This is a genomic window from Cupriavidus sp. 01L45, assembly GCF_056399885.1.
This window is the reverse complement of the sequence record NZ_JBFTSG010000033.1, coordinates 55,989-101,746: the sequence shown is the minus strand read 5'-3', so window position 1 is coordinate 101,746 and position 45,758 is coordinate 55,989. Positions and strand designations below refer to the sequence as shown.

Sequence of the window (45,758 nt, the reverse complement as noted above, 5' to 3'; positions counted from 1 at the left end):
CTATTCGCACACCGCCCTCCATTTTGCTTCACTAAGGAAACGGAGGCGACAAGTATCCTGACATGGAGGGCGAGTAAAGAAAAGTGACACCTCCGTGTGCGAAAACGGCCAACCCCGTACAGCCGCGACAGCAGCTAGAAGCAATAAAACCCCGCCCCCAAACGTCAGCAGCAACCAAAAGCCCCCAACACCCCCCCCACCCCCTACCCCCCATCCCCCTGTCACGAAATCTTCAAATAAAACCTTGCCGATTCCCCCGCCCCCAACGGTCTAGATCCCAGGAGCATCGACAGCAAACCGTCGGTGGACACAATCGCAGGACCGGTTCGCCAGGCAATACACGCGAGCGGGACTCGCCGAATTTGCTTGACGGGGATGAAAGCCAGAATGGATAAGCGCGTTCACTACAAGAAGATGCCTTCGCGACAGACGGAGCGATTCAGCAGGACGGTACTCACGATCAGGCCCGTGGCCCACGCCATCGCACTGCTCGTGGCGGCGGGCGGGACAATACACAGCGCGCATGCGCAACAGGCGTTCAGCCGCGCCTGGATGGCGCAGAAGAACATGATGCAGGACACGGCCGCTGCAACCGGCCGCCTGCCCAACGGCCAGCCGGCAGCATCGCTGACCAACCCCCTCGCACAGCAGCAACGCGCCAACGAACAACTGCGGCACTCCATCGATAACCTGAATGCGGCGGCGCGCGGCATCGCCGCCATGCAGGCGACGCAGGCGGCGGCACGCCAGGCTGCGATGAATGACCCATCGGTCCCCGACGGCCTGGCAGAAGGCGGCCTGAAKGTGGACACCAACAGCCTCACCGCGGGCTGGATCAATGCGCGGCCGCTGGACAAGGAAACCGGGCAGAAGGTCGTCGACGGCAGGACGCAGGTTGCCGTCCAGCAGACCGCCGACAAGGCTATCCTGAACTGGGAGACGTTCAACGTCGGCAAGAGCACCACCTTGCGCTTCGAGCAGCAGCCGAGCTGGGCGGTGCTCAACCGCGTCAACGATCCGCACGCGCGTCCCAGCCAGATCCAGGGGCAGATCAAGGCTGACGGCACGGTAATGATCGTCAACCGCAACGGCATCGTGTTCTCGGGCAGCAGCCAGGTCAATACGCGCAACCTGATGGCCGCAGCGGTGGGCATGACCGATTCGCAGTTCCGCAAGGGGCTCTACAGCGACGCATTGGGCGCGTCCTATGTGCCGACGCTCGCCAACGACCTGGTCGTGGGCACTGCGACTTCCTCGCATGGCAATGCCACAGGCGACGTGGTTGTGGAAGCCGGCGCGCGGATCGAAACGCGCAAGCCGCAATCGGTGACGGAAGGCGGCGGCTACGTCCTGCTGGCCGGGCGCGAGGCGCATAACCGCGGCACCATCGTGACGCCCGGCGGCCAGACCACGCTGGCGGCCGGCGACAGCTTTATCATCCGCAAGGGCGTGGGCACGGACGCCAACCAGGATTCGAGCACGCGCGGCAACGAAGTCGATGTGCGGCGCAATGCCGGCAACCTGGCCGGGCTCGTCAGCAACAGCGGCTGGATCCAGGCCGCGACCGGCGACATCACCCTGACCGGCGGCAACGTGGAGCAGAAGGGCGTCGCTCTCGCGAGCACCTCGGTCAACACGCGCGGCACGCTGCACCTGAAGGCCACGGGCGACACCGGGAGCCGCGTGACACTGGCGCCCAACAGCGTCAGCGCCATCCTGCTCGACGACAGCAACGCCACGGCCCTGGATGCGCAGCGCGACGCGCTGGTCAAGGATTCCACCCGGCTTAGCGACGGCGCCTACAACCGGCGCGACCAGTCGCTCGTGAAGATCGATTCCAGCGGCGACGTCGACTTCCAGTCCGATTCCATGACGCTCGCCACCGGCGGCCAGGTGATGGTGGGAGCCGTGCGCCGCACGCGCGTGGCGGACCGCGCCGCGATCGACGTGGCCGGCGCCGTGGGCGTCAGCGTGGCGATGGAATCCAACAACGTCATGGTCAACGTGCAGGGCAACGAGCAGCGGGACTCGCCGCTCAACCGCGACAGCAAGCTGCTTATTAACGCCAATATCTGGATCGACCGCCGCACCCTGGTGCGCGTCGCCGCGGGCACCAACGGCTATGCCACCGAGCGCATGTACACGGGCGGCGGCCTGCTGGAAGTCAGCGGCTATCTGAGCACCGGCGGCCACAGCATCGGCGAATGGGCCGCGCAGGGCGGTACGGTGGGCTTCAGCGGCGGCGAACTGGTCACGCAGGCGGGGTCCGGCATCAACGTCTCCGGGGGTTCGCTGAACGTGCAGAGCGGCACCATCAGGCAGACCTGGCTCAAGGGAGCGGACGGGCGCCTGTACAACCTGGCCACGGCGCCCGCGGACAATCTCTACACCGGGCTGTATCGCGGCTTCGAGGACACGCACGCGCGCTGGGGCAAGAACACCACGGAATACTTCCTCAGCCCGCTGATCGCGCCGGGCGAGCGGCTGGAGAACGGCTACACGGTCGGGCGCGATGCCGGGCGGGTGGTCGTCGGTACGCGGTCGGCCGTGCTGGAGGGCAATATCGACGCCACCGTATTCCAGGGCGACCGCCAGCGCAATGCGCCCGACAGCGGCCTGGACGGCTACAGGCAATCCCAGGCCGCCGCGCCGCGTGCCGGCCAGTTGATCATCGGCCAGGTCATGCCGGTCTACGACAGCAAGGGCGGTACGCTGCGCGACAGTCCGCAAGCCGTGGCGAAGCAGGTGGATATCGGCGCCGTGCAACGCATTGCGTCCGGGCTGGCCCTGACGGACGCGCTGCCGGAAGACCTGCAAGGCACGATCCGGTTGGATGCCGGCTGGCTCAACGGGCTTGGCCTGGGCGCACTGAGAGTCTATGCCATGGATGGCATCGCAGTGAGCGGCGACGTGCAGGTGGCGACGGGCGGCAGCATCGCGCTGCACGCCACGCAGGTTGACGTCAAGGCGGGCCTCACGGCGCGCGGCGGTGGCATCGCGCTGGGCAACATGATCAACCGGTTCACGAGCGACGCCGGCGGCGGCTGGCTGGCTGTCCCGGTAACCGTGCCGACGGAAAAGGGCTATGTGCCGGGTGTCATGGTCGGACCTGGCGTCAAGCTGGACGCGCGCGGCCTGTGGACCAATCTCAAGCAGGATCCCACCGATATCCACGGGCTGCCGTACGTGAACGGCGGCACGGTCACGATCAGCAGTAGCGGCGATGTCGCGCTCGGCGCGGGCAGCCTGGCCGACGTGTCCTCGGGCGCGGCGCTGCTGCCGGGCGGCAAGCTCCAGGGCGGGCGCGGCGGCAGCATCACCTTGATGTCCAACCAGAACGACACCGCTGGCAAGGGCTCCGGCGCCCTGCGGATGGATGGCGAGCTGCGCGGCCACGGCGTCAGGGGCGGCGGCACGCTCACCATCGATACCGGCATCGGCGTTGCCATCGGCGGCGGCTTGCTGGCCGACAGCGGCTTGCTGCCGGCGGGTGAATCGGTGTCGGTCAACCTGACCCTGGCGCAGGCCGTCACCCTGGCTGCCGGGACGGTGCTCGCCAGCGATTTCACGTTCGCGTCCGATATCGTCGCGCCAGGGGAGGCGATGGCCGGCAACCCGGGCTTCAGCACGTCGCGCCCGTACACCCTGAAGGCAGCATGGACCGTGCCGCGCGGAACCAACGGTACTTTCTTCATTCAGGACACCAGGGGCAACTTCTACGCCAACGGCAACGTGATCCCCGCGGGTACGGTACTGAACCGCGTGTCCGGCAACATGGCGCCAGGCTACGTGGTGCCCGCGGACGCGTTTCCGGACGGCATGCCCGTGCCGGAGTTCAACATCACGCTGGCGGCCGGCACGCCGCTGCCAAGGCAAGTGGTGCTGGCCGAAGGCACCAGGCTGCTGGCAGGCACGAAGCTGCCGGATGCCGTGGCGGTCAAACCGTTGCTGGTGCTCGACAGCGGCTTGTTCCAGAGTGGCTTCTCACGCTATGCCGTGGGCAGTCACCAGGGCGTGCAGGTGGCCAGGGGCGCCGCGCTGGATGTACTGATGCCGGTGCTGCGCTTTGATGTTGCCGCGGGCCACGCCCTGGCAACCGGTGCCGATCCCGCGGGGGCTCTGGAACGCTGGCTCCCCCCGCTGTGGCAGGAGGACGCGGCCAAGGCCAGGCTGACGCAACGCGGCGGCGCGGACCTCGCGCTTTCCGCGGGTTCCGTCTTCACGCGGGCGCCGCTTGTCATCGGAGAGGGCGCGACCGTCAGCGTCGATCCGGGCCATGCGCTGACATTGCAGGGCAATGGCCAGATCACGATCGATGGCCGACTCAACGCCTGGGGCGGCAACATCGCCGTGCTGCCCGGCGCGCTGGGCACCGGCAGCGACGCGGGCCGTCCCAACGGCATCGCCGATACGATGTCGATCTGGATCGGCAACGGCGCCGTGCTCGATGCCGCGGGCCGCGCCGTTACCGCCGTCGATGCACGCGGGCGCGTCTACGGCCATGTCGGCCAGGGCGGCAAGATCGAGGTTGGCGCGCGCCATGACCTCGACGCCACCCAGGTGGACGCCGCCGATGCCTTCGTCGTGGTGCGCCCCGGCGCGCGCCTGGATGCCTCCGGCACCTCGGCCGTGCTGGACCTGCCCGGCCTTGGCGCCACCACGGTGGCGAGCGACGGTGGCGTCATTGCGCTGAGTTCCTACCGCGGGCTGTTCCTGGACGGCAGCCTGCGCGCGGCGTCCGGCGGCCACGGCGCTGCCGGCGGCACGCTGGCGCTGAGCCTGGAGACGCCCAATTACGGCCCGGTGGCCAACCTGACCGAGAAGGGCCCCGGGGTCGAAGACGCGGTGCGCCTGCCGCGCGAACTGGTGCTGGCGCAAGCGCAGGGCGGCAGTGCCCTGGCGGACGGCTTGCAAGCCGGAGACCGCGACGCGGCCCTCGCTTACGGTACCGCGCGCATCGGCGTGGACCGCATCGATGCCGGCGGCTTCGGCAATGTGGCGCTGCTGGCCAACGGGCTCATCAGCTTCGACGGCAATGTGAACCTGGCACTGGCGCAGAGCCTGCGCCTGACGGCCAGCGCCATCGGCCTCGCGGAGCATGCTGGCGCCGTCTCCGCGGTCAGCATGGCCGCGCCCTATGTGCGCCTGGCCGGCGTTTCCCGCGGCCAGCTCGACAACAGCATCATGCCGAACCCCGCAAGGCTCGCGGGGAAGGTGGCGCCGGTGGCGCAAGGGTCCGCGCTGCGGGTCGAGGCGGACTTGCTGGACCTGGCCGGCACGCTCAGTGCCGGCGTGCGTGGCACCATCAATCGCAACGCGGACACGCCGCTGGAGGTGGAGCGCAACGGCTTCGACGACATGACGCTGCGCAGCCGCGGCGATATCCGCATGTACCGCGCGGCATCCCTGACCGTGCCGGGCAACCTGACGCTGGCGGCCGCGCAGATCTATCCGGGCATGGGCGACAGCGGCACGGTGGTGGTCGGGCAGCGCAACTATGTGAACGAGTGGGGCACTCTGCTGCGCGAGTTCGACCCCGCGCGCCATCTCGATATCCAGCGCGTGGGCGATACGCTGCCGGAGGCGCCGTACTCCGTCTTCGGCCGGCTCAGCCTGAGCGCGGCCACGGTGAACCAGGGCGGCGTGCTGCGCGCGCCGCTGGGCGAGATCAATGTGGGTTCCACGGGCACGGGTACGGTCACCGGGCTGGTCAACCTGCGGCCGGGCAGCGTCACCTCGGTGAGCGCCAGCGGGCTGGTCATGCCCTATGGCGGTTCGCTCGACGGGCTCAGCTATATCCATGACGGCAAGGACGTGGAGTTCAAGGGCGTGGGCAACACCCCGGCCATCACCCTGGCTGGCCATGCCATCGATGTGCGGCAAGGCGCGGTGCTGGACATGACGGGCGGCGGCACGCTGACCGGCGCGGCCTTCCTGGCCGGGCGCGGCGGCTCCGTCGATGCGCGCATGAATCCGCTGGTGCAGGTGGGCGCGCAGGGCGGCTTCACCTTGCCAGACCTGGCGACCAACCCGGTCTACGCCATCGTGCCCGGCGCGCAGGCGGGCTACGCGCCGGTCGTCGCCGAGAAGGGGGCCAGCAACCCCTCCATCGGCCGGCAGATCACCATCGGCGCCGGCGTTCCCGGCCTGCCCGCCGGCACCTATACGCTGCTGCCTTCCACTTTTGCCTTGCTGCCGGGCGCATTCCGCGTCGAACTGAACGGCATGGCCGCGGGCGCGATGCCGGCGGGCAGCACCATTGCCATGCGCAATGGCTCGTACACCACGGCCGCGCAGATGGGCATTGCCGGCACCGGCATCCGCAATGCCATGCCCACGCAGGTCTTCCTGACGCCGGCCGATGTGCTGCGCGCCTACTCGCAGTACAACGAGACCAGCTACGCTGCATTCGCGCAGGCCGAGGCGGTGCGCAACGGCGTGCCGCGCGCCCTGCTGGAGCGCGATGCCAAGACGCTGCGCTTCGACTTCGCCTTGCCTGTGAGAGAAGGCTCGCTTGGCGATGCGCCTGCCTTGCGTTTCGCGGGCAGCACGCTGTACACGCCGGGCGAAGGCGGCTTCGGCGGCAGCGCGCTGATGCTCGGCAACAACGGCGTCGACTACGAAATCCTGGCCGCCGGCACGGCGCCGACGCCGGGCTTCAGGGGCATCTCGCTGCACGCCGCGGACATCAATGCCATCGGCGCGTCGCGTATCGGCATCGGCGGCCTGCCCTCGGTCCGCTACCTCGATCCCATCACGGGCACGCCGCAGCGCGCCAACATCGCCACGTTCGACACCGGCGCCGGGAACATTGTCCTGCGCACTGGCGCTGTGCTGAAGGCCGCCGAAGTCTTCCTCGTGACCAACACCAAGGCCGGCGGCATCGTGGTGGAGCAGGGGGCCGGCATCAACACGCTGGGGCAGGGCAAGGCCGCCTGGGATTCCACCCACGGCTTCATCTACCAGCCCGATGCGCTGAGCGTGCTGGCGGTGTCCAACGGGTGGCTGGACATGCTGGCGCCGGGCTACAGCACCGATCCCACCCGCGGCGCCGGGTTCATCGACATTGGCGCCTGCGCGCCAGGTGCGGCTTGCAGCGGCGTGACGCAGCTCTACTCCGAAGGCACGATCGCCGCTTCCACGGACCAGAGCTTCAACCTGCGAGACGCGGCCCGCTACGGCACGCGCAATCTGGTGCTGTCGGTCGGGGGCGTCAACGCCGGCAGCGAAGCCTCGCTCGCGGCCGTCGCCGCGCGCAACGCGCTGCCCGCGGGCCTGACGCTGAACCAGGGCATCCTGGACCGCCTGCTGAAGGGCGACACCAGCCAGGGCGCACCGGCGCTGGAAAACCTGGTGTTGAACGTGCGCGATGCAGTGCGCTTCTACGATTCGGTGGAACTGTCCACCATCGACCCGGCCACCGGCAAGTCGTCGCTGGAACGGCTGGTGCTGGGCACGCCGGCGATCTTTGGCTATGGCAATGCCGATGCGCTGGCGCGTATTCATACCGATGTCCTGGTGTGGAACGGCTCGACCAATGCGCCGGGACTTGTGGCGGCCAATGGCGCCGGCACCGGCAGCGGCCGGCTGCAGGCCGATGCCCGGCAGATCGAATTCGGCTACGGACCTGGCAGCCGCCCCGACACCATCCACAGCCTGGACCGGCTGATCCTGGGCTTTGGCAACGTCGACCTGAACGCCAGCGAGCGCATCACCGCCAACCACAGGGGCTCGCTCGCGGTCTACCAGTCGCAAGGCGCATGGGACGACGCGCGCAAGGGCTACGCCTATAGTGGCGGCAATCTCCGTCTCAACACGCCGCTGCTGACCGGCCACGCCGGATCGGTGAACAAGATCACCGCCGGCGGCGATATCCGCGTGGCAGCGCCCGCCGGTGCGGCCCCGGTGGCGCTGACCGGCAAGACCCTTGCCGACGCGCTGGGTGCGGAGATCGCGCTCGATGGCGGCAGCGTGACGCTGGACAGCACGGTCTTGCTGCCCAGCGGCAAGCTCACCGTGTCCGCCGAGCGCGACGTGGTGCTGGGCGATGGCGCAAGGCTCGACCTGGCCGGCCGCAAGATCGACTTCTACGACGTCAGCAAATACAGCTGGGGCGGCGATGTCGTGCTTGAAAGCCGCAACGGCGACGTGCGCCAGTCGGCCGGTTCCCGCATCGACCTCTCCGCCGTGGAGAACCGCGCCGGCAAACTGACCGCGCTTGCGCTGGGCGCGGGTGCGGGCACCGTCGACCTGGGTGGCAGCATCCTGGGTGGCAGCAGTGGCCACTACGATGCCGGCGGCACGCTGGTGCCGTTCGCGGCCGGCGGCGCGGATATCCGCGGCCAGCATATCGCCGGCTTCACCGGACTGAACCAGCGCCTTAACGACGGCAAGCTCTTCGGTAGCCGCAGCTTCCAGCTCAAACAGGGCGACCTGACGGTGGGCAGTGAAATCAAGGCCCGCGAAGTCAGCGTATCGGTGGACGGCGGCAAGCTCACCGTGGCCGGCACCATCGATGCCAGTGGCGAACAGGTCGGCAGCATCCGCCTGGCGGGGCGCCAAGGCGTCACCATTGCAGGCGGCGCGGTGCTCGACGCCCACGGCACGGTGCTGCGCGTGGACAGCTATGGCCAGATCATCGAAGCGCCCAACCGCGCGACCATCGAAATCAATGCCGGCACCGGCCGGCTCACCCTGGAAAGCGGCGCGCGCATGGACCTGCGCGCCGGCGCCAACGCGCAGACGCTCGGCACGGTAGACCTCAATGCCCGGCGCCTGGGTGGCGCGACCGGCAACGATATCGACATCGACGCCAGCGGCGCGGTGCGCGTCGACGGCGCCCGGTCGATCTCCGTCAACGGCTTCTGGACGTACCGGGACGCGGACGCCGGCACCGACCTGGCGGCGGATGGCCGTCCTTACCAGGTGATCGACCAGGCCTACCTGGACCGCAAGCACGACGACAGCCTGAAGTTCATGGGCAAGGCGCTGGCCAACGGCGACCTGATGAACCGCAAGCTCGCCGGCCTGCGTGGCTATGCGGACGCCTTCCACCTGCGTCCCGGCGTGGAGATCGTCAGCGCCACGCCCGATGGCGACCTGCATATCGATGGCGACATCGATCTGTCGCGCTACCGCTACGCCAGCGTCAATCCGCACACGCAGCAGACCGGCGTCTACGGCTCGGGAGAATCCGGCGCGCTGGTGCTGCGCGCGGGCGGCAAGCTCAATATCTACGGCAGCCTGACCGATGGCTTCGATGCCTCGGTCCTGCCAGTCACGCCGGACGACCAGGGCTGGGTGCTGGTGAAGGGGCGCGTGCCCTGGGGCGGCGATGTGGTGGTGCCGCACGGCGATCTGGTGACATTGGCGGAAGACACCTTCTTCCAGTCGGGCCGCACGCTCAACTACGACTTGCCGATGAAGGCCATGAGCCTGCGGGCCGGCACGGTGCTGGCGGCACGCGCCACGCTGGCGGCGGACCTGGTGCTGCCGGCGGGCAGCGTGCTGGGCGGCGCCGTGCGCGACGCGCAGGGCAATGTCATCCATGCCGCCGGCACGGTGCTGGCCAGGGACGTGCCGCTGGCCGGCGGCATGCAGCTCGATGCCGGCAACCGCCTGCCGGTCGCGGCCAGCGTGGCCGCCATGACCTGGCCTGCCGGCGTGCCGCTGCCGTTCCCCAATGGCACCATCAAGGACTCGGCGGATCCTGCCTTCAACGGCGTGGTCCTTGCGAGCGCGCTCATGCTGCGCAAGGGCGCGGTGGTGCCGAGCGAAACCGTGGTGAAGCTGCCCGGCGGCGCCACCATGGTGGCGCTGCGAACCGGCGACGCGAGCGGCAACCAGGGCCGCAACTGGGCGCTGGCGCCGATGCTGGCCGAGGGCTCGCAGTCGTGGTCGATACGGCTGGTGAGCGGCGCGGACACGCAGGCCGCGGACACGCGCGCCTTGCAGACCCGCAGCAAGCACGCGGGCATGCTGCTGGCCGACACGCACTACGGGCTGATGCCGGGCAAAGCGCTGGTGCCTGGAACGGGCCTGCCATCCGAGTGGGTGTGGGGTCCCGACGTCGTGAATTATGGGTGGGGCGTGCCGGGCGAGCCCGTCGAGGGCTTTGGCGTTGGCGACGCGATCGGCGACCTGAACAACATTGGCTTGGGCGAACTGGTCGTCAAGGTCAAGGACGGCACCCCTGCCGTGTACAAGGATGAGATGCTGCCGGCCCGCCAGCAGATGTTCAGCGTGCTGCGCACCGGCACGGGCGACCTGGACCTGATCTCCGGCGGCGATTTCACCATGACCTCGCCCTTCGGTGTTTATACCGCCGGGACCCAGTCCGCAAATGTGGGCGCAGCCTACAACCTGCCGCGCGCCAAGGACGTGCCACTCCCCAGCGCGCAGGACGGTACGTTGCTGGGCGCGGACGGTGCGGCGTTCGTGCCGTTCGTCGATGGCGGCGGCCAGAGCATGTACCGCGCCTGGTACCCGGAGCGCGGTGGCAATGTGCTGGTACGGGCCCAGGGCGACGTCAAGGGTGACCTGATCGGCAGCGGTACCAGCCAGCAACGCGACGATGCGATCGGCACGATCCGCGCCCACTACGACAACAGCGCCGTAGGCAACTGGCTGTGGCGCCAGGGTACGGGCAGTGCCGTGGCGGGCAGCGAAGGCGTGCCTACCGCCTGGTGGGTCAACTTTGGCAGCTATGTCGCCGGCCCGCGCTCGGCTTATGAACTGTTCGGGAGCGCGCCGTTCCTGGTCGGGTTCACCGGCATCGGCACGCTCGGTGGCGGCAACCTGGTGCTGGAGACCGGCGGCGACGCCGGCATGCTGTCGCCGCGCATGGATGCGACCGGCATCTATCTGTCGCGCAGCCAGGGCCTGAACCTGGCCGTTGCCAGCACGGGCCGGGTCTCGGCCGATGGCAGGCAGCTCACGCTGACCGGCGGCGGCGACCTGGACATCCGCATCGGCGGCGGCCTGAATCCCGTGGCGGAAGTGCGCGCCTTCGCGTCCCCTTCCGGCGAAATTACCCCGCTGACCCGCTACCAGGGCGTGCGCAGCGACCTCAACAGCACCTTCGTCAACCTGCGCGGCGCGTTGCGCGTGGAGGCCGGCTCGGTGGGCGGCATCGAGTTGCGCTTCGACCGCGCCGACCCGGAAGAGTCGCGTGCCTACGACGTCTACAAGGCCACGTCGTCCATCGCCGGCGGCGGGCCGGTGCTGGTGCCGGGCGACGCCGGCGTACGTATCGATACGCGAGGCGACCTGGTGCTGGGCGGGGTCGGCGACGCTGGCCGGATGACATTGAATACCAATGGCACGCCATTTACCGCCAACGGCATCCGCTACAACGGCGAGGGCTGGAGCTGGTTCTCGCTGTGGACACCGGCCACCGGCATCGACCTGTTCAGCGCGGGCGGCAATATGACGCCGTCCACCGCCGCGGCGGATGACCGGCGCGACAGCAACCACTCGGCCACCGACGGGCGCTTCGTCATGCCGTCGATGCTGCGCGCGGTGGCGGCCAGCGGCAGTCTCTACTACGGCAACGCAAGCACCGGCGCAATTGACGGCACGAACAAGCCGGTACAGTCCGCCACCGCGGTGATACTCGCGCCGTCGCCGGTGGGTCCGCAGTATGCCCGCACCGGCGCGGGCCAGCTGGAGCTGCTGGCGGCCGATTCCATCTATGCCGCCGGCTATGCGGTCACGCAGTCGGGCGCCGATCCCAGGGCCTTGCCCAATCCGTTCAACCCGGCCTTCGTGGGCAGCACCGAGAAGATCCACTACGGGACGCTGAAGATCAGCAACATCAGCCCGGACGGGTTGCCGTCCAGCGCGTTCCTGGCGAACATGACGGCCGCGGGCAGCGGGCAGATCTACCCGCTGTTCAGCCTCACGTCGCCGACAGCCTCGGGCTATGTGGCCGAAGGCCGCCAGCCGGCCCGCTTCTACGCGGTGGAGGGCGATATCATCGGCCTGCGCACCGGGACGATCGTCTATCGCGGAAACAACCTTGGCGCACCAGGCCCGTACAGCACCTGGTATGAAGGCGGGGGGCCGGTGGCGATCCACGCGGGACGCGATCTCGTCAATGCCGGGACCTCGCTGGGCGAGTACGAACTGGCGCCGGAGGGGGCACGCGGATGGTACATGCCGGCCCGCCGCGGAGACGGCACGTTCGCTGAAAAACCCACTGCGGTCTTAGGCGGCAGCGCGCGCGGCAACCTGATCGTGCATGACAACGCGGACGATGTATCGGTGGTCTCCGCCGGCCGCGACATCCGCTACAGCAGCTTCTACGTGGCCGGGCCCGGCTTGCTGGAAGTCAGCGCCGGGCGCGACCTGTACATGGCGGACCGGGCCGAGCTCAAGAGCATCGGGCCGGTCGCAGGCAACGTGACGCCGGGCGACCGCAGCAGCGGTGCCGGCATCGCGGTGGCCGCGGGCGTGGGGCGCAACGGGCCGGACTTCAACGCCTTCGCCGCGCGCTACCTGGACCCGGCCAACCTGGCCGATCCGGGCCGGGCGTTCGCTGGTCAGCCGGGCAAGGCGGTGACTATCTACAGCGGTGAACTGAAGCTGATTGACTGGCTGCGCGCGCAGTTCGGCTACGCCGGCGACGAGGCAGGCGCGCCAGCCTGGCTGCAAGCCAAGCAGGCGGAACTCGACCGCGCGCGCCAGCAAGCGGCAGCCAGCGGCGAGCCCGCCGCCAGGCGCGACCTGCAGCGCGAGTACGGGCTGGCCGGTCAGCTACACCTGGTTAACTGGCTGCGCGACCGTTTCGGCGGCCACAACGGCCTGGGGCTGCATTTCGACGCGGCGAGCATGGACGCGCGTCAGTTCTTCGCCGCGCTGCCGCCGGAACAGCAGCGCGCCTACCTGCGCAATGTGTACTACGCCGAGCTCAAGGCATCCGGCCGCGAATACAACCAGGCGGGCGGCCCGCGCGAAGGCAGCTACCTGCGCGGCCGCGAAGCCATCGCCACGCTGTTCCCGACGCATGACGCGCAAGGCAACGCGCTCGCCTACCAGGGCGACCTGACCATGTTCAGCAGCGCCAACTACTACGCCGACCCGACCTATGCCCCCGCGACCAAGCGGCCGCTGAAGGGCGTCACCTACCTGCGGCGCGACGAGCACAACGCAGCCGGCAGGCCCGCCACCATCGGCGTGTACGACCTGCTGGACGCCGGCATCCACACCGATTTCGGCGGCGACATCAACATCATGACGCCGGGTGGCCGCACGCTGGTCGGCGTGGATGGCGGTTTCGTCCCCGGCGAAGGCTCGGGCGTGCTGACGCAGGGGGCGGGCGAGATCCAGATCTACGCCAATGGCAGCATCCTGCTGGGGCAGAGCCGCATTTTCACCACCTTCGGCGGCAACATCCTGGCGTGGTCGGCGCAGGGCGATATCAACGCCGGGCGCGGTTCCAAGTCCACCGTGGTCTACACGCCGCAGCGGCGTGTGTACGACGGCATCGGCCTGGTCAGCCTGTCGCCGACCACGCCGAACACCGGCGCGGGCATTGCCACGCTCAATCCCATCCCCGAGGTGCCGCAGGGCGACATCGACCTGATCGCGCCGCTGGGCACCATCGATGCCGGCGAAGCGGGCATCCGCGTGTCCGGCAACGTCAACCTGGCCGCGCTGCGGGTGGTCAATGCGGAGAACATCCAGGTGCAGGGCAAGGCGACCGGCATTCCCGTGCTGGCCGCGGTGAACGTCGGCGCGCTGAGCAACGCCAGCGCGGTAGCATCGCAGGCGGTGAGCGCCGCGCAGGACGCGATGCAGCGCGAGCGCACCGCGGCGCGCCAGGGATTGCCGTCGATCTTCACCGTGCGCGTGCTCGGCTTTGGGACGGATGGGGACGATGCCACGCCCAAGGCCAGGGAAGGGGCCAGGGCAGCGCCGGCCAGCTACGACCCCAACGGGGTGGTGCAGGTGCTGGGCCAGATGGAGCTGAGCGAAGCGCAGCTCAGCCAGCTGACCGCCACGGAGCGCCGCAATCTCCGGCGTTGACGCGGGGCGGGGCCCATCCGGATGCGGTGCGCGGGTGGGCCTCGATATGGGCGGGGATACAGGGATGGAGCGACTCGCGCGTAGCGCTGCCGCCGGCCGCGAGCTATCGCCCGGCCTGCTCTGGCGCAGGCCGTGGTGGGCGTGGCAAGCCTTGTCCTGCTGCATGGCGACCCTGGCCGCGCCGACGTTCCTCACCATCGGCGTCCTGCTGATGCGCGACGCCCGCAGCGATCATCCGGTCTTCTGGCCGTCGCTGATGGTCATCGTGGCGCTCGCCAATGCCGTGGCGATCCTGCGGATCAACCAGCTGCATCGGCGGGCCGCCTTCGCGCGGCGCGGGATGCTGGCCGTGCGGTACTTGTCTTCGGGCATGTCGGCCGGCTGCGCCATGCTCCTGATCCTGGGCTGGAGCACGGGCGCGCTGCCGGAAATGGTGGCGCCGGTGGTGGCCACGGCCGATGCCTCCGCGCCCGGGATCGAGGCCGCGCTGTGGAGCATAGGTATTGCCCTCGCATTCGGCATCGCTTCGTTCGCGCATGCTGGTGTCTTGCATGCCTGGATCGGCTTTCGCCATGCGCCGCGGCACGGTGCCTAGCCAGCGTTCTTCCGCACCACGGGCCGGGTGAAGATCAGCGCCGTCTCCGTGCCTGCGGTGTCAGGGTCGTACAGATCCCAGTCCAGCCCGCACAGCGAGAATCCCAGCGCGCGGTAAAAGCCGATGGCGGGATAGTTCGTATTCTGCGTTTCCGCGCGCAGGCAGCGGGCTGGCGTAGCTTGCAGCAGGCGGTTGATTTCCCCGAGCAGCACGCGGCCGATGCCGGTACCGCGGAATGACGGGGCGACGAAGATCGCGCTCAGCATGGCCGACCGGTTCCATCGCTCGAGCCTGACGGTGGCAAAGCCGCAGATGGCGCCGTTGGCGCTTTCGAAGACGAGCGCGTGATCCGCCCGCGCGCAATCCTGCTCGAAGCCCGACGCGTCATAGTGGTTGAGTACGGGCTGCCCCAGGATTTGTTCCACCAGCCAGATGCCGAGCGGGCCGCTTCTTACCGCGTAGATGCGATCGGTCCGGTAGCTGGTGTCGAGATTCAGGATGCCGGCGCCGTCGCGCGCCCAGTCGATCGATCTGATAGTCATGCGGGTGGTACGGTCAAACACGGTCCGTGCCGGCCCGGCGGGCCGGCGGCAGGCAATGGCTTCGCGGCGGTCAGCCCCGGCGGTGCGTGAGCCGGTGCCACCAGTACTGGAGGGGGTGGGTGTGCGTGGGGTAGACCACCGACTTGCGGAAGAAAACTGCCCTTACGGCAAACACATAGAGCAGCAGGACGGCTAAAGTCAGCACGATCGAGGCAATCATGGCGCGCTCCTGTGGCAATGAACTGGCCCGCTTTCCATTCTAGGCCGTGCGCGCCTGTCTCGCCTCAGGCTCGGGCAAAGCGTGGTCAATGTGGCTTACGCGCCAGTCCGGCGGCCCGCCGGCGCTATTCAGCGCGTGCGCAGCAGTGCTTCGATTTCCTCCGCGGCGCGCCTGAGGGGCGGCAGGTGGTGGCGTAGCAGGTGCGCCGCGTCGCGGCTGCCCAGCACCATGCTGAAGCCCAGCCCGGCCACCACTTTGCCGGAGGCCGCGCGCAGCGGCACCGAGATGCCCGCGTAGCCGTCCACCAGTTCGCTGACCAGCGTGCAGTAGCCATCGCTGCGTACCTGCCTGAGCGTGCGCGCCAGCGCCGTGCGCGAACTGACCGTGAACGGCGTGAGCTTGCGCAATTGCGCCGTCGCGAGATAGACATCGAGCGCCGCGTCGTCCAGCCCCGCCAGCAGCACGCGGCCGAGCGAGTGCGCGTATGCCGGCATGCGGCGGCCAACTCCCATGTCGACGCGCAGCATCTGCTGCGGCTCCTCGCGGGCCACCAGCGTCACCGATTCGCCGTCGAGCACGCCCAGCGAACACGTCTCCCCGGCTTCCACCGCGAGCGCCTTCAGGTAGGGCCCGGCCAGCCGCGGCAGGTCCATCGAGGCAAAGTAGGCAAAGCCCAGGTCCATCACGCGCGGCGTGATGGAAAAGTCGCGGCCGTCCTGCGCCACGTATCCGTTGTGCTGCAGCGTCAGCAACAGGCGCCGCGCGGCTGCCCGGGTGACGTCGAGTTGCTCCGCCACTTCCTGCATGGTGAGGCTGCCCGTGCAGGAGGCGAACAGCCGGAGCAGCGCCAGGCCGTTGGTCAGCGAATCGAGCAGCTCTTCCTTTTTTTGCGGGCTTGCGTGGGGGTTGTCGGGGCTGATCATGGAATGGCGAGAGCGAAATAGCGGGATTTTAGTGCGCTAAGCGCACTTGCGCGAAGCCGGCATGACTCCGTATGATATGCGTTTTGCGAACAAATGTTCGCAAAACGCGGTCCGACTCACAACGAGAGACGACCGGCAAGAAGAACACGATGGAGACAGCCATGAAGGTGATCAGCGCGCAGCAGGCTGCTGCGCTCGTGCAATCCCAGTGGACCGTGGCCAGTGCCGGCTTCGTGGGCGCCGGCCATGCCGAAGCGGTGACGGACGCGCTGGAGCGGCGTTTCCTGGAAGCCGGCTTGCCGCGCGACCTGACGCTGGTGTATTCGGCGGGGCAGGGCGATCGCGGCGCGCGCGGGGTGAACCACTTCGGCAATGCCGGCATGACCGGCCGCATCGTCGGTGGCCACTGGCGCTCCGCCACGCGGCTGGCGGCGCTTGCGATGGCCGAGGAGTGCGAAGGCTACAACCTGCCGCAGGGCGTGCTGACGCACCTGTACCGCGCCATCGCCGGCGGCAAGCCCGGCGTGATGACCAAGATCGGCCTGCACACCTTCGTCGATCCGCGTACGGCGCGGGACAGCCGCTACCATGGCGGCGCCGTCAACCGCAGCGCACAGCAGGCGATTGCCGAAGGACGCGCGAACTGGGTCGAGGCGATCGATTTCCGCGGCGACGAATACCTGTTCTATCCGAGCTTCCCGATCCACTGCGCGCTGATCCGCTGCACCGCCGCCGACACCCGCGGCAACCTGAGCACGCACCGCGAGGCCTTCCACCACGAACTGCTGGCGCTGGCGCAGGCCGCCCACAACTCCGGCGGCATCGTGATCGCGCAGGTGGAATCGCTGGTGGATCACCACGACAACCTGCAGGCCATTCATGTGCCCGGCATCCTGGTCGATTACGTGGTGGTGAGTGAGGAGCCGGCGCATCACCAGATGACGTTCGCGGAGTCGTTCAATCCGGCTTACGTCACACCGTGGCAAGGCGAGGCGGCAAGCGCCGCCAGCGCGCCCGCGCCGGCGGCGCCAACCGTGCTCGACGCCCGCACCATCGTGCAGCGGCGCGCGGTGCTGGAACTGGCGCGCCGGCAGCCGCGCGTGGTCAACCTCGGCGTCGGCATGCCGGCAGCGGTCGGCATGCTGGCGGTGGAGGCCGGCGTCGACGGCTTCACGCTCACGGTGGAAGCCGGCCCGATCGGCGGCACGCCGGCGGACGGCCTCAGTTTCGGCGCCTCTGCCTATCCGGAGGCGGTGGTCGACCAGCCTGCGCAGTTTGATTTCTACGAGGGCGGCGGCATCGACCTGGCCATCCTCGGGCTGGCCGAGCTGGACGGGCATGGCAACGTCAACGTCAGCAAGTTCGGCGAAGGCAGCGAAGCTCTGATCGCCGGGGTCGGCGGCTTTATCAACATCACGCAGAGCGCCAAGGCAGTGGTCTTCGTCGGCACGCTCACCGCCGGCGGCCTGGAAGTCCGCGCCGAAGACGGCGCCTTGCGCATCGTGCGCGAAGGCCGCGTGAAGAAGATCGTGCCGCAGGTCTCGCACCTGAGCTTCAACGGCCCTTATGTGGCCTCGCTCGGCATCCCCGTGCTCTACATCACCGAGCGCGCTGTCTTTGAGATGCGCCCCGACGCCATCGGCGCGGAGCACCTGACCCTGATCGAGATCGCGCCGGGCATCGACCTGCAGCGCGATGTGCTGGACCAGTGCGCCACCGCGGTCGCCGTGGCGCCCGACCTGCGCACCATGGATGCGCGGCTGTTCCGCGCCGGTCCGCTGAGGCTCTGAGGCCGCTGGGTAGCTGCCCGATAACTAACGGCCGGCCATGACCGGTCATGGAGGAGGCCATCGAAGCTTTGTCCTGTCTTTCCCGTTGGTTTTGCCGGATCGCCGACGCGCGCGCAGGCTGTGAAGCCGGCACGCGTCATTGCTGGATTACGTTTCATACACATCATGCAGAAGACAAGCCGTCGTATTTTCTCGCGCCGCCTGGGCGCGGCCATCCTGGGCGTTTCGCTGCCGCTGTGCGCGCCGCAGGCCTTCGCGCAAGCCTATCCGTCCAAACCGATCCGCCTGGTGGTGCCGTTCCCGCCGGGCGGCCCGACCGATACCGCCGCGCGCATCATCGGCCAGAAGATGGGCGAATCGCTCAAGCAGACGGTGCTGGTGGACAACCGCCCGGGCGCTTCCGGCACGATCGGCGCGGAAGCCGTCGCCAAGAGCGCGCCGGATGGCTACACGCTGATGGTGCTGGCCACGCCCACGCTGCTGGCTCCGCACCTGATCAGCCGCAAGGGCTACGACATCTTCAAGGATTTCACGCCGATCGGTTCCGCCTACGACCTGCCCATCGTCATGGTGGTCAACCCGCAGGCCATGCCCGAAGTGACCGACCTGCAGCAATACATCGCCCGCGCCAAGGCCAAGCCCGGCGCGCTCAACTACACCAGCGCCGGCAATGGCAGCTTTGGCCACCTGTCCACCGAACTGCTCAAGAGCACCGGGCATTTCGACGTGCAGCACGTGCCGTACAAAGGCAGCGCGCCGGCGATCTCCGATCTGCTGGCGGGCCAGGTGCCGATGATGTTCTCCGACATGATCGCGGCGCTGCCGCACATCAAGGCCGGCAAGCTGCGGCCCATCGCCGTGGGCTCGGCCAGGCGCGTTAGCTTCACGCCCGATGTGAAGACGGTGGCGGAGCAGGGCTTCCCCGGCTTCGAGGCAACCGCCTGGGGCGGCCTGCTGGCCCCGGCCGGCACGCCCAAGGATGTGATTGCCAGGCTGTCGGCCGAACTGAAGGCCGCGCTGGCTGATCCGGTGGTGCAGGAAAAGCTGCTGGGCGCGGGCACGGTCGCGGCCTACCAGCCGCCCGAGCAACTGGCGGCGCGCATCCGTAACGACTACAAGAAGTGGGGCAAGGTGATCCAGGACAACGGCATCAGGGGTGACTGAGGCGACTGAGGTTAGTCTCCTGCAGCCGCCGGCCGGATCGGGTCGGTAGGGAAGGAAAGGCCGGGCACGCGGGGGTTGTCCGGCCTTTTTCTTTTCACTGCGCCGAAGGCCGGGACGGCACGGGTTTGTCCGCGCGCGGCTCGTCATCCAGGGCCGGATGGCCGGGCAGTATCTGGTGCACGAGCGCAACCAGCGCCTGCGCCGCTGGCGAGAGCGAACGCCCGGCCAGCGAGACCAGGCCATAGGCGGCCTTGAGATCGATGGCGGGCGTCACCTGCAGCGGCACCAGCGTGCCGCTTGCCTCCTCGGCGCTCATCATGGCCCGCGGTACCAGGCCGACCGCATCGGTGTTGAGGATCAGCGTGCGCAGCGTGTGCATGTCGTCGCAGGTCACGGTGAGCAGTTCGCGCGCGTCTTCGCCGGCTTCGGCGTGGATGCGGCCGCGGAAGAACTCCGCCACCCGCGCCGGGATGCGTGGCCCCGCCACGGGAAACGCCAGCAGCTCGGTCAGCGCGATCGCGCCGCACGCTGCCAGCGCATGGTCCCTGCGCACAAAGAAGCTGGTTTCGAGCGCGCGCAGCCGCTCGATGCGCAACTGGGGCTGCTCTTTCAGGCTCTGGCTTTCACCGACGAAGAAGTCCAGTTGCTCGGCTTTGAGCTTCTGCGCCATCGAGGGCGTGTCCGCGATCTCGATATCGATGCGCAGCTTTGGATAGCGTGCCAGCAGCGCCGTCAGCACCGGCTCCATCAGGAAGGCCGCGGCAAACGGCCCGAATCCCACGCTAACTTCACCCATCTCCACATCGCGCAGCAGATCGAGATCCCGCCGCAGTTCCCGGCCCTCGCGCAGCATGCGGCGCGCGCGCTCCAGCACGATGCTGCCGGAAGCCGTGGGCCGCGCCTTGCCGTAGCTGCGGTCCAGCAACTGGCTGCCGAACTCCGCTTCCAGGCCCTGGATGCTGCGCGACAGCGCCGGTTGCGACAGGTGCAGCACGGTGGCGGCACGCGCAAAGCTGCCTTGTTCGATCAGCGTGACGAAATGATGCAGGCGGCGCAGGCCCATGATTTTGCTTTTAATGCATGGAAAACTGAAAAATATTGCATTGGACGTATTTTCTCAAGTCGGTAAGCATGTCCCTCACCATTAAAAGAAGATTTCAGGAGACACAGATGATTCGACGCGCTTTTCTCGCGCTGGCCCTTGGCGGCACGTCCCTCATGACCTCCCATGCGATGGCGGACGCCTATCCGGTCAAGCCGCTGCGCGTGGTGGTGCCGTACGCGGCCGGCGGCGGCAGCGACATCGTGGCGCGTGCGTTAGGCGAAAAACTGAGCAAGAAGCTCGGCCAGCCCATCATTGTGGATAACAAGGCCGGTGCCTCCGGCATCATCGGCACCGATGCGGTGGCCAAGGCGGCGCCGGACGGCTACACGCTCCTGGTCACGATCACGCAATCGGTGCTGACCAACCAGTTCCTCTACAACAGGCTGCCCTACGACCCGCGCAAGGACCTGACCCTGGTCAATGTGATCGCCGATGCGCCGCTGGTGCTGGTCACCACACCGTCGCTGCCGGTCAGGTCGGTCAAGGAACTGGCTGATTACGGCCGCGCCCACAAGGGCAAGGTCAGCTACGCGTCCTGGGGCGTGGGCTCCTATCCGCACCTGGCTGGCGCCTACTTCAGCAAGGTCACGCACGGGGAGATGGTGCACGTGCCGTACAAGGGCGAAGCGCCCATGCTGCAGGACTTGCTGGGTGGCCAGGTGCAGTGGGCCGTGGCCAGCGTGCTGTCGGCCAAGCCTTACATCCAGAGCGGCAAGCTCAAGGCGATCGCGGTGACCGGTACGCAGCGCAGCCAGGTGCTGCCGGACCTGCCGACCTTCGCGGAAGCCGGCATGGACGACAACGCCTTCAAGGTGCTGGGCTGGATCGGCTTGCTGGCGCCGGTCGGCACGCCCGCGCCGGTGGTGGCGCGACTGGATGAAGAGGTGCGGGCGCTGATCCAGACGCCGGACATGCAGGCGCGCTTCTCCGCGCTTGGATTGCGTCCGGTGGGCAGCACGCCTGCCCAGTCGCAGGCCATCTTTGCGCGCGAGTGGCCGGTGTGGAAGACGCTGGTGGCGGAGTCGGGCGCGAAGCTGGACTGAGCAAGAAGGCAAAAAAAAGCGGGCCGCATGCGGTCAATGCATGCGGCCCGTTTTCAGCGGCGTAGCCGGCCAGCCGTCAGTTGCTGGCGGCGTTGCCCGGTTCGATCCTTGGCCCGCCGGCGGCGTGGCTGGCGTGCGTCAGCGGCAATACCTGTGCATCCTCCTGGTGCGCCGCGGCTGCCGCGAGGCCGGGGACCAGTCCCTGCAGCGAGCCGCCGGTCAGGCCCACCTCCTTCAGCAGCGAATCGATCAGCGGCGCATGCGCACGGTAGGACAGCGCGGCGGACATCGCCTGCTCGGCGAGATTGCCGTTGCCATTTCCATTCCCATTGCCTGCGTCGCCGGTGCCCGCCACGGCGCCGCCGCGGTTGAGGCCGTCGACTTGGATGATCTTGATGCCGTCGATCGCCTTCATCGGCTCCACGGTCTGCTGGATCACGCCCGGCAGCGCCTGCAGCAGCGCCAGCTTGAACTTCAGGCTGGTCTGGTCCGACGACAGCGCGTTGATGGCGTCGTTGAGCGCGCGCTGTGCCTCGGCTTCGGCCAGCCCCTTCTTGCGCGCCGCCTCGGCCAGTTCGACGATGGCGGTGGCCTGCATCTGCGCCGCCTCGCGCTCGGCGCGCGCCTGCGTGGTGACGTGCACGGCCTGGGTTTCGGCCTCCTGCGCGGCTTCGATCAGGGCCACCTGCTTGGCCCGGTCGGCTTCGGCGGTACGCCGCGTGGTCTCCACCATCTGCTCGGCCTTGACCGCTTCAGCCAGCGCCTCGTTGGCGCGGCCCTGCGCCTGCGATTGCGCTTCCGATTTGGCGGCGATCACGATGGCCTTTTCCTGCTCGGCGATCTCCGTTACCTTGGCCTGCTCGATGGCCGCCATCTGGGTAACGCGCTGCTGTTCGATCTCCTTGACCCGCACATCGCGCTCGGCCTCAACCTTGCGCGTGCGCACGGCCTGCTCGCGCTGGATCTCGGACTCCTGCACCTGGCGCTCGGCGGTGATGCGGCTTTGCTCGGCTTCCTGGCGGCGCTCCGCTTCGTAGGAGGCGATGCGCGCGTTCTGCTCGGCGGTGCGGGTTTTCACCTGCTGTTCCTGTTCGAGCTTCATGAACGATTCCTGCTGCTCGATCTCCAGCTTTTTGGCCAGCGCATCGCGGTTCTTCTCGCGCACCGAGACTTCGGTGTCCTGCTCGACTTCGTTGCGCTCCTTGCGGCGGCGCTCGGTTTCCTGCGTGAGCTTGGTCAGGCCCTCCGCGTCGAAAGCGTTGTTGGGGTCGAAGAACTCCTTCGAGGTCTGGTTGAAGTTGGTCAGCGACACGCTCTCCAGCTCCAGTCCGTTCTTGGTCAGGTCTTCGGCGACGGTGTTCTGCACCCCCTGCACGAACTGCTCGCGCGCGTCCTGCAGGTCCTGCATGCTCATCTGCGCCGCGGTGGAGCGCAGCGCATCAACGAACTTGTCGTCCACCAGCGCGCGCAGGCTCTCCGGCGCCAGCGTACGCTGGCCCAGCGTCTGGGCGGCGGTGGAGACGCCCTCCACGGTGGGTTTGACGCGCACAAAGAAGGCCACCACCACGTCGACCCGCATGCGGTCCTTGGTGATCAGGCTGTCGCGCGAGGCGCGGCTGACCTCCAGCTTGAGGGTGTTCATATTGATCGGGATGATTTCATGGAACACCGGCAGCACGATGGCGCCGCCGCTCATGATCACCTTTTGCCCGCCCAGGCCGGTACGCACGAAGGCGAGTTCGGCGGAGGCGCGCGTGTACAGGCGCGAGAAGATCAGGCCGATGATGCACAGGCCGATTACGCCGGCCAGGCCGACGACACCCCAGAAGATGATGGAATCCATATTGATTCAGACGCTCCTTGAAAACTTGGAAGAGACCGTGGAAAGACAAAGACGGCTGGCTGGCCGCACCCGCGGTGCCGCTACAGCAGGTCGGGCCGCGGGTTGACGATGGCGCGATACAAGGTGCCCGATGCGCGCGCGACGATCAGTACGGTTTCACCGCGTGGAAAGCGCTGGCCCGGCACATCCGGTTCGACCCGGATGTAATGCGGCTGGCCATACTCGTCCACCAGGCGCGCTTCCGCCGGATTGCCGCTGGAAGCCTCGCCGACGGTGACCTGCGCCACACGCCCGACGAAGTCGAGCTCGGAAACGGCGGACGACTCGTCCTGCGGGAAGTACTGCCCCACCAGGCCACCGGTCATGCGGACGAAGGGCAGGGCGCCCAGCGTGGCCAGCACGACCGCCACCGGCACCGGCAGCAGATGGCCGGCCGCCGCGGCCAGCACCCATTGCAGGACCAGGCCGACGATGGCGAAGCCCATCAGGAACAGGACCACCAGCATCAGCAGCGGCACGCGTCCCACATGCAGCCAGCCGAGGAACTGGCCGATCGCGCCCGCATCGGCCGCGCTGGCGTCGCTGTGGTCGATGGCGAAATGCGTGACGAGGAAGCTGTCGGCCTGCTGCGACAGGCCGAGGCCCAGCAGCAGGGCCAGCGCCTCCAGCACGCCGATCAATACCATCAGGCCAATCGCCACCACGAACGGGGCATTGCCCGGCAATAACAGCTGATTCATTTGGGTTCTTTTTGTGCTGAATCGGTCGGGATCGGCGTTTGTTGTCCGGTGCTCAGGAGCGGGTACCGTCGCGCCCGGCCTTCAGGCGCTCAAGCCGTTCGTTGATGCGCTGTTCCTTGTGCAGCGTTTCCAGCCGCTTCAGCAGGGTGGCGTCGGCGCCTGAACTGCCGACGCCGAGGCCGGCGACGCCCGTGGCGGCGGTCATGGCGCGGTTGAAACCTTGTTCGAGCTGCTCGGCGCGGACACCCGCGCCGGCCCCGGCAGGCGCGCTGCCGCTGCCGCCAGCGCGTTCGGCCACGGCGCGCGCGGCCACCATCCCGGCCAGCGCCTGTTCCATCTCGGCGCGCTTGGCGCGCAGGCCCAGCAGGTCGGTCTCGGTCGCCACGGACTTTTCCACCGCTTCCTGCAAACTGGCGTTGAGCGTGCCGAGCTGGTCCTCCAGGTCGATCTGGCGCTCGGTCCCCGCGCGCGCCGCGTCGTCGTCGCCGTGGTTGAGCGCAATCGTCACCTGCTCGTCGAGCCGCTCGATCTCGTTGTTGAGCCGCGCGATGGCCTTGGCGGCCTGGTGCTTGGCCGCCTCGTGCTGGCCGAGCCCGACCCGCGCCTGCGCGATCACCTCGTCGAACTCGCGCAGGTACTGCTCCAGCACAGCTTGCGGCGTACGGCTTTCCAGCGAGCTGACCAACGCGTGCACATTGGCGGTCAGCAGTCGTTTCACGCGGTTACCCAGGCCTTCTGTCGTCATGATGTGATTCCTCGGTGCAACGTTAAGACGCCGCGCAGCAAAGGCGGCGCAACAAGAAACGCGTTCAGTCAGGCTGCCGTGCGCTATGTATCAGTTTTGCCAGTTCTAACACTTCCGGTACGTAAGCGTCCAGTACGGCGGGATCATAGGCCGGGGTGCGCTGGGTCACCGCGAGGCGCAACAGGCCGAGCAGCATGCGCATGGCGCGGGCAGTGAGGCGAGCCTCCAGCTCCCTTGCCTGCGCCGGTGCCCGGTCGCCGGACGGCACGCCCGCGATCAGGCTGGCCATCAGTTCGGGCAATTGCATGGCCAGCATCGGGACGATTTCCGAGTGCTGCTGGTGCTCATGCTCCAGGGTTTGGGTGGCGTCGAGCAGGGGACGCAGCTGTTCGCGCAGGAGCGCGACGCAGCCGATGTAGTCGGACGAGCCGTCCGCGCGCCGGCGCGCGTCGGCCAGCAGGGCACGGATCTTGTCGCTGGGACTGCTGGCGCCCGGCAACTCGATGCCGGCCAGCCAGGCGAGGTCTTCTTCGGGAATGCGGACGGAGACGGTTTGCATCTGGTTCTGCCTGGTTCGGATCACTGGAACCAAGCATAGGTCACTCGCCACTCTTTGTATACGTTTGTAAACAAAAAATGACATTTCACCGGTCCAGCGTGGCGAGCGGCGGCGGCAGGCAGGACCTCAAGCGCGAGCGGCGGCGAATCGCTCGCCGCCACGCCGCAAAGCCAGGCCCGGTGCGACTCTTGGGCAAACCAGCCTTGCAAAGGCCGGTTTTGCCCCCCCCCCCCCCGCATAGCCATGGTGCCGTGCCCGCGTGACACGAAATTGAAATCCGCCCGGCCGAAACTGGCGTAGCCGCCACACTCGCACTACCCTTATCAGGGCTGCAAATGCTACAATCTAAGTCTTTGATTTACATGAGCTATTGATCTCGCGGCGGAATCGCCCTGCAGAGGCAAGGACAGACGACGGTTCGCGGCGGTCGCGCCAGCAGGGCGCGCACCATGCGGCCGGGCCTTAAATCCATGCGCAGATCTCCCCCGCTCGGTTCAAGACGCGTGTCCGTTGGCGCCGGGTTCGCCTCCTGCAAGACACGGAAACCATGACGACTACGACCACCGACCAGACCACCCCCGAGATCACCTTCGACAGCTTCGGCCTGGACGCCCGCATCCAGCGCGCATTGTCCGAGCAGGGCTACACCAAGCCCACGCCCATCCAGGAGCAGGCGATCCCCGTGGTCTTGCTCGGCAAGGACGTGATGGGCGCGGCGCAAACCGGCACCGGCAAGACCGCCGGCTTCGCGCTGCCGATCATCCAGCGGCTGCTGCCGATGGCCAATGCCAGCGCCTCGCCGGCGCGCCACCCGGTGCGTGCCCTGATGCTGACCCCCACGCGCGAACTGGCCGACCAGGTCTACGACAACGTGGCCCGCTACGCGCGCTTCACCGATCTGCGCAGCACGGTGGTGTTCGGCGGGGTCGACATGAACCCGCAAACCGATGCCTTGCGCCGCGGCGTGGAAATCCTGGTGGCCACCCCGGGCCGGCTGCTCGATCACGTGCAGCAGAAATCGGTGAACCTGTCGCAAGTGCAGATGCTGGTGCTGGACGAGGCCGACCGCATGCTCGACATGGGCTTCCTGCCCGACCTGCAGCGCATCATCAACCTGCTGCCGGCACAGCGCCAGACGCTGCTGTTCTCGGCCACCTTCTCGAACGAAATCAAGCGGCTGGCCGCCAGCTACCTGCGCGAGCCGGTCACCATCGAAGTGGCGCGCAGCAACTCGGCCAACGAGAACGTGCGCCAGACCGTGTTCCAGGTCGAAGACGGCCACAAGCAGGCCGCCGTGGTGCATCTGCTGAAGAAGCGCGCCGCCGAAGGCCTGTCGCGCCAGTGCATCGTCTTCGTCAACAGCAAGATCGGCTGCTCGCGCCTGGCGCGCCACCTGGAGCGCGAGGGCATCAACGCCGCCGCCATCCATGGCGACAAGACCCAGACCGAGCGCATGCAGACGCTCGATGGCTTCAAGCAAGGCAGTATCGATGCCCTGGTCGCCACCGACGTGGCGGCGCGCGGCCTCGATATTCCCGACATGCCGTGCGTGATCAACTTCGACCTGCCGTACAGCGCTGAAGACTACGTTCACCGTATCGGCCGTACCGGCCGTGCCGGCGCGAGCGGCGACGCGCTGTCGATTTACGTGCCGGGCGACGAGCGCCTGTTGGTCGATATCGAGAAGCTGCTCAAGCGCAGCATCCCGCGCACGCCGCTGGAGGGTTTCGATCCCACCGGTGCCAGCGCCCGTGCCGAGGAAGGCGACCGCCGCCGCGCACGCAGCAGCGACGTGCGCCGCCCGCGCGGCAATGGCGAGAGCGAGGAACCGCGTCCGCGCCGGAACGATCCGGCCAGCTCGCGCAACGCGTTCCGTCCGTCCGACGACTCTTTCTTCTCGCGTCCTTACGAGCCGAGCAGCAGCGCGATTGCCGCCCAGCCCGACGTGACGGATAGCAACGCCGCCGCCTTTGGCCGTGGCCGTCCGGCGCCCAAGCGGCAACTGGCGGCGCTGCTTGGCGGCGTGCCGCGCAAGTCCTGAGCCGGCCGGCGCGAAGCGTTTTGCCGCAGCCAACAAAAAAGCGCCCGAGGGCGCTTTTTTGTTGGCTGGACGTCAGGCTTGCACGGTGTGCGGTTGCGCGAAGCTCCGCCGGATTCAAGGCGCTGGAAGGCATACAGCTGGCCTTTACCTTTACGCAGGGGCAGGGTCAAACGCCAGTCTTGTATTCCTGCACGGTACCCGCCGCCAGGTTCCGCGGCAGCGCGGCCCAGCCCGCCGTGGCATCGCTCAGCCAGCTGTCCACCGATTGCGCGTGGCTCGCCAGCCCCAGGTGCGCGCCGGCCGTGCGCAGCGCCGCCAGCGGATCGAGCTCGTCGATGGCCTGCGCGCCGCTTTGCTTGCTGAGTTTCTCGCCGAGCGCGTTGGTCACCACCGGCACGTGCAGGTACGACGGTGTCGGCAGCCCCAGCAGATGCTGCAGGTGGATCTGCCGCGGCGTGGAATCGAGCAGGTCGGCGCCGCGCACGATATGCGTGATGCCCTGATGGCCATCGTCGACCACCACGGCCAGCTGGTAGGCCCACAAGCCGTCGGCGCGGCGCAGCACGAAGTCGCCAAGCTCGGTCGCCAGGTTCTGGCATTGTCGGCCTTGCCAGCGATCGTCGAAGCAGATCAGCGCGGCATCGCCGTCCGGCACCCGCACCCGCCAGGCGCGCGGCAGCTTGCCATGCAGGCCATCGCGGCAGGTGCCGGGATAGGCCAGGGTCTGGCGCCGTTCGCGCGCATGCAATAGCGAGTCCGCGATTTCCTTGCGCGAACAGCCGCAGGGATAAATCCGATGATCGGCGTCCAGCTTGCGTAGCGCCTCGGCATAGCGCGCCTCGTGCCGGCTCTGCCACTGCGGCGGCTCGTCCGGATGCAGGCTGAGGCGGGCCAGCGCCTGCAGGATCTGCAGGTCGGCGCCGCGCACGCAGCGGGGATAGTCGATGTCTTCGACGCGCACCAGCCAGCTCCCGCGATGGGCGCGGGCGTCAAGCCAGCTGGCCAGCGCGGTGACGAGCGACCCCATATGCAGCGGGCCGGTGGGGGAGGGGGCAAAACGGCCCCGGTAGCCGGGCACCGGGCTCGGGTGGGCGGACATGGCGGCGGCGCGTTAGTCGGGCTGGCCCGGCTGTTGTTGGAGCAGGGCTTGCGCCAGGCGCGGATCTTCCAGCTTGTTGGCCCACCATTGCAGCGCCTTGCCGCGCGTGCTGGTGCGCCAGGCCACCTTGAAATTGCCTGGGTTGCGCACTTCGAGGGTTTCGCGCGCCAGCAGCACGCCGCTCTCGATGAAGGGCTGCGCCATCGGCGCCGGCAGCCAGCCGCAGCCCAGCCCGCGGATCTGCGCCTCGAGCTTGTCGCGCATGGTGGGCACCACCAGCACGTCCTGTCCGGCGAGCACGCCATGGGTGCGGGCCGGCAGGTTGCGCGAGGTATCGCCCACCGCCACGATGCGATGCTTGGCGATCTGCAGGGTGGTCAGCGGACCCGGTTCGTTCGCCAGCGGATGATGCGCGGCCACAGCGAAGACAAAGGGCATGGTGCCCAGCGGGCGTACCTGGAAACCCTGGGTGCTCGGCGCATCGTAGGCGCCGCCGATCACCAGGTCGGCGCGGCTGCTGACCAGCGCATCCCAGGCACCGCCCAGCACCTCCTTGGCAAAGCGCAGCCGGGTGGCGGTGTTCTCGGTGTAGAAGTCGTGGATGACCGGCAGCAGGGCACGGAAGTTGATCAGGTCGTCCACCACGATGGTCAGCGTGGCTTCCCAGCCGGTGGCCAGCCGCTTGACGCGGCGGGCCAGGTCGTCCGCGGCGTGCAGCAGGTGGCGGCCCTCGTCCAGCAGGGCGCGTCCGGCGGGGGTGAGTTCGGCGCGGTGGCGGCGGCGGTCGAACAGCAGGACGTCCAGGTCCTCCTCCAGCTTGCGTACCACATAGGTAAGCGCCGAAGGCACTTTGCCCATCTCGTGCGCGGCGGCGGCAAAGCTGCCTTTGCGCTCGATGGCATCGAGAACTTCCAGGGATTCGAGAGAGAGTGCCATGTTCAGAAATTCTGAATGAATACTTCTAAGATCGTCCCGCCAAATATACGCCTGCCACCCTAAACTGCCTAGTATTGAAACGTAGTGCAAGGCCAGAGCTAGGTTTTAACCCAGCTGCTGCGCCGACAAGGCCTGAAGGAGGGCCGTCAAAATGATTGAAATCAGAAAGGCGGGCGAACGCGGTTTCGCGGATCATGGCTGGCTCAAGTCTTATCACACCTTTTCCTTCGCGGACTACTACGATCCCAAGCACGTCCAGTTCGGGCCGCTGCGCGTCATCAATGAGGACCGCGTCGCACCGGGCATGGGTTTCGGCACCCACGGCCACCGCGACATGGAAATCATCAGTTATGTGCTGGAAGGCGAACTGGCCCACAAGGACAGCATGGGCAACGGCAGCGTGATCCGCCCCGGCGATGTGCAGCGCATGAGCGCGGGGACCGGCGTGCGCCACTCGGAGTACAACCACGCCGCGCACGACACCACGCACTTCCTCCAGATCTGGATCCTGCCGGAGAAGGCCGATCTCGAGCCCGGCTACGAGGAAAGGCGCTTCGAGCCCGCGGAAAAGCGCGGCCGTCTGCGCCTGGTCGGCAGCCGGGACGGCGCCGAGGGCTCGGTGGTGATCCATCAGGACATGCGCCTGTATGCCGGCCTGTTCGACGGCGATGAATCCGCCACGCTGGCCCTGGCGCCAAAGCGGCGTGCCTACGTGCATGTGGCGCGCGGGCGCGTCACCGTCAACGGCAAGGCACTGGAGGCGGGCGATGCCGCGCAGCTGGAAGGGGCAGACGCGGTGGCCCTGACCCATGGCGATGGTGCCGAAGTGCTGGTGTTTGACCTGCCCTGAAGCGCCGCTTGAAGAGCACGCAGCCCGCCCGCCATGCCGGCGGGCTGCGGCGCTTTCTCTGGGCGGGTTTGCCGTGTGCTATCGTCTCGCTATAGATAAGCGACCGGGCCGGCACACGTGCCGCCTGGCGTGCCCTGGCCTTCGACATCCACTCCAGAGATGACTTTTGTATCTGTCCTCCTCGCGCTGATCGCCGAGCAGTTCCGCGCCCTGGGCCGCAACAATCCGATCTACGACATCGTGCGCGTGCTGGCCGAGCGGGCGGAGCACGCCTTCGACACCGGGCGCCCGCGCGATACGGCGCTGGCCTGGTTCACGGTGGTGCTGCCGCTGACGCTGACCGCCATGGTGGTGCACTACCTGCTGGCCTCCATCAGCGTGGCGCTCACGCTCGCCTGGAACGTCCTGCTGCTCTACCTGACCCTCGGTTTCCGGCAATTCAGCCACTTCTTCACCGATATCCACGAAGCGCTCAATCGCGACGATCTGCCGCGCGCCCGCGCGCTGCTGCACCAGTGGACCGGTCTCGAAACCCTTGAAATGCCTGTCACCGAGATCGTGCGGCATACGCTGGAAGCCGCCATCGTGGCGGTCCACCGGCATGTGTTCGGCGTGTTCTTCTGGTTCCTGGTGCCGATCGGCCCGGGTGGTGTCATCTTGTACCGCATCGCCGAATACCTCGCGCGCCACTGGAACCTGCCTTCCACCGAGCGCAGCCCCGCGCTGGGGCGGTTTGCCGCGCGGGCCTTCTACCTGCTGGACTGGATCCCCTCGCGGCTGACCGCGGTCGGTTTTGCCATCGTCGGTAATTTCGAGGATGCGGTCTATGCCTGGCGCAACCACGCGCGCAAGTGGAACGATGCCGTCAACGGCATCCTGCTCGCCAGTGGCGGCGGCGCGCTTGGCGTGCGCCTGGGCGCGCCGCTGGCCGAGGAGGATTCCACCGTGGTGCTGCGCACCAGCCTGGCCGGCCCGGCCATCGACTATGCGCCCGGCATGGAAGACGACAGCGAGCCTGAGCCGGCCGCGCCTGAATTCGGCATGGAGCCGAACGTGCGTACGCTGCAATCGGCGATTGGGCTGGTGTGGCGTGCCGTGGTGCTGTGGATGCTGCTGCTGGCGATGCTGTCGCTGGCGCTCTGGGTCGGCTGAGCCGGATTGCCATCCCGCTATCGCCAACGCCCGCGCTTGCCGCGGGCGTTTTGTTGGGTGCGCTCTTTTGTGCGCCTATGTACTCTTATGCGCGCTAAGGCTGCCGCGGCGCCCCGCATTGCCAGCACGAATTGAACTGCGCTTCGTGCCATTCCCCGCATGACAGGCATTGCCACCGTGGCCCCGGCTCCGGATTGGCCGCCGCGCGCAATACCGCCCAGGCCTGGGTTTCCATTTCGTCATCGATCAGCCAGACCTGCGGTGCGCTCTCGCGAAACGGGATATCGCCCATCGCGCCGGCCAGCCAGGTATTGCGCATTTCGGCACGGATGCCAGCGGCTTCCAGCAAGTTCTGGCAGTGTGCCGCATGGACTAGGGAAGGGGTCGAGAGCAGTAGTTTCATGGGGATCGGGCATGCCGTTGCAGGCACGCCCGATCACCTTACCACGGCTTTTGCTGGCGGGATTCGTGCAGCAGTTGCGTGTAGAGCTGGTGGCGCCGTCCGGAGATCTCGCCCGCCTTCATCGATTCCAGCACGCCGCAGCCGGGCTCGTTGATGTGATGGCAGTTGTAGAAGCGGCACTCGGTCAGGCGCGGACGGAATTCCGGGAAGGCACGCTCCAGCATGCCTTCGCTCAGGTGATGCAGGCCGAATTCCTGGAAGCCCGGCGAATCGATCAGGCAGCCACGCTGGCGGGCCTGGGGATCATTGCTTTCGCCATCCATGGTTGCGTCGCCATCCACGCTGGCCGGCAGGTGGTAGAGGCGGGTAAAGGTGGTGGTGTGCTTGCCCGAATCCAGCTTGGCCGAGATTTCCCGCGTCTGCGCTTCCACGCCGGGGATCAGCAGGTTCAGCAGCGAGGACTTGCCCATGCCCGACTGGCCGATCAGGATGCTGGCGCGGTGCGCCAGTTGCGGGCGCAGTTGCGCCAGCGTATCTTCCGGCGAGCCGTGCACGGACAGGAACAGCGTCTCGTAGCCCAGCTCCTGGTATAGCGCCAGCCGGCCGCGGGCTTCTTCCAGCCGCTCGGTCAGGTCGATCTTGTTGAGGATGATCAGCGGCMGGATGCCGAGCGCCTCGGCCGACACCAGCGCACGCCCGAGCAGGTCTTCCGAGAAGCCCGGCTCGGTCGCCAGCACGATGACCACCTGGTCGATATTGGCCGCCAGCAGCTTGGACTTGAACTGGTCGGAGCGGTGCAGCAGGTTCTTGCGCGGCTTGAAGCCGGTGATCACGCACTGGTCGGAGGCGGCGCGCTCGATGGTGACGCGGTCGCCCACCGCGCACTCGCTGCGCTTGCCGCGCGGGAAGCCGTGCAGGCGGCTGCCGTCGTCCAGCTCGATCACATAGTGGCGGCCGTGCGCGGCGACGATCAGCGCCTCTTCGGCGGCGGCGCCATTGGCGTTGGCTTTGGCAGCGCTTGCGGCGCGCTGCGGGCCTCCCCGGGCGGCGCGGCTCATGCCTGCGCCAGCAGGCGGTCGATCCGCTGTGCCGCTGGTGGGTGCGAGTAGTAGAACGCGCTGTAGATCGGGTCGGGCGTCAAGGTGGAGGCGTTGTCCTTGTAGAGCTTGACCAGTGCCGAGACCAGGTGGCCGGCATCGGTCTGGCCGGCGGCGAAGGCATCGGCCTCGAACTCGTGGCGGCGCGAGGTCTGGCTGGCCAGCGGCCCCAGCAGGAAGGTGAAAACAGGCAGCGTCAGGAAGAACAGCACCAGGGCAAGCGCATGGTTGGTGGTGCCGAGATTGGGCAGCACGCCCAGGCCCGTGTAGAACCAGGTACGGCTGGCCAGCCAGCCCAGCGCGGCCAGGAAGGCCAGGCTCAGCGCGAAGCTCACCAGCATGCCCTTGAGGATATGGCGGCGCTTGAAGTGGCCGAGCTCGTGCGCGAGCACGGCTTCGATCTCGTCGTCGGCCAGGCGCTCCATCAGGGTGTCGAAGAAGACGATGCGCTTGGCGGCGCCGAAACCGGTGAAGTACGCGTTACCGTGCGCGCTGCGCTTGCTGCCGTCCATCACAAACAGGCCACGGCTGCGGAAGCCGCATTTTTCCAGCAGGCGCTTGATGCGCGCTTCCAGCGTGGCGTTGGCGAGCGGCTCGAAKCGGTTGAACATGGGCATGATCACCGAGGGCGCAATCATCTGCACGAAGATCGTGAAGGCGATCCACGTCAGCCACGTCCATACCCACCAGTATTGCCCCATATGTTCCATGAGCCACAGGACGGCAAGCAACAGCGGCAGGCCCAGCGCGCAGCCGACGACGGCCATCTTGGCCAGGTCGGCCAGGTAGAGCTTCCAGCTCATGCGGTTGAAGCCAAAGCGCTGCTCGATGCCGAACTGGCCATAGAGCGAGAAGGGCAGGTCGACCAGCCCGCCGATCACGGCCACGCTGCCGACCAGCGCCACGCTGTAGGCATAGCCCGGGCCGAAGGTGCCGAGCCAGAACTGGTTGATCCACTGCAGCCCGCCCAGCATGGTCAGGACGATCAGCAGGCCGGCGCCGGCCAGCACTTCCAGCATCGACAGCCGGGTGCGGGCGATGGTGTAGTCGGCCGCCTTCTGGTGCGAGGACAGCGTGATGCTGTCGGCAAAGCGGCTGGGTACCGCATGACGGTGTTGCGCCACATGGCGCACCTGGCGGGCTGCCAGCCAGAGCTTGGTCAGCACCATCAGCATCAGGGCGGCTAGGAACAGAAACGTGAACATCGGGCAGAGCCTTGTCGTGTAAAGCCGTCGCGTACGCGGGGGCGGCCGGATCGCCGGAGCGGGTGCCGGACCGCTTTGGAACCGGGAGCGGCAGCGGATATGCGAGAATTATAAGTTGTTCGCGCCCTCCGACCGTGTTTGTCATCGGGAACTCGGGCGCGCCTTCTTCTTTGCCTCTCCTTCGATTGCAGTCCAGATGACCAGCCAAAATACCCACGTGCCCAGCGGCGCCAAATCCGTCAAGAGCGAAAACAACCTGATCTGGCTGGACATGGAGATGACCGGCCTGATGCCGGACACGGACCGCATCATCGAGATTGCCATCGTCGTGACCGACTCCGAGCTCAATATCCTGGCCGAAGGCCCGGTGCTGGTGATCCACCAGGAAGATGCCGTGCTCGACGGCATGGACAACTGGAACAAGGGCACCCATGGCCGCTCGGGCCTGATCGACAAGGTCAAGGCCTCGACCCTGACCGAAGCCCAGGCCGAGGCCGAGCTGCTGGCCTTCCTCAAGCGCTGGGTGCCGGCCGGCAAGTCGCCCATGTGCGGCAACTCGATCTGCCAGGACCGCCGCTTCATGGCGCGCTACATGCCCAAGCTGGAGGCGTTCTTCCACTACCGCAACCTCGACGTGTCCACGCTGAAGGAACTGTGCAAGCGCTGGGAGCCGGCCATCCACAAGGGTTTCGTCAAGCGCCAACTGCACACCGCGCTGGCCGATATCCTGGAGTCGGTGGAAGAGCTGCGTTACTACCGCACCCACTTTATCCGCCATTCCGCGCCGGCGGCAGCGGCAGCGGGCGAAGCGCCCGCCGCGCCCGAGGCTCCGGCCGCTCCGGCCGCCTGATCCGCACCATCCAACGTCACTTCCGAGGCGCCCCGAGGGGCGCCTCGGTCCAACTGCCGCCCTCCCATGCTCGCGCGCATCGTCTCGATTATCACGCCGGTCATCCTGATCATCCTGGTGGGCTGGCTTTACGGGCGCCGCGCGCATCCGGACATGTCGGGCATCAACCGGGCCACGCTCGACGTGATCGCGCCGCTGCTGGTGGTGTCGGCCTTTGTCAGCAAGGAATTCGTGCTGGCCGACCAGCTTGTGCTGCTGGGTTGCGCGGTGGCCGTGGTGCTGGGTTCCGGGCTGCTGGCCTGGCTGGCCGCGCGGCTGCTGCGGGTGGATCCGCGTACCTTCGTGCCGCCGATGATGTTCAACAACTGCGGCAATATGGGCTTGCCGCTATCGGTGTTCGCCTTCGGCCCGGTCGGCCTGGCGCCGGCGGTGGCGTTGTTCGCCGCGTCCAACCTGATGCACTTCACCATCGGCATGAAGATCGTCAACCGGCATGCGTCGGTCACGCAGATCGCGCGCAATCCGATGGTGCTGGCGACGGTGCTGGGGGTGGCCTTGTCGCTGGCGCGGCCGTGGTTCGCGCTGCCTGAGCCGGTGTTCCAGTCGATCAAGCTGCTGGGCGATGCGACCGTGCCCTTGATGCTGTTCGCGCTGGGCGTGCGCATGAAGGACGTGAGCCTGCGCAACTGGGGCATGGGCGCGATCGGCGCCGTGGCCTGTCCGCTGACCGGCATCGCCTGCGCCTTGCTGCTGGCGCAACTGGTGCCGCTGACCCAGCTCCAGCGCGGGCTGCTGTTTGTGTTCGCGTCGCTGCCGCCGGCCGTGCTCAACTTTCTCGTGGCCGATCATTTCCGGCAGGAGCCGGATCAGGTGGCTTCGATCGTGCTGCTGGGCAATGTCGCCGCAGTGGTGTTCGTGCCGCTGGGGCTGTATCTGGGGCTGCGCTGAGGCAGCCCCGCCGGTGATTCAGGCCGCCGGCCGGGTGCGAATTGCGTGCTTGGGACGCCACGCCTTGGCCACGGCATCGTCGGTCTCGATGTAAGGGCCGCCGATCAGGTCGACGCAGTAGGGCACGGCGGCAAAGATGCCTTGCACGATGGCTTTGCCGTCTTCGCCGCGCAGGCCTTCCAGGGTTTCGCGGATGGCGCGCGGCTGGCCCGGCAGGTTGATGATCAGGGCGGCGCGGCTGGCGGTTTCGCGGATCACCGCCACCTGCCGCGACAGGATGGCCGTGGGCACGAAGTGCAGGCTGACTTGGCGCATCTGCTCGCCGAAGCCGGGCATTTCCTTGGTGCCCACCGCAAGCGTGGCCTCGGGCGTGACGTCGCGCCGCGCCGGGCCGGTGCCGCCGGTGGTCAGCACCAGGTCGCAGCCGGCCACGTCGACCAGTTCGATCAGCGTGCGGGAGATGACTGCCTGTTCGTCGGGGATAAGGCGTTCCACGCCCTGCCAGGGCGAGGTCAGGGCGTGCCCGAACCACTCGCGCAGGGCCGGGATCCCTTCGTCCTGGTAGGTGCCGGCCGAGGCGCGGTCGGAGATCGAGACAAAGCCGACCAGCAATTCGTCCGGATGGTTGCGGGCAATGGGATGAACCATCGCGTGCGTCGTGGTTTGCGTCATCTTGTCCCCAATGGGTTTGGCGTCCTGGTTATTCTTCGGCGTCCGGCTCGGCTTGCGGCTCGTCGGATGCCGCCGCCTTCTTGCTCTCCAGCGCATTCTTGATGGCCTGGAACAGTTCGCGGAAATAGCGCGGCGGCTTGTTCATCTCGTGCTCTTTGCGCGCATTGCGGATGATGTTGCGCAGCGCCTGCACATCGATGGCCGGGTGTTCGGCCAGGAACTTGGTCAGGGCGGCGTCGTCCGCCAGCAACAGTTCGCGCCAGCGCTCCACCAGGTGCAGCTTGGCCGTCTCGGCCTTGCTGGCGCCCTTGAAGCCTTCCAGTACGCGCTGGATGGCTTCGACCTCGTCGTCGTCCAGCTTGCGCATGACCTTGCCCACGAACTGCATCTGGCGGCGTTTTCCTTCGTGGTTGGTGATGCGCCGCGCGTCGCGGATGGCGTCGGCCAGCGCTTCGGGCATGGGCACGCGCGCCAGCCGGTCCTTGGGCAGCGCTTCGAGTTCCACGCCCAGGTCCTGCAGGGCGAGCATATCGCGTTTTTTCTGGGACTTGCTCTTGGGCAGGTCGTCGTCGTCGGCCGGTTCGGGGGCGAACTGGCCGGGGAAGCCGGAGGCGTTCCGGGGGGAGGTGCGGGAGTTTCGCGTCATGGGTGGCATTTTATCTTGCTATGATTCTTGTTTGGACTTTTGATGACCGCGCCCACAATGGATCAATCCGCCGACCAGACCGCCCATTTCACTTATACCCAGGCCCAGCTTAGCGAGATGGCCGCCGATGTGCTGCGGGTGGCACGCGAACTGGGCGCCACCGACGCGGCAACCGAGATTTCCGAGGGCAGCGGCCTGTCGGTCTCGGTGCGCAAGGGCCAGGTGGAAACCATCGAGCAGAACCGCGACAAGGTGGTGGGCGTCACGGTCATGATCGGCAAGCGGCGCGGCAACGCCAGCACCTCGGATTTCTCGCCCGCGGCGCTGCGGGCCACGGCGGAGGCGGCCTACAACATTGCCCGCTTTACCGCCGAAGACGATTGCGCGGGTCTGGCCGAAGAGGAGTTGCTTGAACGCAACCCGCAGGATCTCGACCTGTTCCACCCGTGGAATATCGACGCCGAACAGGCCATCGAGATCGCGCGCCGCGCCGAAGCCGCCGCCTTCGCGGTCTCGCCGCGCATTCGCAACAGCGACGGCGCCAGCGTGTCGGCCCAGCATTCGCAGTTCGTGCTGGCCACCTCGCGCGGCTTCACGGGCGGTTATCCGTACTCCCGCCACTTTATTTCCTGCGCGCCGATCGCCGGCACCGGCAGCGGCATGCAGCGCGACGACTGGTACTCGTCCAAGCGCGCGCCCGACGCACTGGCCGCGCCCGAGGACATCGGCCGCTATGCCGCCGAACGCTCGCTGGCCCGCCTGAACTCGCGCAAGCTGTCCACGCGCCGTTGCCCGGTGCTGTTTGAGGCACCGCTGGCGGCGGGCTTGCTCGGCGCCTTCGTGCAGGCCGTGTCCGGCGGCGCGCTGTACCGCAAGTCGACGTTCCTGTACGACACGCTGGGCAAGGCGGTGTTCGCGCCGCACATCCACATCCACGAACAGCCCCACCTGYCGGGCGCCATGGGCAGCGCCCCCTTCGACGAAGAAGGCGTGAAGACCCACGCGCGCGACGTGGTTCGCGCCGGCGTGGTGGAAGGCTATTTCCTCTCCACCTACTCGGCCCGCAAGCTGGGCATGAAAACCACCGGCAATGCCGGCGGCTCGCATAACCTGACGTTGTCCAGCTCGCTGACCGCGCCGGACGACGACTTCGCCGGCATGTTGCGCAAGCTCGGCACCGGCCTGCTGGTGACGGAACTGATGGGGCAGGGCGTGAACTACGTGACGGGCGATTACTCGCGCGGCGCCTCGGGCTACTGGGTCGAGAACGGCGTGATCCAGTTTCCGGTGGAAGAGATCACCATTGCCGGCAATATGGTGGAGATGTTCCGCCAGATCGTGGCGATTGGCGCCGATTCGCTGGTACGCGGCACCAAGGAAACCGGCTCGATCCTGATCGAGCAGATGACGATCGCGGGCAACTAAAGCCACGGCGGCGGCCTGGTTCCCGGGCCGCCGCGCGTTTCACGCCGGCAATGTCTTATTCCTCGCCGGACGGCGGGCGCTCGTAGGTAACGAAGGCGTAGTCGAAGCCATTCGCTTCCGAGTGATGCGATTCGCGCGCGGTGGTGATCCACTGCTGCGGGTCGATGGGGGGAAACACCGCATCGCCTTCGACATCCGCATCGATCTCCGTCACCACCAGCCGGTCCGCGCTGGGCAGCGCCTCGGCATACAGTTGCGCACCGCCGATCAGGAAGATCTGCTCGACGCCGACGCATAGCCGCTGCGCTTCCTCGAGCGAGTTCGCCACGTCGCAGCCTTCGATGCGCAGGCCGCGGTTGCGGCTCACCACGATATTGCGCCGGCCCGGCAGCGGCCGGCCGATCGATTCCCAGGTCTTGCGGCCCATCACGATGGGCGCGCCCATCGTGGTGCGCTTGAAGTGCGCCAGGTCCTCGGGCAAGCGCCAGGGCAGGGTGTTGTCGCGGCCGATCACGCCGTTGCGGGCCTTCGCCACGATCAGGGTCAACAGCGTCATACGGCCACCGGTGCCTTGATGGCCGGATGCGACTCGTAACCCACCAGTTCGAAGTCTTCGTACTTGTAGTCGAAGAGGCTGTCCGGCTTGCGCAGTATCTTCAGTTGCGGCAGCGCCATCGGCTCGCGCGCCAGTTGCGTTGCCACCTGTCCGGCGTGATTGCTGTAGATATGGCAATCACCGCCGGTCCAGATAAAGTCGCCCACTTCCAGTCCGGTCTGTTGGGCGATCATGTGCGTCAGCAGCGCGTAGCTGGCGATATTGAACGGCACGCCCAGGAAGATATCGGCGCTGCGCTGGTACAACTGGCAGGACAGGCGGCCTTCGGCCACATAGAACTGGAAGAAGGCGTGGCAGGGCGGCAGCTTCATCTGCGGAATCTCGCCCACGTTCCAGGCCGACACGATCAGCCGGCGGGAGTCCGGGTTGCTGCGGATCTGCGCCACCAGTTCGCTGATCTGGTCGATGTGCCGGCCGTCCGGCGTCGGCCAGGCGCGCCACTGCGAGCCGTAGACAGGTCCCAGTTCACCGTTTTCATCTGCCCATTCGTCCCAGATGCTGACGCCGTTGTCCTTCAGGTACCTGATGTTGGTCGAGCCTTGCAGGAACCACAGCAGTTCGTGAATGATCGACTTCATGTGCAGCTTCTTGGTGGTCACCACCGGGAAGCCTTCGCGCAGGTCGAAGCGCATCTGGTAGCCGAACACCGAGCGCGTGCCGGTGCCGGTGCGGTCGGCCTTTTCGGTGCCATGCTCTTGCACATGGCGCATGAAGTCGAGGTACTGTTTCATCGGCGCGGGTGTTGGGGAAAGTGRCGCGACAGCGTTGTGCGCGTAATGGGGCAATCTGCCCGGAGGTCGGCAAATTGCTAAAGGCCTAGCATTTTATCGCAAAGCAAAAAGGGCCGCCTCGCGGCGGCCCTCCTTTCATGGTCCGGCGTCCTCAGGTGCCGGCGCCATCGTGCATTACTGCGCCGCCGTGGTCGGAGCCCGGCGCTTCTGCACCAGGTAGCCACCGCCCAGCACGCCGCCGATGACCAGCACGAACAAGCCGTAGTAAGCCAGGGCGTTGGTGTTGAAGAACTCCTTCACCAGCGGCTCGCTGACGATCATCTTGACTGCCGTGAAGGCCAGCACGCCGGCGCCCACGAAGATGACCGACGGGAAGCGCGACATCAGCTTGAGCACCAGGCTCGAGCCCCACACCACGATGGGGATGCTGATCAGCAGGCCGAGCACCACCAGCAGGAAGCTGCCGTGCGCCGCGCCTGCCACTGCCAGCACGTTGTCCACGCCCATCACCGCGTCGGCGATGATGATGGTCTTCATCGCGCCCACCAGGGTGGTCGCGCCCGCGCCATGTTCGTCGCCATTGCCGTCGTCGGACAGCAGCTTGTAGGCGATCCACACCAGGGCCACGCCGCCGACCAGCAGCAGGCCAGGAATCTTGAGCAGCCAGACCACACCGATCGTCATGGCCGAACGGACCACGACTGCGCCGACCGTACCCCAGACGATGGCCTTCTTCTGCAGGTGGGGCGGCAGGTTGCGCGCGGCAAGCGCGATCACGATGGCATTGTCGCCGGCAAGCACCAGGTCAATGACGACGATGGACAGCAGTGCCGTCAGGAACTGCATCGTGAACAGATCGGTAAACCATTCCATAAAATCTCCTCGAAACAACGATAGCCAAAAGCCGTGCGCAAACACCGGGTTAGCCTGGAGACATGTTGGTTGGGAGCTGTGGGGGCGCCTTTGCAAACCATGAAACCAGGTTGCAAAGGTCTTGCTCGACCGCCATATGGTTGTTGGCGCGGTCAGCACAACCGGAGGCTATTTGTGATCAGCCTCGGAATGACGATTGTGCTAAGGGCAGGGCCCCGGAGCTACTCCCCTTTGAGGGACGAATCCGTTCGGATCAGGCCGAAGCGGAAGCGCTGAGGCGGATTATAAACGAAGCCACATGCTTTGTGCTGTTGTGAATGTTTGATAAGGCGCACTTTACGTCGGATATCGCGATGCCATCGACGGGCAGAGACTCTTCCCTGGGCGCCGGCAGGACGATATACGGAACCGATGGCGCTTTCCGTGTCATTCTTAGTGAAGATTACGGCGCCCGGAAGGGTTTGTGCATTGCGGTAAGCACACTCCGCGCGCGCCAGCTATTCTGAGTAGACTGGCTTTTGGCCGATGCGCCCCAGACGTCACCGGAGGCGCATCCCTTGCCAGCCCCGCGCATGCGTGACGTGCGGGCACCTGGGGGTTTCATGCATTGCCATCGACCAACAAGGAAACGTCATGCCGGCCGTCCCGACCCCGTTGAACCCACGCCACAGCCATTCCCAATCCAACCGCAACGCCACTTCGGCCCTGCAACCCAACGGCAGCCAGGCCAGCACTGCCGTCATCGCCAACGGACACGCGCTGCCGAATCCGGTACCGCGGCTGGATTTCATCCAGCAGTACCATGAGGACAGCGGTGCCCTGCGCGGCGAGATCACGCGCGGCCTGCTGGCCCCCGCCGCCAGCATCAGCCCCAAGTTCTTCTATGATGTACTTGGCTCCCGCCTGTTCGAGGCCATCACCGATCTGCCCGAGTATTACCCCACGCGTACGGAGGCCGCGGTCTTCTCCGCGTTCGCGCCCGCTATGGCCGCGCGTGCCGGCAGCGGCTGCGTGCTGATCGACCTTGGCGCGGGCAATTGCCAGAAAGCGGCGCGGCTCTTCGGCAGCCTGYAGCCGGCGCAATACGTCGCACTCGACATTTCGGTGGAGTTCCTGCGCGGCACCTTGTTCTGCCTGCAGCAGCAGCATCCGCAGATTCCCATGCTCGGCCTTGGCGCCGACTTGTGCGTGCCGCTCGACCTGCCGCCGGAAGTCAGGCGCGGGCGCCGGCTGTTCTTCTATCCGGGATCCAGCATCGGCAACTTCGCGCCGGAGCAGGCGCGGGCCTTGCTGCAGCGTCTGCGGGCGGCCGCGGGGAGGGGGGATGGCGTGCTGATCGGCGTCGACCTGCTCAAGGACGAGCAGGCGCTGGTGGCCGCCTATGACGACCCGCTAGGCGTTACCGCCGCCTTCAACCGCAATGTGCTGCGTAACCTGAACCGCATCGTCGGCAGCGATTTCCAGCTCGACGACYGGCGGCACGCGGCCAGCTTCGACCTCGAGAACTCGCGCATCCAGATGCACCTGCGGGCCGGGCGGGACGTCACCGTGCGCTGGCCGGAAGGCAGCCGCGCCTTTCGCGCCGGCGAGCGGATTCACACCGAGGATTCCTATAAGTACCGGCCGGCCGATTTCGCCACACTCCTTGCGGCTGCGGGCTTCGACGATCCGGTCTGGTGGACCGATCCGCGCGGCTGGTTCGCAGTGTTCCATGCGCGCGCCTGAGCAGGGCGGCAGGCGCTGCGCGGGCGGGGATGGTGCTGGTGTCATAATGCCCGCATCCCTCCTTGGGGGCGCGGCGCATGAGGCGCGCCGCCCGCCGGGCAAACCAACCGTGGGCCATCCCATTCACCGTCAGGGTTCTTGATGAGCGGCTTTTCCATGCTTCCCGACCTTCATTTCAATGGTGGCAAGACCGTCTGGACGGACGCCCGGAGGCTGCCCCGCGAGGGCCTGGCGCAGGCGCTGGTGGAAGCGCGCAACCGCACCCTGGCCTGGCTTGCCGCGTTCGGCCAGACGCGGCGCGGCTGGGAGGTGCCGCGGCAGGATTTTGCGAACCCGCCGCTCTGGACGCTGGGCCATGTCGCCTGGCATGCCGAATGGTGGTGCCTGCGCGATGTGCGCACGCTGGAGCGCGATGGCCTGCCGTTGCGGGCCGCCGGGGTTCCTTCGTTGCTGGCCGGCGCGGACGAATGGTTCGATCCCGAACGCATCGATCCCGATGCCCGCTGGGAGGCCACGCTGCCCGACGTAGCGGTGGTCAAACGCTATGCCGCCGAGGTGCTCGAAGCCACCTTGCGCCGGCTGGCGGCGCAACCGGACGATAGCGATGCGGCGCTCTACGCATGGCGTCGCGCGCTGTTTCACGAAGACAGCCAGGGCGAGGCCCTGGCTGCGCTGCTGCAGGCCGTGGGCATGGCGCCGGTGGAGCCGGCCGTGGCGCTGCCTTCCGTGTCGGTACCGCACGCCGGCACCTTGCAGTTTCCCGGTGGGCGGTTCATCCAGGGCTGGAATGAGCCGGATGGCTTCGCGCTGCCCGACGAACTGCCGCCGCAGCCGACCTATGTGCCAGCCTTCGAGATGGATGCCGCGCCGGTCAGCAATGCGCAGTTTCTCGATTTCGTCGAGGACGGTGGTTATGAGCGCGCGGCATGGTGGACGGTGGCGKGGCACCAGTGGCTGATGATGCAGGACCGTTCCGCGCCGCGTTACTGGGCCAGGCATCCGGAGTCCCGGGCGTGGATGGCGTTGCGCTTCGGCAGCCTGCGCACCTTGAATCCTGACGAGGCGGTACGCCACGTCAGCCTGTTCGAGGCGCAGGCCTGGTGCGCCTGGGCGGACCGGCGCCTGCCTACGGAAGCGGAATGGGAGCTGGCGGCGGTGCAGGCGCGCGGCGGCTTGCGCTGGGGCATGGTTCGCGAGTGGACGGCGACGCCCTATGAGCCCTATGCCGGTTTTGTCGCTGGCCCGGCCGATGTGGAGTTCGTTGACTGCTTCGCCACGCACCAGGTGGTGCGCGGTGCCTCTTTCGCCGGCGTGGCGCGCCAGCGCCATGCGCGCGCGCGCATGGCGCTGCTGCCGGAGGACGATTTCGCGTTCGTGGGCTTTCGCAGCTGTTCCATATAGAGAGGGCCGGCTGGCCCCTTCGTCTGACGTCTCACGCCAAATGAAAAAAGCACCCGAAGGTGCTTTTTTCATTTGTTGCGATGGAGCGCCGCATAGGCGACGCATCCATTCAACCGCGCGAATTAACGCTCGAAACGCGAGCGGCCACCGGTGTTGCCGTTGCCGTTGCGCTGGCCGCCGAAGCCGCCGCGGTTGCCGTCGCCGAAGCTGCGGGGCGCGCCGTCGCGGTTGCCATCGCGGTTGCCAAAGCTGCGGCCTTCGCCGCCGCGGTAGCCACCGTTGCCGCCGTTGCCTGCGCCACGGTTGCCGTCGGCGAAGCTGCGGGGAGCCGCGCCATCACGGTTGCCGAAGCCACGGTTGTCGCCGCCGCGGTAGCCGCCTTCGTTGCCGAAGCTGCGCTGGCCGCCGGTCGCGCCCTGGCCGCGATAGCCGGTGCTGTTGCCATTGGCGTTGCCGAAGCCGCCACGGTCGCCAAAACCACGGTTGCCGTCGCGATCGCCGAACGGGCGGTCGCCTGCGGGACGCGGGGCCCCGTCACGGCTGCCGAAGCCGCGGCTTTCGCCGCCGCCGAACTTGCGGTCGCCAAAGCTGCGGTTCTCACCGCCGCGATAGCCGCCGCCATTGCTGTTGCCACGGTAGCCACCGCGGTCACCGCCCGGCTTGCCGCCGAAGCCGGAGCGCGGCTTGGGCGAGCGGCGCGGTTCCAGGCCTTCGATCACCGAAGCGTCGACGCGGTTGTTGGTGAAGCGCTCGATGCGCTTCCACTGGAACATGTCGCCATGGTTCACGAGGTTGATGGCGACGCCCGAGCGGCCGGCACGGCCGGTTCGGCCGATACGGTGCACGTAGTCTTCGGCTTGCTTGGGCAGGTCGAAGTTGACCACGTGGGTGATGTCCGGCACGTCGATGCCGCGTGCGGCGACATCGGTTGCCACCAGGATGCGCAGGTTGCCKCGGCGCAGCGACGTCAGGGTGCGGTTACGCGCGCCCTGGGTCATGTCGCCGTGCAGCGCGCCGGCTGCGAAACCGGTATCCGACAGGCGCTCGGCCAGCGAATCGGCATCGCGCTTGGTCGCGGTGAAGACGATGGCTTGCTTGAGCGTGGCGTCGCGCAGCAGGTGGTCGAGCAGCTTTTCCTTGTGCGACATGTCATCGGTGAAGTGCAGGCGCTGTTCGATATTGCTCTGGTCGGCGCGGGTCGCGGCGATCTCGATGCGTTGCGGGTCGCGCAGCTGGCGCGAAGCCAGTTGGGCGATGCGGCCGTCCAGCGTGGCCGAGAACATCAGCGTCTGGCGGGTGGCCGGGGTAGCGGCAACGATGGCGTCGATATCGTCGGCGAAGCCCATGTCGAGCATACGGTCGGCTTCGTCGAACACCAGCATGTCCAGCGCGGACAGGTCGATGCGGCCGGCTTCGACGTGGTCGAGCAGGCGGCCAGGCGTTGCCACCAGGATGTCAGGCATCTTCGACAGCGCGGCGAGCTGCTTCGGATAGGGCATGCCGCCCAGGATGCTGGCGCACACGATGCGGCGCAGGTGGCGGCCATACTTGGCGGTGGCTTCGGTCACCTGCAGGGCCAGTTCGCGCGTGGGGGTCAGCACCAGCAGCGCGGGTTGCGCCGGCGACGGACGGGGGCGCTTGCCCTTCATGCGCTTGACCGGATCATCGGAACGCGGGCGATTCGGCGAAGCCTTTTCGCTGATGCGCTGGATGGCCGGCAGGATGAAGGCGCCGGTCTTGCCCGAGCCGGTCTGGCTGGACACCAGCAGGTCGCGGCCAGCCAGGAAGGCG

The 45,758-nt window shown here is 67.5% G+C and carries 32 protein-coding genes (1 of these 32 only partly in view); 13 read left to right on the top strand and 19 right to left on the bottom strand.

The annotated features are described in order from the left end of the window. The first annotated feature begins 387 nt into the window (after positions 1 to 387). Positions 388 to 14,028: a filamentous haemagglutinin family protein gene (locus AC1DT6_RS22500; protein ID WP_477114903.1), complete on the top strand. Its 13,641-nt coding sequence runs from the start codon at positions 388 to 390 to the stop codon at positions 14,026 to 14,028. A gap of 163 nt (positions 14,029 to 14,191) precedes the next feature. Continuing rightward, a complete protein-coding gene (locus AC1DT6_RS22495; protein ID WP_441626934.1) occupies positions 14,192 to 14,623 on the top strand; it encodes a hypothetical protein in 432 nt (143 codons plus the stop codon). Here AC1DT6_RS22495 and AC1DT6_RS22490 read toward each other — a convergent pair. The 3 genes from AC1DT6_RS22490 to AC1DT6_RS22480 all read right to left on the bottom strand — a co-directional run bounded on the left by AC1DT6_RS22490 (position 14,620) and on the right by AC1DT6_RS22480 (position 16,308). Next, positions 14,620 to 15,165: a GNAT family N-acetyltransferase gene (locus AC1DT6_RS22490; protein WP_441626932.1), complete on the bottom strand. Its 546-nt coding sequence runs from the start codon at positions 15,163 to 15,165 to the stop codon at positions 14,620 to 14,622. The genes AC1DT6_RS22495 and AC1DT6_RS22490 overlap by 4 nt on opposite strands. 70 nt (positions 15,166 to 15,235) lie before the next feature. Beyond that, positions 15,236 to 15,385 (bottom strand): hypothetical protein, encoded by a 150-nt coding sequence (locus AC1DT6_RS22485; protein WP_160172222.1) that lies wholly within the window; start codon positions 15,383 to 15,385, stop codon positions 15,236 to 15,238. Between the two features lie 128 nt (positions 15,386 to 15,513). Continuing rightward, positions 15,514 to 16,308, bottom strand: a complete 795-nt coding sequence (locus tag AC1DT6_RS22480) for an IclR family transcriptional regulator domain-containing protein (RefSeq protein WP_441626930.1) — start codon at positions 16,306 to 16,308, stop codon at positions 15,514 to 15,516. A gap of 161 nt (positions 16,309 to 16,469) precedes the next feature. On the opposite strand from AC1DT6_RS22480, the gene AC1DT6_RS22475 reads away from it, so the two are divergent. Both AC1DT6_RS22475 and AC1DT6_RS22470 read left to right on the top strand, forming a co-directional pair. After that, complete coding sequence (locus AC1DT6_RS22475) at positions 16,470 to 18,098, top strand: acyl CoA:acetate/3-ketoacid CoA transferase (RefSeq protein ID WP_441626928.1); 1,629 nt, start codon at positions 16,470 to 16,472, stop codon at positions 18,096 to 18,098. Between the two features lie 165 nt (positions 18,099 to 18,263). Further along, positions 18,264 to 19,262: a Bug family tripartite tricarboxylate transporter substrate binding protein gene (locus AC1DT6_RS22470; protein WP_441626926.1), complete on the top strand. Its 999-nt coding sequence runs from the start codon at positions 18,264 to 18,266 to the stop codon at positions 19,260 to 19,262. Between the two features lie 94 nt (positions 19,263 to 19,356). On the opposite strand, the gene AC1DT6_RS22465 is transcribed toward AC1DT6_RS22470, so the two are convergent. Continuing rightward, the gene (locus tag AC1DT6_RS22465; protein ID WP_441626924.1) at positions 19,357 to 20,325 is read right to left on the bottom strand and encodes a LysR family transcriptional regulator; all 969 of its coding nucleotides are present in this window, start codon (positions 20,323 to 20,325) and stop codon (positions 19,357 to 19,359) included. Between the two features lie 107 nt (positions 20,326 to 20,432). Here AC1DT6_RS22465 and AC1DT6_RS22460 point away from each other — a divergent pair, with 107 nt between their 5' ends. Beyond that, positions 20,433 to 21,410 (top strand): Bug family tripartite tricarboxylate transporter substrate binding protein, encoded by a 978-nt coding sequence (locus AC1DT6_RS22460; RefSeq protein WP_477102277.1) that lies wholly within the window; start codon positions 20,433 to 20,435, stop codon positions 21,408 to 21,410. 76 nt (positions 21,411 to 21,486) lie between these two features. Here AC1DT6_RS22460 and AC1DT6_RS22455 read toward each other — a convergent pair whose 3' ends face one another. From AC1DT6_RS22455 to AC1DT6_RS22440, 4 genes are all read right to left on the bottom strand, one after another. Next, positions 21,487 to 23,253: a flotillin family protein gene (locus AC1DT6_RS22455; protein ID WP_477114902.1), complete on the bottom strand. Its 1,767-nt coding sequence runs from the start codon at positions 23,251 to 23,253 to the stop codon at positions 21,487 to 21,489. Between the two features lie 80 nt (positions 23,254 to 23,333). Further along, positions 23,334 to 23,993 (bottom strand): OB-fold-containig protein, encoded by a 660-nt coding sequence (locus tag AC1DT6_RS22450; protein ID WP_441626918.1) that lies wholly within the window; start codon positions 23,991 to 23,993, stop codon positions 23,334 to 23,336. Between the two features lie 52 nt (positions 23,994 to 24,045). After that, a complete protein-coding gene (locus tag AC1DT6_RS22445) occupies positions 24,046 to 24,738 on the bottom strand; it encodes a PspA/IM30 family protein (RefSeq protein WP_477111515.1) in 693 nt (230 codons plus the stop codon). A 64-nt stretch (positions 24,739 to 24,802) separates the two neighbouring features. Further along, positions 24,803 to 25,297, bottom strand: coding sequence for a hypothetical protein (locus AC1DT6_RS22440; protein WP_441626914.1), 495 nt, complete (start codon positions 25,295 to 25,297; stop codon positions 24,803 to 24,805). Between the two features lie 547 nt (positions 25,298 to 25,844). Between AC1DT6_RS22440 and AC1DT6_RS22435 the strand changes: the two genes are divergently transcribed. Beyond that, on the top strand, positions 25,845 to 27,338 hold the full coding sequence (locus tag AC1DT6_RS22435) for a DEAD/DEAH box helicase (RefSeq protein WP_441626912.1): 1,494 nt from the start codon (positions 25,845 to 25,847) through the stop codon (positions 27,336 to 27,338). Positions 27,339 to 27,504: 166 nt separating this feature from the next. Here AC1DT6_RS22435 and gluQRS read toward each other — a convergent pair whose 3' ends face one another. Beyond that, positions 27,505 to 28,437, bottom strand: a complete 933-nt coding sequence (gluQRS, locus tag AC1DT6_RS22430) for a tRNA glutamyl-Q(34) synthetase GluQRS (protein WP_441626910.1) — start codon at positions 28,435 to 28,437, stop codon at positions 27,505 to 27,507. Positions 28,438 to 28,449: 12 nt separating this feature from the next. Further along, positions 28,450 to 29,373: a LysR family transcriptional regulator gene (locus AC1DT6_RS22425; protein WP_035869784.1), complete on the bottom strand. Its 924-nt coding sequence runs from the start codon at positions 29,371 to 29,373 to the stop codon at positions 28,450 to 28,452. 151 nt (positions 29,374 to 29,524) lie between these two features. Here AC1DT6_RS22425 and AC1DT6_RS22420 point away from each other — a divergent pair, with 151 nt between their 5' ends. Together AC1DT6_RS22420 and AC1DT6_RS22415 are read left to right on the top strand one after the other, a co-directional pair. Beyond that, positions 29,525 to 30,223: a pirin family protein gene (locus tag AC1DT6_RS22420; protein ID WP_477111514.1), complete on the top strand. Its 699-nt coding sequence runs from the start codon at positions 29,525 to 29,527 to the stop codon at positions 30,221 to 30,223. A 159-nt stretch (positions 30,224 to 30,382) separates the two neighbouring features. Continuing rightward, complete coding sequence (locus AC1DT6_RS22415; RefSeq protein ID WP_441626906.1) at positions 30,383 to 31,375, top strand: CobD/CbiB family protein; 993 nt, start codon at positions 30,383 to 30,385, stop codon at positions 31,373 to 31,375. Between the two features lie 94 nt (positions 31,376 to 31,469). On the opposite strand, the gene AC1DT6_RS22410 is transcribed toward AC1DT6_RS22415, so the two are convergent. Genes AC1DT6_RS22410 through AC1DT6_RS22400 form a run of 3 tightly spaced genes read right to left on the bottom strand, consistent with a single transcriptional unit; the run spans position 31,470 to position 34,080 of the window. Next, positions 31,470 to 31,778 carry a putative signal transducing protein gene (locus tag AC1DT6_RS22410; RefSeq protein ID WP_441626904.1) on the bottom strand — a complete coding sequence of 103 codons (309 nt, stop codon included), beginning with the start codon at positions 31,776 to 31,778 and terminating at the stop codon, positions 31,470 to 31,472. Positions 31,779 to 31,816: 38 nt separating this feature from the next. Continuing rightward, positions 31,817 to 32,836, bottom strand: a complete 1,020-nt coding sequence (gene rsgA / locus AC1DT6_RS22405; protein ID WP_477114901.1) for a ribosome small subunit-dependent GTPase A — start codon at positions 32,834 to 32,836, stop codon at positions 31,817 to 31,819. Beyond that, complete coding sequence (locus AC1DT6_RS22400) at positions 32,833 to 34,080, bottom strand: M48 family metallopeptidase (protein WP_441626900.1); 1,248 nt, start codon at positions 34,078 to 34,080, stop codon at positions 32,833 to 32,835. Before AC1DT6_RS22400 ends, rsgA begins: the two co-directional genes overlap by 4 nt. Before the next feature lie 196 nt (positions 34,081 to 34,276). On the opposite strand from AC1DT6_RS22400, the gene orn reads away from it, so the two are divergent. Together orn and AC1DT6_RS22390 are read left to right on the top strand one after the other, a co-directional pair. Further along, positions 34,277 to 34,930 (top strand): oligoribonuclease, encoded by a 654-nt coding sequence (orn, locus tag AC1DT6_RS22395; RefSeq protein WP_441626898.1) that lies wholly within the window; start codon positions 34,277 to 34,279, stop codon positions 34,928 to 34,930. 66 nt (positions 34,931 to 34,996) lie between these two features. After that, complete coding sequence (locus AC1DT6_RS22390; RefSeq protein WP_477102271.1) at positions 34,997 to 35,878, top strand: AEC family transporter; 882 nt, start codon at positions 34,997 to 34,999, stop codon at positions 35,876 to 35,878. A gap of 18 nt (positions 35,879 to 35,896) precedes the next feature. Here the strand turns inward: AC1DT6_RS22390 and mog are convergent, their stop codons facing one another. Both mog and yjgA read right to left on the bottom strand, forming a co-directional pair. Beyond that, on the bottom strand, positions 35,897 to 36,550 hold the full coding sequence (mog, locus tag AC1DT6_RS22385; RefSeq protein ID WP_441626894.1) for a molybdopterin adenylyltransferase: 654 nt from the start codon (positions 36,548 to 36,550) through the stop codon (positions 35,897 to 35,899). A gap of 28 nt (positions 36,551 to 36,578) precedes the next feature. Continuing rightward, complete coding sequence (yjgA, locus tag AC1DT6_RS22380; protein WP_414629473.1) at positions 36,579 to 37,196, bottom strand: ribosome biogenesis factor YjgA; 618 nt, start codon at positions 37,194 to 37,196, stop codon at positions 36,579 to 36,581. A 57-nt stretch (positions 37,197 to 37,253) separates the two neighbouring features. Here yjgA and pmbA point away from each other — a divergent pair, with 57 nt between their 5' ends. After that, positions 37,254 to 38,621, top strand: a complete 1,368-nt coding sequence (gene pmbA / locus AC1DT6_RS22375) for a metalloprotease PmbA (protein ID WP_477114904.1) — start codon at positions 37,254 to 37,256, stop codon at positions 38,619 to 38,621. Positions 38,622 to 38,676: 55 nt separating this feature from the next. Here pmbA and AC1DT6_RS22370 read toward each other — a convergent pair whose 3' ends face one another. The 3 genes from AC1DT6_RS22370 to AC1DT6_RS22360 form a co-directional block, all read right to left on the bottom strand. Further along, complete coding sequence (locus AC1DT6_RS22370; protein ID WP_441626892.1) at positions 38,677 to 39,177, bottom strand: dihydrofolate reductase; 501 nt, start codon at positions 39,175 to 39,177, stop codon at positions 38,677 to 38,679. Next, positions 39,174 to 39,968: a thymidylate synthase gene (locus AC1DT6_RS22365; protein WP_441626890.1), complete on the bottom strand. Its 795-nt coding sequence runs from the start codon at positions 39,966 to 39,968 to the stop codon at positions 39,174 to 39,176. The genes AC1DT6_RS22370 and AC1DT6_RS22365 overlap by 4 nt, the downstream gene beginning before the upstream one ends. Before the next feature lie 174 nt (positions 39,969 to 40,142). After that, positions 40,143 to 40,841, bottom strand: a complete 699-nt coding sequence (locus tag AC1DT6_RS22360; RefSeq protein ID WP_045239580.1) for a TerC family protein — start codon at positions 40,839 to 40,841, stop codon at positions 40,143 to 40,145. Between the two features lie 633 nt (positions 40,842 to 41,474). On the opposite strand from AC1DT6_RS22360, the gene egtD reads away from it, so the two are divergent. Both egtD and AC1DT6_RS22350 read left to right on the top strand, forming a co-directional pair. Further along, positions 41,475 to 42,566: an L-histidine N(alpha)-methyltransferase gene (gene egtD / locus AC1DT6_RS22355; RefSeq protein WP_477114900.1), complete on the top strand. Its 1,092-nt coding sequence runs from the start codon at positions 41,475 to 41,477 to the stop codon at positions 42,564 to 42,566. 141 nt (positions 42,567 to 42,707) lie between these two features. After that, positions 42,708 to 43,967 (top strand): SUMF1/EgtB/PvdO family nonheme iron enzyme, encoded by a 1,260-nt coding sequence (locus AC1DT6_RS22350; protein WP_477114899.1) that lies wholly within the window; start codon positions 42,708 to 42,710, stop codon positions 43,965 to 43,967. Positions 43,968 to 44,089: 122 nt separating this feature from the next. Here AC1DT6_RS22350 and AC1DT6_RS22345 read toward each other — a convergent pair whose 3' ends face one another. Next, a protein-coding gene (locus tag AC1DT6_RS22345; protein WP_276286664.1) for a DEAD/DEAH box helicase crosses the window boundary here: on the bottom strand, positions 44,090 to 45,758 show its 3' portion. 275 nt of this gene lie beyond the right edge of the window; the window shows 1,669 of its 1,944 coding nt (coding positions 276-1,944); its start codon lies beyond the right edge, outside the window; its stop codon occupies positions 44,090 to 44,092.

Excerpts from the sequence above, each read along its gene's own strand:
- AC1DT6_RS22415 (WP_441626906.1), top strand. The coding sequence starts at position 30,383 with ATGACTTTTGTATCTGTCCTCCTCGCGCTGATCGCCGAGCAGTTCCGC.
- AC1DT6_RS22490 (WP_441626932.1), bottom strand. The coding sequence starts at position 15,165 with ATGACTATCAGATCGATCGACTGGGCGCGCGACGGCGCCGGCATCCTG.
- AC1DT6_RS22460 (WP_477102277.1), top strand. The coding sequence starts at position 20,433 with ATGATTCGACGCGCTTTTCTCGCGCTGGCCCTTGGCGGCACGTCCCTC.
- yjgA (WP_414629473.1), bottom strand. The coding sequence starts at position 37,196 with ATGACGCGAAACTCCCGCACCTCCCCCCGGAACGCCTCCGGCTTCCCC.
- AC1DT6_RS22360 (WP_045239580.1), bottom strand. The coding sequence starts at position 40,841 with ATGGAATGGTTTACCGATCTGTTCACGATGCAGTTCCTGACGGCACTG.
- AC1DT6_RS22420 (WP_477111514.1), top strand. The coding sequence starts at position 29,525 with ATGATTGAAATCAGAAAGGCGGGCGAACGCGGTTTCGCGGATCATGGC.
- AC1DT6_RS22480 (WP_441626930.1), bottom strand. The coding sequence starts at position 16,308 with ATGATCAGCCCCGACAACCCCCACGCAAGCCCGCAAAAAAAGGAAGAG.
- AC1DT6_RS22440 (WP_441626914.1), bottom strand. The coding sequence starts at position 25,297 with ATGCAAACCGTCTCCGTCCGCATTCCCGAAGAAGACCTCGCCTGGCTG.
- orn (WP_441626898.1), top strand. The coding sequence starts at position 34,277 with ATGACCAGCCAAAATACCCACGTGCCCAGCGGCGCCAAATCCGTCAAG.
- AC1DT6_RS22450 (WP_441626918.1), bottom strand. The coding sequence starts at position 23,993 with ATGAATCAGCTGTTATTGCCGGGCAATGCCCCGTTCGTGGTGGCGATT.
- AC1DT6_RS22445 (WP_477111515.1), bottom strand. The coding sequence starts at position 24,738 with ATGACGACAGAAGGCCTGGGTAACCGCGTGAAACGACTGCTGACCGCC.
- AC1DT6_RS22425 (WP_035869784.1), bottom strand. The coding sequence starts at position 29,373 with ATGGCACTCTCTCTCGAATCCCTGGAAGTTCTCGATGCCATCGAGCGC.
- AC1DT6_RS22495 (WP_441626934.1), top strand. The coding sequence starts at position 14,192 with ATGGCGACCCTGGCCGCGCCGACGTTCCTCACCATCGGCGTCCTGCTG.
- gluQRS (WP_441626910.1), bottom strand. The coding sequence starts at position 28,437 with ATGTCCGCCCACCCGAGCCCGGTGCCCGGCTACCGGGGCCGTTTTGCC.
- AC1DT6_RS22370 (WP_441626892.1), bottom strand. The coding sequence starts at position 39,177 with ATGACGCTGTTGACCCTGATCGTGGCGAAGGCCCGCAACGGCGTGATC.
- AC1DT6_RS22435 (WP_441626912.1), top strand. The coding sequence starts at position 25,845 with ATGACGACTACGACCACCGACCAGACCACCCCCGAGATCACCTTCGAC.
- AC1DT6_RS22470 (WP_441626926.1), top strand. The coding sequence starts at position 18,264 with ATGCAGAAGACAAGCCGTCGTATTTTCTCGCGCCGCCTGGGCGCGGCC.
- AC1DT6_RS22390 (WP_477102271.1), top strand. The coding sequence starts at position 34,997 with ATGCTCGCGCGCATCGTCTCGATTATCACGCCGGTCATCCTGATCATC.
- AC1DT6_RS22485 (WP_160172222.1), bottom strand. The coding sequence starts at position 15,385 with ATGATTGCCTCGATCGTGCTGACTTTAGCCGTCCTGCTGCTCTATGTG.
- AC1DT6_RS22455 (WP_477114902.1), bottom strand. The coding sequence starts at position 23,253 with ATGGATTCCATCATCTTCTGGGGTGTCGTCGGCCTGGCCGGCGTAATC.
- AC1DT6_RS22410 (WP_441626904.1), bottom strand. The coding sequence starts at position 31,778 with ATGAAACTACTGCTCTCGACCCCTTCCCTAGTCCATGCGGCACACTGC.
- mog (WP_441626894.1), bottom strand. The coding sequence starts at position 36,550 with ATGACGCAAACCACGACGCACGCGATGGTTCATCCCATTGCCCGCAAC.
- AC1DT6_RS22365 (WP_441626890.1), bottom strand. The coding sequence starts at position 39,968 with ATGAAACAGTACCTCGACTTCATGCGCCATGTGCAAGAGCATGGCACC.
- AC1DT6_RS22475 (WP_441626928.1), top strand. The coding sequence starts at position 16,470 with ATGAAGGTGATCAGCGCGCAGCAGGCTGCTGCGCTCGTGCAATCCCAG.
- AC1DT6_RS22465 (WP_441626924.1), bottom strand. The coding sequence starts at position 20,325 with ATGGGCCTGCGCCGCCTGCATCATTTCGTCACGCTGATCGAACAAGGC.